The sequence below is a fragment of the Mesorhizobium sp. M0478 genome (assembly GCF_040321305.1).
Lineage (GTDB): Bacteria > Pseudomonadota > Alphaproteobacteria > Rhizobiales > Rhizobiaceae > Mesorhizobium.
Genome location: NZ_JAMYRH010000006.1, coordinates 285,466 through 339,126 on the forward strand (window position 1 = coordinate 285,466; position 53,661 = coordinate 339,126).

The 53,661-nt window shown below is 63.6% G+C and carries 57 protein-coding genes, 1 tRNA gene, 1 pseudogene and 1 riboswitch (1 of these 60 only partly in view); of the genes and pseudogenes, 25 read left to right on the forward strand and 34 right to left on the reverse strand.

Features of this window, described 5'->3' with window-relative positions; translation table 11 throughout:
• The 20 genes from NKI64_RS17260 to NKI64_RS17355 form a co-directional block, all read right to left on the reverse strand.
• Window positions 1-594, reverse strand: partial view of a biotin--[acetyl-CoA-carboxylase] ligase gene (locus NKI64_RS17260; protein WP_023698334.1) — the 5' portion only. The gene continues 228 nt to the left of window position 1, outside the view; only the first 594 of its 822 coding nucleotides appear in the window; it begins with the start codon at window positions 592-594; its stop codon lies off the left edge, out of view.
• 5 nt (window positions 595-599) lie between these two features.
• Window positions 600-2,036, reverse strand: a complete 1,437-nt coding sequence (gene nuoN, locus NKI64_RS17265) for an NADH-quinone oxidoreductase subunit NuoN (protein WP_023727691.1) — start codon at window positions 2,034-2,036, stop codon at window positions 600-602.
• 18 nt (window positions 2,037-2,054) lie between these two features.
• A complete protein-coding gene (locus NKI64_RS17270) occupies window positions 2,055-3,560 on the reverse strand; it encodes an NADH-quinone oxidoreductase subunit M (RefSeq protein ID WP_023670808.1) in 1,506 nt (501 codons plus the stop codon).
• Window positions 3,560-5,533, reverse strand: a complete 1,974-nt coding sequence (gene nuoL / locus NKI64_RS17275) for an NADH-quinone oxidoreductase subunit L (protein WP_023685204.1) — start codon at window positions 5,531-5,533, stop codon at window positions 3,560-3,562. The genes NKI64_RS17270 and nuoL overlap by 1 nt, the downstream gene beginning before the upstream one ends.
• Before the next feature lie 10 nt (window positions 5,534-5,543).
• Entirely contained in the window at window positions 5,544-5,852 is a 309-nt protein-coding gene (gene nuoK / locus NKI64_RS17280) for an NADH-quinone oxidoreductase subunit NuoK (RefSeq protein WP_023670810.1), read from the reverse strand.
• 1 nt (window position 5,853) lies between these two features.
• Window positions 5,854-6,474, reverse strand: coding sequence for an NADH-quinone oxidoreductase subunit J (locus NKI64_RS17285; protein WP_023670812.1), 621 nt, complete (start codon window positions 6,472-6,474; stop codon window positions 5,854-5,856).
• A 123-nt stretch (window positions 6,475-6,597) separates the two neighbouring features.
• Complete coding sequence (nuoI, locus tag NKI64_RS17290; protein ID WP_023685203.1) at window positions 6,598-7,089, reverse strand: NADH-quinone oxidoreductase subunit NuoI; 492 nt, start codon at window positions 7,087-7,089, stop codon at window positions 6,598-6,600.
• On the reverse strand, window positions 7,089-8,132 hold the full coding sequence (gene nuoH / locus NKI64_RS17295; protein ID WP_023735918.1) for an NADH-quinone oxidoreductase subunit NuoH: 1,044 nt from the start codon (window positions 8,130-8,132) through the stop codon (window positions 7,089-7,091). The genes nuoI and nuoH overlap by 1 nt, the downstream gene beginning before the upstream one ends.
• 2 nt (window positions 8,133-8,134) lie before the next feature.
• Window positions 8,135-10,216, reverse strand: a complete 2,082-nt coding sequence (gene nuoG / locus NKI64_RS17300; RefSeq protein WP_352668913.1) for an NADH-quinone oxidoreductase subunit NuoG — start codon at window positions 10,214-10,216, stop codon at window positions 8,135-8,137.
• Window positions 10,216-10,497, reverse strand: a complete 282-nt coding sequence (locus NKI64_RS17305) for a pentapeptide repeat-containing protein (RefSeq protein WP_023685200.1) — start codon at window positions 10,495-10,497, stop codon at window positions 10,216-10,218. Before NKI64_RS17305 ends, nuoG begins: the two co-directional genes overlap by 1 nt.
• 11 nt (window positions 10,498-10,508) lie before the next feature.
• Window positions 10,509-11,201, reverse strand: coding sequence for a helix-hairpin-helix domain-containing protein (locus NKI64_RS17310; protein ID WP_023685199.1), 693 nt, complete (start codon window positions 11,199-11,201; stop codon window positions 10,509-10,511).
• A gap of 74 nt (window positions 11,202-11,275) precedes the next feature.
• Window positions 11,276-12,580 carry an NADH-quinone oxidoreductase subunit NuoF gene (gene nuoF / locus NKI64_RS17315; protein WP_023670819.1) on the reverse strand — a complete coding sequence of 435 codons (1,305 nt, stop codon included), beginning with the start codon at window positions 12,578-12,580 and terminating at the stop codon, window positions 11,276-11,278.
• Window positions 12,581-12,583: 3 nt separating this feature from the next.
• Window positions 12,584-12,787 carry a hypothetical protein gene (locus NKI64_RS17320; protein ID WP_023670820.1) on the reverse strand — a complete coding sequence of 68 codons (204 nt, stop codon included), beginning with the start codon at window positions 12,785-12,787 and terminating at the stop codon, window positions 12,584-12,586.
• Window positions 12,787-14,118, reverse strand: coding sequence for an NADH-quinone oxidoreductase subunit E (locus NKI64_RS17325; RefSeq protein WP_352668917.1), 1,332 nt, complete (start codon window positions 14,116-14,118; stop codon window positions 12,787-12,789). Before NKI64_RS17325 ends, NKI64_RS17320 begins: the two co-directional genes overlap by 1 nt.
• Window positions 14,119-14,631 carry a DUF7674 family protein gene (locus NKI64_RS17330; RefSeq protein WP_023700376.1) on the reverse strand — a complete coding sequence of 171 codons (513 nt, stop codon included), beginning with the start codon at window positions 14,629-14,631 and terminating at the stop codon, window positions 14,119-14,121.
• Complete coding sequence (locus NKI64_RS17335) at window positions 14,631-15,821, reverse strand: NADH-quinone oxidoreductase subunit D (protein WP_023685196.1); 1,191 nt, start codon at window positions 15,819-15,821, stop codon at window positions 14,631-14,633. The genes NKI64_RS17330 and NKI64_RS17335 overlap by 1 nt, the downstream gene beginning before the upstream one ends.
• Window positions 15,822-15,887: 66 nt before the next feature.
• Window positions 15,888-16,265 (reverse strand): four helix bundle protein, encoded by a 378-nt coding sequence (locus NKI64_RS17340; RefSeq protein WP_031196361.1) that lies wholly within the window; start codon window positions 16,263-16,265, stop codon window positions 15,888-15,890.
• 33 nt (window positions 16,266-16,298) lie between these two features.
• Window positions 16,299-16,901: an NADH-quinone oxidoreductase subunit C gene (locus NKI64_RS17345; RefSeq protein ID WP_023685194.1), complete on the reverse strand. Its 603-nt coding sequence runs from the start codon at window positions 16,899-16,901 to the stop codon at window positions 16,299-16,301.
• 4 nt (window positions 16,902-16,905) lie between these two features.
• Window positions 16,906-17,487, reverse strand: a complete 582-nt coding sequence (locus NKI64_RS17350) for a NuoB/complex I 20 kDa subunit family protein (RefSeq protein WP_023670824.1) — start codon at window positions 17,485-17,487, stop codon at window positions 16,906-16,908.
• Window positions 17,478-17,843, reverse strand: a complete 366-nt coding sequence (locus tag NKI64_RS17355) for an NADH-quinone oxidoreductase subunit A (protein ID WP_023670825.1) — start codon at window positions 17,841-17,843, stop codon at window positions 17,478-17,480. The genes NKI64_RS17350 and NKI64_RS17355 overlap by 10 nt, the downstream gene beginning before the upstream one ends.
• Window positions 17,844-18,170: 327 nt before the next feature.
• Here NKI64_RS17355 and NKI64_RS17360 point away from each other — a divergent pair, with 327 nt between their 5' ends.
• From NKI64_RS17360 to NKI64_RS17400, 9 genes are all read left to right on the forward strand, one after another.
• Complete coding sequence (locus NKI64_RS17360; RefSeq protein ID WP_352629119.1) at window positions 18,171-19,394, forward strand: winged helix-turn-helix domain-containing protein; 1,224 nt, start codon at window positions 18,171-18,173, stop codon at window positions 19,392-19,394.
• 29 nt (window positions 19,395-19,423) lie between these two features.
• Window positions 19,424-20,116, forward strand: a complete 693-nt coding sequence (locus NKI64_RS17365; protein WP_023690307.1) for a DUF6348 family protein — start codon at window positions 19,424-19,426, stop codon at window positions 20,114-20,116.
• 59 nt (window positions 20,117-20,175) lie between these two features.
• A riboswitch (cobalamin riboswitch) is annotated at window positions 20,176-20,382 on the forward strand.
• Between the two features lie 38 nt (window positions 20,383-20,420).
• Window positions 20,421-20,846, forward strand: coding sequence for a DUF1636 family protein (locus tag NKI64_RS17370; RefSeq protein ID WP_023685191.1), 426 nt, complete (start codon window positions 20,421-20,423; stop codon window positions 20,844-20,846).
• A gap of 2 nt (window positions 20,847-20,848) precedes the next feature.
• Window positions 20,849-21,901 carry a cobalamin biosynthesis protein CobW gene (gene cobW, locus NKI64_RS17375; RefSeq protein ID WP_023685190.1) on the forward strand — a complete coding sequence of 351 codons (1,053 nt, stop codon included), beginning with the start codon at window positions 20,849-20,851 and terminating at the stop codon, window positions 21,899-21,901.
• Window positions 21,902-21,919: 18 nt separating this feature from the next.
• Window positions 21,920-25,591: a cobaltochelatase subunit CobN gene (gene cobN, locus NKI64_RS17380; protein WP_352668923.1), complete on the forward strand. Its 3,672-nt coding sequence runs from the start codon at window positions 21,920-21,922 to the stop codon at window positions 25,589-25,591.
• Window positions 25,588-27,066: a precorrin-3B synthase gene (gene cobG, locus NKI64_RS17385; RefSeq protein WP_352668925.1), complete on the forward strand. Its 1,479-nt coding sequence runs from the start codon at window positions 25,588-25,590 to the stop codon at window positions 27,064-27,066. The genes cobN and cobG overlap by 4 nt, the downstream gene beginning before the upstream one ends.
• A gap of 2 nt (window positions 27,067-27,068) precedes the next feature.
• Window positions 27,069-27,701 carry a precorrin-8X methylmutase gene (locus NKI64_RS17390; protein ID WP_023746866.1) on the forward strand — a complete coding sequence of 211 codons (633 nt, stop codon included), beginning with the start codon at window positions 27,069-27,071 and terminating at the stop codon, window positions 27,699-27,701.
• Window positions 27,698-28,471 (forward strand): precorrin-2 C(20)-methyltransferase, encoded by a 774-nt coding sequence (locus NKI64_RS17395; protein WP_031209222.1) that lies wholly within the window; start codon window positions 27,698-27,700, stop codon window positions 28,469-28,471. Before NKI64_RS17390 ends, NKI64_RS17395 begins: the two co-directional genes overlap by 4 nt.
• Entirely contained in the window at window positions 28,468-29,232 is a 765-nt protein-coding gene (locus tag NKI64_RS17400) for a precorrin-3B C(17)-methyltransferase (RefSeq protein WP_352668927.1), read from the forward strand. The genes NKI64_RS17395 and NKI64_RS17400 overlap by 4 nt, the downstream gene beginning before the upstream one ends.
• On the opposite strand, the gene NKI64_RS17405 is transcribed toward NKI64_RS17400, so the two are convergent.
• Window positions 29,196-29,963, reverse strand: a complete 768-nt coding sequence (locus tag NKI64_RS17405) for a cobalt-precorrin-6A reductase (RefSeq protein ID WP_352668929.1) — start codon at window positions 29,961-29,963, stop codon at window positions 29,196-29,198. The two genes, NKI64_RS17400 and NKI64_RS17405, sit on opposite strands and share 37 nt — an antisense overlap.
• A 1-nt stretch (window position 29,964) precedes the next feature.
• Here NKI64_RS17405 and cbiE point away from each other — a divergent pair, with 1 nt between their 5' ends.
• From cbiE to cobT, 7 genes are read left to right on the forward strand one after another with little or no spacing between them, the layout of a single operon-like run.
• A complete protein-coding gene (gene cbiE / locus NKI64_RS17410; protein WP_352668932.1) occupies window positions 29,965-31,200 on the forward strand; it encodes a precorrin-6y C5,15-methyltransferase (decarboxylating) subunit CbiE in 1,236 nt (411 codons plus the stop codon).
• Window positions 31,197-31,583, forward strand: coding sequence for a cobalamin biosynthesis protein (locus NKI64_RS17415; protein WP_023690940.1), 387 nt, complete (start codon window positions 31,197-31,199; stop codon window positions 31,581-31,583). Before cbiE ends, NKI64_RS17415 begins: the two co-directional genes overlap by 4 nt.
• A complete protein-coding gene (gene cobM, locus NKI64_RS17420) occupies window positions 31,580-32,344 on the forward strand; it encodes a precorrin-4 C(11)-methyltransferase (RefSeq protein WP_352668934.1) in 765 nt (254 codons plus the stop codon). Before NKI64_RS17415 ends, cobM begins: the two co-directional genes overlap by 4 nt.
• Entirely contained in the window at window positions 32,341-33,147 is an 807-nt protein-coding gene (gene cobA / locus NKI64_RS17425; RefSeq protein ID WP_352668936.1) for a uroporphyrinogen-III C-methyltransferase, read from the forward strand. Before cobM ends, cobA begins: the two co-directional genes overlap by 4 nt.
• A complete protein-coding gene (locus tag NKI64_RS17430; protein ID WP_352668938.1) occupies window positions 33,144-34,457 on the forward strand; it encodes a cobyrinic acid a,c-diamide synthase CobB in 1,314 nt (437 codons plus the stop codon). The genes cobA and NKI64_RS17430 overlap by 4 nt, the downstream gene beginning before the upstream one ends.
• Window positions 34,454-35,221: an adenosylcobinamide-GDP ribazoletransferase gene (locus tag NKI64_RS17435; protein WP_352668940.1), complete on the forward strand. Its 768-nt coding sequence runs from the start codon at window positions 34,454-34,456 to the stop codon at window positions 35,219-35,221. Before NKI64_RS17430 ends, NKI64_RS17435 begins: the two co-directional genes overlap by 4 nt.
• A gap of 24 nt (window positions 35,222-35,245) precedes the next feature.
• Window positions 35,246-36,256 carry a nicotinate-nucleotide--dimethylbenzimidazole phosphoribosyltransferase gene (gene cobT / locus NKI64_RS17440; RefSeq protein ID WP_352668942.1) on the forward strand — a complete coding sequence of 337 codons (1,011 nt, stop codon included), beginning with the start codon at window positions 35,246-35,248 and terminating at the stop codon, window positions 36,254-36,256.
• Between the two features lie 31 nt (window positions 36,257-36,287).
• On the opposite strand, the gene NKI64_RS17445 is transcribed toward cobT, so the two are convergent.
• From NKI64_RS17445 to NKI64_RS17460, 4 genes are all read right to left on the reverse strand, one after another.
• Window positions 36,288-37,325, reverse strand: a complete 1,038-nt coding sequence (locus NKI64_RS17445; protein ID WP_023668385.1) for a DUF262 domain-containing protein — start codon at window positions 37,323-37,325, stop codon at window positions 36,288-36,290.
• A complete protein-coding gene (locus NKI64_RS17450; protein ID WP_352668944.1) occupies window positions 37,325-37,918 on the reverse strand; it encodes a hypothetical protein in 594 nt (197 codons plus the stop codon). The genes NKI64_RS17445 and NKI64_RS17450 overlap by 1 nt, the downstream gene beginning before the upstream one ends.
• Before the next feature lie 161 nt (window positions 37,919-38,079).
• Window positions 38,080-38,155: transfer RNA gene (locus NKI64_RS17455), tRNA-Lys, on the reverse strand.
• Window positions 38,156-38,501: 346 nt separating this feature from the next.
• Window positions 38,502-39,410, reverse strand: coding sequence for a PhzF family phenazine biosynthesis protein (locus NKI64_RS17460; protein WP_352668946.1), 909 nt, complete (start codon window positions 39,408-39,410; stop codon window positions 38,502-38,504).
• A 113-nt stretch (window positions 39,411-39,523) separates the two neighbouring features.
• On the opposite strand from NKI64_RS17460, the gene NKI64_RS17465 reads away from it, so the two are divergent.
• The 4 genes from NKI64_RS17465 to NKI64_RS17480 all read left to right on the forward strand — a co-directional run bounded on the left by NKI64_RS17465 (window position 39,524) and on the right by NKI64_RS17480 (window position 43,105).
• On the forward strand, window positions 39,524-40,810 hold the full coding sequence (locus tag NKI64_RS17465) for an efflux RND transporter periplasmic adaptor subunit (RefSeq protein ID WP_352668949.1): 1,287 nt from the start codon (window positions 39,524-39,526) through the stop codon (window positions 40,808-40,810).
• Window positions 40,811-40,814: 4 nt separating this feature from the next.
• Window positions 40,815-41,519: an ABC transporter ATP-binding protein gene (locus tag NKI64_RS17470; protein ID WP_023685174.1), complete on the forward strand. Its 705-nt coding sequence runs from the start codon at window positions 40,815-40,817 to the stop codon at window positions 41,517-41,519.
• Window positions 41,516-42,733: an ABC transporter permease gene (locus NKI64_RS17475; RefSeq protein ID WP_023685173.1), complete on the forward strand. Its 1,218-nt coding sequence runs from the start codon at window positions 41,516-41,518 to the stop codon at window positions 42,731-42,733. Before NKI64_RS17470 ends, NKI64_RS17475 begins: the two co-directional genes overlap by 4 nt.
• Window positions 42,734-42,862: 129 nt before the next feature.
• A complete protein-coding gene (locus NKI64_RS17480) occupies window positions 42,863-43,105 on the forward strand; it encodes a hypothetical protein (RefSeq protein WP_023690325.1) in 243 nt (80 codons plus the stop codon).
• On the opposite strand, the gene NKI64_RS17485 is transcribed toward NKI64_RS17480, so the two are convergent.
• Both NKI64_RS17485 and NKI64_RS17490 read right to left on the reverse strand, forming a co-directional pair.
• Window positions 43,102-43,821: an NUDIX hydrolase gene (locus tag NKI64_RS17485; protein ID WP_352668976.1), complete on the reverse strand. Its 720-nt coding sequence runs from the start codon at window positions 43,819-43,821 to the stop codon at window positions 43,102-43,104. The genes NKI64_RS17480 and NKI64_RS17485 overlap by 4 nt on opposite strands.
• Window positions 43,822-43,826: 5 nt before the next feature.
• Window positions 43,827-44,939 (reverse strand): endonuclease/exonuclease/phosphatase family protein, encoded by a 1,113-nt coding sequence (locus tag NKI64_RS17490; protein ID WP_023817987.1) that lies wholly within the window; start codon window positions 44,937-44,939, stop codon window positions 43,827-43,829.
• A gap of 157 nt (window positions 44,940-45,096) precedes the next feature.
• Between NKI64_RS17490 and NKI64_RS17495 the strand changes: the two genes are divergently transcribed.
• Window positions 45,097-45,690 (forward strand): BA14K family protein, encoded by a 594-nt coding sequence (locus NKI64_RS17495; protein WP_023698358.1) that lies wholly within the window; start codon window positions 45,097-45,099, stop codon window positions 45,688-45,690.
• Between the two features lie 169 nt (window positions 45,691-45,859).
• Complete coding sequence (locus NKI64_RS17500) at window positions 45,860-46,144, forward strand: PilZ domain-containing protein (RefSeq protein WP_023685169.1); 285 nt, start codon at window positions 45,860-45,862, stop codon at window positions 46,142-46,144.
• 81 nt (window positions 46,145-46,225) lie between these two features.
• On the opposite strand, the gene ilvC is transcribed toward NKI64_RS17500, so the two are convergent.
• The 3 genes from ilvC to NKI64_RS17515 form a co-directional block, all read right to left on the reverse strand.
• On the reverse strand, window positions 46,226-47,245 hold the full coding sequence (ilvC, locus tag NKI64_RS17505) for a ketol-acid reductoisomerase (RefSeq protein ID WP_013531065.1): 1,020 nt from the start codon (window positions 47,243-47,245) through the stop codon (window positions 46,226-46,228).
• A 23-nt stretch (window positions 47,246-47,268) separates the two neighbouring features.
• The gene (locus NKI64_RS17510) at window positions 47,269-47,934 is read right to left on the reverse strand and encodes a TetR/AcrR family transcriptional regulator (protein ID WP_245270422.1); all 666 of its coding nucleotides are present in this window, start codon (window positions 47,932-47,934) and stop codon (window positions 47,269-47,271) included.
• 143 nt (window positions 47,935-48,077) lie between these two features.
• Window positions 48,078-48,536 carry a MarR family winged helix-turn-helix transcriptional regulator gene (locus NKI64_RS17515; protein WP_023690331.1) on the reverse strand — a complete coding sequence of 153 codons (459 nt, stop codon included), beginning with the start codon at window positions 48,534-48,536 and terminating at the stop codon, window positions 48,078-48,080.
• Between the two features lie 122 nt (window positions 48,537-48,658).
• On the opposite strand from NKI64_RS17515, the gene NKI64_RS17520 reads away from it, so the two are divergent.
• Together NKI64_RS17520 and NKI64_RS17525 are read left to right on the forward strand one after the other, a co-directional pair.
• Window positions 48,659-48,964 carry a Rieske (2Fe-2S) protein gene (locus NKI64_RS17520; protein ID WP_023690332.1) on the forward strand — a complete coding sequence of 102 codons (306 nt, stop codon included), beginning with the start codon at window positions 48,659-48,661 and terminating at the stop codon, window positions 48,962-48,964.
• Between the two features lies 1 nt (window position 48,965).
• Entirely contained in the window at window positions 48,966-49,724 is a 759-nt protein-coding gene (locus tag NKI64_RS17525) for a glutathione S-transferase family protein (RefSeq protein ID WP_352668953.1), read from the forward strand.
• Here NKI64_RS17525 and NKI64_RS17530 read toward each other — a convergent pair.
• Together NKI64_RS17530 and NKI64_RS17535 are read right to left on the reverse strand one after the other, a co-directional pair.
• Window positions 49,687-50,922: pseudogene (locus NKI64_RS17530) on the reverse strand (FAD-dependent oxidoreductase); the annotation flags it as partial. The gene NKI64_RS17525 and the pseudogene NKI64_RS17530 sit on opposite strands and share 38 nt — an antisense overlap.
• A 75-nt stretch (window positions 50,923-50,997) precedes the next feature.
• Window positions 50,998-51,405 carry a winged helix-turn-helix transcriptional regulator gene (locus NKI64_RS17535; protein ID WP_023690335.1) on the reverse strand — a complete coding sequence of 136 codons (408 nt, stop codon included), beginning with the start codon at window positions 51,403-51,405 and terminating at the stop codon, window positions 50,998-51,000.
• Between the two features lie 138 nt (window positions 51,406-51,543).
• On the opposite strand from NKI64_RS17535, the gene NKI64_RS17540 reads away from it, so the two are divergent.
• On the forward strand, window positions 51,544-52,434 hold the full coding sequence (locus NKI64_RS17540) for an SDR family oxidoreductase (RefSeq protein WP_352546092.1): 891 nt from the start codon (window positions 51,544-51,546) through the stop codon (window positions 52,432-52,434).
• A 50-nt stretch (window positions 52,435-52,484) separates the two neighbouring features.
• On the opposite strand, the gene NKI64_RS17545 is transcribed toward NKI64_RS17540, so the two are convergent.
• Both NKI64_RS17545 and NKI64_RS32140 read right to left on the reverse strand, forming a co-directional pair.
• The gene (locus NKI64_RS17545; RefSeq protein WP_352668956.1) at window positions 52,485-53,525 is read right to left on the reverse strand and encodes an SDR family oxidoreductase; all 1,041 of its coding nucleotides are present in this window, start codon (window positions 53,523-53,525) and stop codon (window positions 52,485-52,487) included.
• 35 nt (window positions 53,526-53,560) lie between these two features.
• Window positions 53,561-53,661, reverse strand: a 101-nt coding sequence (locus NKI64_RS32140) for a KUP/HAK/KT family potassium transporter (RefSeq protein WP_502898780.1), incomplete at its 5' end; no start/stop codon positions are given.

The following is a 53,661-nucleotide window of genomic DNA, read 5'->3' on the forward strand; positions in this document are numbered from 1 at the left end:
CCGGGCATTGTCGGTCCAGGCATCGGACAGCGCCAAAAACAGCGTTTCGGCGTCGCATGTCGCGCCCAGCGCCTGAAGCGATGTCGCCGGATACGGCAAATCCGGCGGATGCGCCACCACATTGACGCCGATGCCCACCGCCACCGCGAAACGGCCGCCATCGAGAATGGCCGATTCCAGCAGGATGCCGGCCAATTTGGCGCCGGAGGCAAGCACATCGTTCGGCCATTTCAGCTCGAAGCGGTTCTGCCCTTGGCTGGCGCCGTCGAGGCCGATGGCGATCCTGCCCTTCGGCACCACGGCGTCAAGCGCATCGGCCAGCGACAGGCCGGCGACGAAGCCCAGCGTCGCCGCCAGACGCAACTCACCGCCGGTGATGACCAGCAATGTCGCCGCCAGATTGCCCTCGGGCGATACCCAGGCCCTGCCGCGGCGGCCACGGCCGCTTTCCTGCTTCTTGGAAACGACCCACAATTTGCCGGGGTCGCCTGCCTTTGCATGGTCCAGCGCAAGCGTGTTGGTGGAACCTACACTGTCATGGGCCTCGAGCCGGAACCCTTCCGTTTCGGAGGTGGGAGCCAGCCGAAATGCCATTCCGGTCAGAAAAATGTCTTGGCGGCGGCTTCGGCGTAGGTCGCGATCGGACCGCCGATCAGCACATAGAACAGCACGAAAGCGCCGGAGACACCAAGCACGAGGCGCAGCTCAACCGCCATCGGCACGAAGCCGCCGGCCGGTTCGTCGAACCACATGATCTTGATGATCCGCAGATAGTAGAAAGCGCCCACCACAGAGGCCAGCACGCCGATGATCGCCAGCGCATAGAGATTGGCGTTGATGGCGGCGAGGAACACGTACCATTTCCCCCAGAAACCGGCGAGCGGCGGGATGCCGGCCAGCGAGAACATCAGGATGGTCAGGATCGTCGCCATGATCGGATTGGTCGACGACAGACCGGCGAGATCGCTGATCTGCTCGACATTGCCTTCCTTGCGCCGCATGGCGAGGATGAAGGCGAAGGTGCCGAGCGTCATGACGAGATAGATCAGCATGTAGATGGCGACGCCGCGCACGCCGGCCTGGCTGTTGGCGGCTAGGCCGACCAGCGCGTAGCCCATATGGCCGATCGAGGAGTACGCCATCAGCCGCTTGATGTTGGTTTGGCCGATCGCGGCGAAGGAGCCGAGCGCCATCGAGGCGATCGAGATGAAGACGATGATCTGCTGCCAGTCGGAAGCGATCGGCTTGAAGGCGCCCATGGTGACGCGCACGATCAGCGCCATTGCCGCCATTTTGGGGGCAGCCGCCAGGAAGGCGGTGACCGGCGTCGGCGCGCCCTCGTAGACATCGGGCGTCCACATGTGGAACGGCACCGCGGAAATCTTGAAGGCAAGGCCGGCCAAAACGAAGACCAGGCCGACGACGAGGCCGAGCTGGCGCTCACCGCTGCCAAGCGCCGAGGCGATTTCCTGGAAGCCGACATTGCCAGTGTAGCCGTAAATGAGGCTGATGCCGTAAAGCAGCATGCCCGACGACAGCGCGCCCAGCACAAAATACTTCAAACCGGCCTCGGTCGAACGCAGATTGTCGCGATTGATCGCGGCCAGCACGTAAATCGCCAGCGACTGCAGCTCGAGGCCGAGATAGACCCCGATCATGCCGTTGGCCGAGATCATCAGCATCATACCGAGCGTGCAGAGCAGGATCAGCACCGGGTATTCGAACTTGTCGAAATGCTCCTGCCTGGCGAAGCGCATCGACATCACCAGCGTCACCGCCGAACCGATCAGCGACAGCACCTTCATGAAGCGGGAGAACGGATCCTGGATGAAGGCGTTGCCGTAGGCTGCGCCCTGTCCCGTGGGAAAGATCAGCCATAGGCCTGCGATCACCAGCACGGCGACGGCAAGGACAGTCACCAGAATGGCAGTGTTGGCGCGCGAATAGGCGCCCACCATCAACAGCGCCAGCGCGCCGATGGCGAGGATCAGCTCCGGCGTCGAGAGCGAAAGGCTGGAATAAAGGTCCGGCGTCATGGTTCGCAAAACCTCTGGTCAGTTCGCCGCCGCGGTCTGCGCGGCGCCGATGGATGCGGTGACATTGGTGACGAGCGCCTTGACCGACTGGGCCGTGGCATCGAAGACGGGAGCGGGATAGACGCCGAAGAAGATGACCAGCACGACCAGCGGGTAGATGATCGCCTTCTCGCGCGTCGACAGATCGAGCAGGCCCTTCAGGCTTTCCTTGGTCAGCGCGCCGAAGATCACCCGGCGGTAGAGCCAGAGCGCGTAGGCCGCCGACAGGATGACGCCGGTGGCGGCGAAGAACGCCACCCAGGTGTTGACCCGGAACACGCCGAGCATGGTCAGGAACTCGCCGACGAAGCCTGACGTGCCGGGCAAGCCGACATTGGCCATGGTGAAGATCAGGAACACGGTTGCGTATTTCGGCATGTTGTTGACCAAGCCGCCATAGGCGTCGATCTCTCGCGTGTGCATGCGGTCGTAAATGACGCCGACGCACAGGAACAGTGCGCCCGAGACGAGGCCGTGGCTCAGCATCTGGAAGATCGCGCCCTGCACGCCTTCCTGGTTCATGGCGAAGATGCCCATGGTGACGAAGCCCATATGGGCGACGGAGGAATAGGCGATCAGCTTCTTCATGTCCTCCTGCATCAGCGCCACCAGCGAGGTGTAGATGATGGCGACGACCGACAGCGTAAACACCAGCGGCGCGAACATTTCCGACGCCAGCGGGAACATCGGCAGGGAGAAGCGCAGGAAGCCGTACCCACCCATTTTCAACAGGATGCCGGCCAGGATCACCGAGCCCGCCGTCGGCGCTTCGACGTGCGCATCGGGCAGCCAGGTGTGCACCGGCCACATCGGCATCTTCACCGCGAAGGAGGCGAAGAAGGCCAGAAATAGCCATGTCTGCATGTGGGCCGGGAAGTTGTGGGTCAGCAGCGTCGGGATGTCGGTGGTGCCCGCCTGGAAGAACATCGCCATGATGGCGAGCAGCATCAGCACCGAGCCGGCCAACGTGTAGAGGAAGAACTTGAACGAGGCATAGACGCGGCGCTTGCCGCCCCAGACGCCGATGATGATGAACATCGGGATCAGGCCGGCCTCGAAGAAGACGTAGAACAGCACGATGTCGAGCGCGCAGAACACGCCGATCATCAGCGTTTCCAAGAGCAGGAAGGCAATCATGTAGGCCTTGACGCGCTTGTCGATCGCTTCCCACGACGCCAGGATGCAGAGCGGCATCAGGAACGTCGTGAGGATGACGAACAGCATCGAAATGCCGTCGACGCCCATATGGTAGGAGATGCCGGAATCCAGCCAGGCAAACTTCTCGACGAACTGGAAGCCGGCCTGCGAATTGTCGAAGCCGGTCCAGATGAACAGCGAGATGATGAAGGTGGCCGCCGTCGTCGTGAACGCGATGGCGCGGATGTTGCGACGCGCATTCGGGCTGTCATCCCTGATGAACAGGATCAGCAGCACACCTACGAGCGGCAGGAAGGTGACCAGCGAGAGGATTGGCCAGGCGGTCATCAGAGCATCATCCAGGTGACGAGTGCGGCCACGCCGATCAGCATGGCGAATGCATAGTGATAGAGATAGCCGGTCTGCAGCTTGACGACGCGGTCGGTGACGTCGACGACGCGCGCCGAAATGCCGTCAGGACCGAGCCCGTCGATGATGGTGCCGTCGCCGGTCTTCCACAAGAACCTGCCCAGCGCCTTTGCCGGCCGCACGAACAGGACGTCGTAGAGCTCGTCAAAGTACCATTTGTTGAGCAGGAAGGCATAGAGCAGCCGATGGTTGGCGGCGACACTCCGGGGCAGTTCCGGCGAGCGGATGTAGAACTTCCAGGCGACGGCAAAGCCGATGACCATGGCGACGAACGGTGCCAGCTCGACCCACAGCGGCAATTCGTGGATATCGTGCAGGATGTGGTTGTCCGGCAGCGTGAACAGCGACGCCTTCCAAAATTCGGCATAGGCTTCGCCGATGAAGGCGCCATGGAAGATAACGCCGGCAAACAGCGCGCCCGCGGCCAGGATGAACAGCGGCACCAGCATCACCGGCGGCGATTCATGGACATGGTGCATGACGTCGTGGCTCGCCCGCGGCTCGCCGTGGAAGGTCATGAAGATCAGCCGCCAGGAGTAGAAAGAGGTGAAGCAGGCGGCGATGACCAGCAGGACAAAAGCGAGGCCGGCGACCGAATTGTGGCCGGCAAAGGCAGCCTCGATGATGGCATCCTTGGAGAAGAAGCCGGCGGTGCCGATGACGGTCACCGGAATGCCGACGCCGGTCAGCGCCAGCGTGCCGATCACCATCATCCAGTAGGTCTTCGGAATGAGCTTCCGCAGGCCACCCATCTTGCGCATGTCCTGCTCGTCGGACACGGCATGGATGACCGAGCCGGAGCCCAGGAACAGCAGCGCCTTGAAGAAGGCATGCGTGAACAGATGGAAGATCGCCGCGCCATAGGCGCCGACGCCGAGCGCGACGAACATGTAGCCGAGCTGCGAGCAGGTCGAATAGGCGATGACGCGCTTGATGTCGTTCTGAACCAGGCCGACGGTCGCCGCGAAGAAGGCGGTGAAGGCGCCGATGAAGGTCACCACGGTCAGCGCCGAATGCGACAGTTCGAACAGCGGCGACAGCCGCGCCAGCATGAACACGCCGGCCGTAACCATGGTGGCGGCATGGATCAGCGCGGAAACCGGCGTCGGGCCTTCCATGGCGTCCGGCAGCCAAGTGTGCAGCGGCACCTGCGCCGACTTGCCCATGGCGCCCATGAACAGCAGCAGGCAGACGATGGTCATGGCCGCCTGCTTGTCCAGCGCATAGCCGAGGAAGGTAAGCACGGCGGCGCCTTGTGGGGCGCCTTCAGCCGGAATGAACGTAGCGGCATTGGCGAAGATGGTGCCCAGATTGACCGAGCCGAACAAAACGAAGACGCCGAAAATGCCGAGCGCAAAGCCGAAATCGCCGACGCGGTTGACGACGAAGGCCTTGATCGCAGCGGCATTGGCCGACGGCTTCTTGTACCAGAAGCCGATCAGCAAATAGGAGGCGAGACCCACCCCTTCCCAGCCGAAGAACATCTGCACCAGATTGTCCGCCGTCACCAGCATCAGCATGGCGAAGGTGAACAGCGACAGATAGGCGAAGAAGCGCGGCCGGTTCGGATCGTGGTGCATGTAGCCGATCGAATAGATGTGGACCAGCGCCGACACCGTGTTGACCACCACCAGCATGACCACCGTCAGCGTATCGATCCTGAGCGCCCAGGACGCGTCCAAGCCGCCGGATTGGATCCAGCGCAGTACCGGCACGGTGAACACCTCGCCTTCGCCGAAGCCGACGGAGAAGAAGGCGACCCAGGACAGCACGGCCGAGATCACCAGGAAGCCCGAGGTGATATATTCCGATGCCTTGGCGCCGAGCGCATTGCCGAACAGGCCGACAATCAGGAAGCCGAGCAGCGGAAGGAAGACGATCGCTTGATACATGTTAGCCCCGTCAACCCTTCATCTGGTTCACGTCTTCGACCGCGATCGAGCCGCGGTTGCGGAAGAAGACGACGAGAATGGCAAGACCGATGGCCGCTTCGGCGGCCGCGACCGTCAGCACGAACAGGGCAAACACCTGGCCGACGAGATCGCCCAATGCCGCCGAGAAGGCGACGAAATTGATGTTGACCGCCAAAAGGATCAGCTCGATCGACATCAGGATGACGATGATGTTCCTGCGGTTCAGGAAGATGCCGAACACGCCGAGCGTGAACAGGATCGCCGATACGGTCAGGTAATGTGCGATGCCGACGACCATCTCAGAGCCCCTCGCCCGACTTGACCTTGCGGATTTCCATGCCTGTCGCCGGCGTGCGGCCGACCTGGGCTGCGATCGACTGCCGCTTGATCCCTTCCTTGTGGCGCAGCGTCAGGACGATGGCGCCGATCATGGCGACCAGCAGGATGAGGCCCGAAATCTGGAAGTAGTAGAGGTAGTCGGTATAGAGGATGTCGCCGAGTGCTGCGGTGTTTGTCCGCGCGGCAAGATCCGGGATGGGTTTGGAGACCGTCGAGGCCAGTTGCGGCGCGAAGGTGTAGCCGCCGAGCACCACGATCAGCTCGGCCGCCAGGATCAGCCCGACCAGCGCGCCGATCGGCGCATATTGCAGGGCGCCTTCCTTCATCTCGGCGAAGTCGACATCGAGCATCATGACGACGAACAGGAACAGCACCATGACCGCGCCGACATAGACGACAAGCAGGATCATCGCCAGGAACTCGGCGCCGGTCAGCATGAACAGGCCGGCGGCGTTGAAGAAGGTCAGGATCAGGAACAGCACGGAATGCACGGGGTTGCGCGACGAAATGACCATGAAGGCCGACGCCACCGCGACAAAGGCGAAGAGGTAGAAAAAGGCCGCCTCTAGTCCACTCAGCATTGGGGATCCCCCGGGTTCCTGTCCAAACAGGACATCCGTCCTGTTTGATTTCTGCGACCGCCTCCGGCCGGCAAGTTGCGTTGTCCTTAGACGAGGCCCCTCGCCCCGTCCATGCGTCAAATGTCAGCGGTAGGGCGAGTCCAGCGAGATGTTGCGCGCCAGTTCGCGCTCCCAGCGGTCGCCATTCGCCAGCAGCCTGTCCTTGTCGTAGTAAAGCTCTTCGCGCGTCTCCGTCGCGAACTCGAAATTCGGCCCCTCGACGATGGCGTCGACCGGGCAGGCTTCCTGGCAGAAGCCGCAATAGATGCACTTCACCATGTCGATGTCGTAGCGCACGGTGCGGCGCGTGCCGTCATTGCGGCGCGGGCCGGCCTCGATGGTGATCGCCTGCGCCGGACAGATCGCTTCGCACAATTTGCAGGCGATGCAGCGTTCCTCGCCATTGGGATAGCGGCGCAGCGCATGCTCGCCACGGAAGCGCGGGCTGGTCGGCCCTTTCTCGTGCGGATAGTTGATCGTTTCCTTCGGCGCGAAGAACTGGCGCATCGACAGGAAGAAGGCGCTGACGAAATCCTGCAGCAGCAGCGATTTTGCGGCCTGGCCAAAAGCGGACATCACGCAAACCCCGTGATTTTGAGGAAGGCCGCGGTGGCAACGACCATGAACAGGGAGATCGGCAGGAACACTTTCCAGCCCAGCCGCATCAGCTGGTCGTATCGGTAGCGCGGCACGAAGGCCTTCACCATGGAGAACATGAAGAACATCAGGCAGATCTTGAGCACGAACCAGATCACGCCGGGCACCCAGGTGAAGGGGGCGAAGTCGAAGGGCGGCAGCCAGCCGCCGAGGAACAGGATGGTGGCCAGCGCGCACATCATCACCACGGCGACATATTCGCCGAGGAAGAACAACAGGAACGGCGTCGAGGAGTATTCGACCATATGGCCGGCGACGAGTTCCGACTCGGCTTCCACCAGGTCGAAGGGCGGGCGGTTGGTCTCGGCCAGCGCCGAGATGAAGAAAATGACGAACATCGGGAACAGCGCCAGCCAGTGCCAGTCGAGGAAGCTGTTGGGCAGGCCAAGCTTGGTGCCCAGCCCATCCTGCTGCGACAGCACGATGTCCGACAGGTTGAGCGAGCCGACGCAGAGCAGCACGGTGACGATGACGAAGCCGATCGAGACTTCGTAGGACACCATCTGCGCCGCCGAGCGCAGCGCGCCGAGGAACGGGTATTTCGAGTTGGACGCCCAGCCGCCCATGATCACGCCGTAGACCTCGAGCGAGGAGATGGCGAAGACGTAGAGGATGCCGACATTGACGTTGGCGATCCCCCAGCCCGCATTGACGGGAATGACCGCCCAGGCCGAGATTGCCAGCACGGCCGACACCAGCGGCGCCAGCAGGAACACGCCCTTGTTGGCGCCGGACGGAATGACCGGTTCCTTGAAGACGAATTTCAGCAGATCGGCGAAAGCCTGCAGCGTGCCCCACGGGCCGACGACGTTCGGGCCGCGGCGCAATTGCACCGCCGCCCAGATCTTGCGGTCGGCGTAAAGCAGGTAGGCAACCCCGATCAGCAAAACGACGATCAGCACGACCGACTTTAAAAGGATGATCAGCGTCGGCACCACATAGAAGGAGAAGAAAGTGTCCATGTCTACTCTGCCGCCTGCCTGAAGCCGTTTTTCGCCAGCGCCGAGCATTCCGCCATGACGGCGGAGGCCCGCGCGATCGGGTTCGTCAGATAGAAATCCGTGACCGGCGAGGTGAAAGTGCCCTTGTTCAGCCGCCCGCCGAGCTTCGCCACCCTGGCGATGTCGTCGGGGTTGCCTGAGACAACATGATCGATGCGGGCGAGATGCGGGTATTCGCCATAGAGTTTGGCGCGCAACTGCTGCAGCGAATCGAACGGTAGTTTCTTGCCCAGCACATCGGACAATGCCCTCAGGATCGCCCAGTCCTCGCGCGCATCGCCCGGCGCGAAGCCGGCGCGGTTGGTCTGCTGCACGCGTCCCTCGGTGTTGACATAGGTGCCGGACTTTTCGGTGTAGGCGGCTCCCGGCAGGATGACATTGGCGCGGTGCGCACCGGCGTCGCCATGCGTTCCGACATAGACAACGAAGGCGCCGCCGGTCTTGGACATGTCGATCTCGTCGGCGCCGAGCAGGAACAGAACCTCGCTCTCCCCCAGCATGCCGGCAACGTTCTTGCCGCCCTTGCCAGGCACGAAGCCGACATCGAGACCGCCGACGCGCGCGGCCGCAGTGTGCAGCACGGCAAAGCCGTTCCAGTCGGCGCGGGCAGCGTTCACGGCCGTGGCGAGTTTCGCCGCCTGGCCGAGCACCGCCGCGCCGTCGGCACGCGATAGTGCGCCCTGGCCGACGATGATCAGCGGATGCGTCGCCTTCTTCAGCACCTGGAAGAACTTGCCGTTGCCATCGGCCAAGTCTTTCAGCGACTCCGGACCGGCGCCGAGCTGTTCATAGTCGTAACGCGTGTCGCCGACCTCGCCGATGACGCCGACCGGCAGATTGCCGATCCGCCAGCGCTTGCGGATGCGGGCATTGAGCACCGAGGCCTCGAAGCGCGGATTGCCGCCGATGATCAGCACCGCGTCGGCCTGCTCGATGCCCTCGATGGTGGGGTTGAAGATGTAGCTGGCGCGGCCGAGCGCGGGATCGAGTGCGGCGCCGTCCTGGCGGCAATCGGTGTTCTTCGAGCCCAACGCAGCCATAAGCTGCTTAAGCGCGTAGATTTCCTCGACGGCGGCAAGATCGCCCGCAATCGCGCCGATTTTCTCGGGCGCCGCATTCGACACCGCATCCCTGATCGCAACGAACGCTTCGGCCCAGCTGGCCGGCGCCAGCTTTCCGTCCTTGCGGACATAGGGGCGGTCGAGGCGCTGCGTGCGCAATCCGTCCCAGATGAAGCGGGTCTTGTCGGAAATCCACTCCTCGTTCACCGCTTCATTGACGCGCGGCAGGATGCGCATCACCTCGCGGCCACGGCTGTCGACGCGGATTGCCGAGCCGACGGCGTCCATGACGTCGATGGATTCTGTCTTGGTCAGCTCCCACGGCCGCGCCTGGAAGGCGAACGGCTTCGACGTCAGCGCGCCGACCGGGCAGAGGTCGATGACATTGCCCTGCAGCTCCGAGGTCATGGCGCTTTCGAGATAGGTGGTGATCTCGGCATCCTCGCCGCGGCCGATCAGGCCAAGCTCGGAAATGCCCGCAACTTCCGTGGTGAAGCGAACGCAGCGCGTGCAGTGGATGCAGCGGTTCATAACCGTCTTGACCAGTGGGCCGATATACTTGTCTTCGACCGCGCGCTTGTTCTCGTGATAGCGCGAGGAATCGACGCCGAAGGCCATCGCCTGGTCCTGCAGGTCGCATTCGCCGCCCTGGTCGCAGATCGGGCAATCCAGCGGATGGTTGATCAGCAGGAATTCCATCACGCCTTCGCGGGCCTTCTTGACCATCGGCGTGTTGGTGAAGATTTCAGGCGCCTCGCCATTGGGTCCCGGACGCAGGTCGCGCACATTCATGGCGCAGGAGGCCTGCGGCTTGGGCGGCCCGCCCTTCACCTCGATCAGGCACATGCGGCAATTGCCGGCAATCGACAGCTGCTCATGGAAGCAGAAGCGCGGCACTTCCGCGCCGGCGTCCTCGGCCGCCTGCAGCAGCGTGTAGTGGTCGGGTACAGTGATCTCTTTCCCGTCGACCTTGAGCTTTGCCATCAATTGCCCCCGGCGGTCTGCGCCGTCTCATATGCCTGAAACAGATCGCTCAGCCTGATGCCATTGATCATCATGCCGGCGACTTCAGCGTTTTCTATCTTCAGATTGCTCATATTCACATTGCTGAAAAACGCGTTCGAGAGGTTCGCGTCGTCCACCACGGCCGCCGACAGGTCGACGTTGTGAAACTGCGTGTTCGACAAGTTCACATCGTCAAATCTGGAGTTGCTGACGATGGCATTGCGCACATCGAGAACATCGCTCCTGTCGTGGATCTCCATGCCTGCCACCCCTACTTCTTCGCCTTGGCAGCCAGCGTCAGCGCCGCGGCCTGGCGGGTCCACTCGTCGCGGCCGATGCGGCCGGTGAGCGACAGGTAGTCCTCGACCCAGGCGATCTCTTCCGGCGTCCACGCCGCGATCTGGGCAAAGGTCCAGATGCCGAGGCCGTTCAGCACCTTTTCCAGCTTCGGCCCAACGCCGGTGATCGCCTTGAGATCCGACGGCTTGGCCGGACGCGCCATGGCCTTGGGCTGTCTGAAATCCTCCGGCATCAATCCGATCGTCGCGCCTTCGGCGACGGCATCGGTCTTCTCCGGCTCGGCATCGACGGTGCGAGCGGCAATATCGGTCACATCCTGGGCAAAACTCTGCGCCTCGGCGATCAGGGTTCTGGTCGCCGCGCGCGCCTTGGTGGCCGGCGCGGTCTCGGAGAACTCTTGGGTGCGCTGCTCGAAATCGTCGATGATCGGCTGGAAAATCCGCTGCGATGCCTCGGCAGCACCCGACAAGGCGCCGAGCCACACGCCAAATGCATGGTTGGCAAGGCCGAAGCCCAGCGCCGACATCGCGGCGGCACCAGCGACAGGATGCGCGAGAAGGTTGACGGCGCTGGCCATCTCCTTCGGCATCATCCTGGTCAAATCCTGGTTCATCTTTTCAAGCTGGTCCAAATTGGGCATCAAAGGGTTCGAATACTGCGCCATAGACATCTCCTGGTCGTTTCTTCGCTTGCCCCGCCCCGCTGTGTCAGTCCCGGGCTTGCGCCCGTATTTCAAATCTACTCAGCCGCCACCATCACCGGTTCGGCCCGGTGCGCGTTGCGCGAAAACTCGTCGATGCGCCGCTCCACCTCGCCGCGGAAATGCCGCATCAGGCCCTGGATCGGCCATGCCGCGGCATCGCCCAGCGCGCAGATCGTATGACCCTCCACCTGTTTGGTGACGTCGAGCAGCATGTCGATCTCGCGCTTCTGCGCCTCGCCGCGCACCAGCCGCTCCATCACCCGCCACATCCAGCCGGTGCCTTCGCGGCATGGCGTGCACTGGCCGCAGCTCTCATGCTTGTAGAAATAGGAAAGCCTGGCGATCGCCTTCACGATATCGGTCGATTTGTCCATGACGATGACAGCCGCCGTGCCGAGGCCGGATTTCAGGTCGCGCAAAGCATCGAAATCCATCGGCGCATCGATGATCTGCTCGGCCGGCACCAGCGGCACCGAAGCGCCGCCCGGAATGACCGCGAGGAGATTGTCCCAGCCGCCGCGAATGCCACCGCAATGCGTCTCGATCAGCTCGCGGAACGGGATCGACATCGCCTCTTCGACGGTGCACGGATTGTTGACATGGCCCGAGATGCAAAACAGCTTGGTGCCGACATTGTTGGGGCGGCCGAAGGACGAGAACCAGGCGGCGCCACGGCGCAAAATGGTCGGCGCGACCGCGATTGACTCGACATTGTTCACGGTAGTCGGACAACCGTACAAGCCGACATTGGCTGGGAATGGCGGCTTCAGCCGGGGCTGGCCCTTCTTGCCTTCGAGGCTTTCGAGAAGTGCTGTTTCCTCGCCACATATATAGGCGCCGGCGCCGTGATGCATGTAGATGTCGAAATCGTATCCGGACGTGTTGTTCTTGCCGATCAGCCTGGCCTCGTAGGCCTCGTCGATGGCGCGCTGCAGCGCCTCGCGCTCACGGATGAACTCGCCGCGCACATAGATGTAGGCGGCGACCGCGCCCATGGCGAAGCCGGCGATGAACGAGCCCTCGACCAGGGTGTGCGGATCGTTGCGCAGGATATCGCGGTCCTTGCACGTGCCGGGCTCGGACTCGTCGGCGTTGACAACGAGATAACTCGGCCTTCCATCGCTCTGCTTGGGCATGAACGACCATTTCAGCCCGGTCGGGAAGCCGGCGCCGCCACGGCCGCGCAGGCCGGACGCCTTCATCTCATTGACGATCCACTCTCGCCCCTTGGCGATGATGCCGGGCGTGTTGTCCCAGGCGCCGCGCGCCATCGCGCCGGCCAGTGACTTGTCGAAGAGCCCGTAGATGTTGTTGAAGATGCGGTCTTTGTCAGCCAGCATGACTTACCTCTTTCCCCGCAAGACGATCGAGACCCACACCAGCACGCCTATGCCGGTCGCGGCCATCGATTCCAGGGTATCCGAAAACGGCAATTCGACGAGGCGCCGAAGCCCCTCCAGAAGGATGTTGGCAGCAGCGATGCAGACAACGCCGATGACAATGCTGCGCAGCGACAGCAAAGATCCGGTGCTTTGCGCTTCAGCCATCAACGTGGCTCCTTGCCGAAGACGCGGATGTATTCGGCGACGCCGCCCTTGGCGAGCGCCTTGGCCTGCTTGCCCCAGTCGTCGCGCTCGATGCGGCCCTGGAAAGCGAGATATCCATCCACCCAGTCGCGCTCGGCCTTATTCCAGGATGCGACCTGTGTGAAGGTGAAGATGCCAAGCGAATGAAGGATGCCCTCGATCTTCGGGCCAATGCCCGAGATCAGCTTGAGATCGTCGACCGCAGCCGGCCTGTCGATTCCGGCCGGACGGTTCTTGTCCTCGAGCGACGGCTTTGCGGGTCTGGCTGTCGGCGCCTTGACGGTCGGGGCCACCGGGGCGTTGGCCGCTGGCGCCTTGAATTCCGGAGCGATGAAGGCAGCTGCCGGCGTGGAGGTGGTCTTCGGGCCATTACGCTGCTTGGCGACCTTCTCGACTTCAGGCGCCGCGGTGTTGGCGTTGGCGGCCGAATGCAGGGGCGCCGGGACGCTCGCCGCTTTTTCCGCCGCCGGTGCAACCTTGGCCCTGGAGGGCGACTTCAACGCCGAGCTGGTTTCCGGCGCATCGGTTTTCGGTTTGCCGGCGTTGGATGGCGCGACCGGGGCGGCCGCTGCAGGAGCGGCAGGAGCCGGAACAGGCGCCGCAATGATTGCGTCGGGCGCCGCGTGGGCAGCCTTGCTCGCCGCCCTGGCTTCCTTGTCGCGCGTTGCTTTGAGGATCGCCTTTTCGCTCTTCAGCGTCGTCAGGCCAGGCGCCGGCTCCGAGCCGGTTCTGCCGTTTTGCGGTCCCGTGGGAACCGAGACGCCCTTGCCCGCATCGTAAAGATCGATGATTTCGGCCAGCCGCTCGGGGGTGAGATCCTCGAACGTATCCTTGAAGACCATCACCATCGGCGCGTTGACGCAGGCGCCGAGGCATTCGACTTCCTCCCACGACAGTGTGCCCTTGTCGTTGGTGTGGAATTGGTCGTGATGGATTTTCGAGCGGCACACATCCATCAGCGCTTCCGAGCCGCGCAGCATGCAGGGCGTGGTGCCGCAGACCTGGATATGTGCGCGCGTGCCGACCGGATTGAGCTGGTACTGCGTGTAGAAGGTCGCGACTTCGAGGCCGCGAATGCGCGGCATGCCGAGCATGTCCGAAATCGTCTCGATCGCCGCCTTGGTGACCCAGCCTTCCTGCTCCTGCGCAATCATCAGCAAGGGAATGATCGCCGACTGCTCGCGGCCCTTCGGATATTTCTTGATCCATTGCTTCGCAACCGCCGCATTCGCCCGGTTGAAGGCGAAGGAGGCTGGCTGGACGCTTGCTTCTGCGAGACGGCGGACTGACATTTAGCGATCGGGCCCCTGCTCTGCTACGAGAGCTATTGCGGTTTCACATTCTTTCTGATGAGAAAACGGAATGCGTTCGGCAGATCGAGCAACACTCGCAAATCGCTCTGCGGGCAACATGTATTGCCACAGCCCCAGAACAGTTTGCCTTACTTGAGGCGAGATCCATGCCATGACCGCATCAGCGTCGATGTCATCGTCGAACAAGTGCTCGTAAAAAGCGACACCAGCCGCATTCCAAATCTGTTTGTTCGGGTGAACGGCAGCCCATTGGGCGAACCCGTGCATTCTACCCAGCTTGTCGACGTCATTGTCGCGGTGGGCAAGGCGCGTCTTGGGTAGCAGGGTAAAAAAGAAGTCATAGATCGAACAGTGCTGAGTCGAGTTGTAAGAAGCCTCTGCGAACTCGACCGGCAGCATGGCTTTTGCCAATTCGCGCCACCGCGGTAGGGCAGCGTCGGCATTCCCTCGAACACCGACCTGAGAGCGCACTGTAGGATTGGCTGCCGCCATCACCGATCAACCTCCCCGAAGACGATATCGAGGGAACCCAGGACGGCAGTGACGTCGGCCAGCATGTGGCCGCGGCAGAGGAAATCCATGGCTTGCAGATGCGCGAAGCCGGGCGCGCGCAGCTTGCAGCGATAGGGCTTGTTGGTGCCGTCGGAGACGAGATAGACACCGAACTCGCCCTTCGGCGCCTCGACGGCAGCATAGACCTCGCCGGCCGGCACGCGATAGCCCTCGGTGTAGAGCTTGAAATGATGGATCAGCGCTTCCATCGAGCGCTTCATCGCCTGGCGCTTCGGCGGCACCACCTTGCCGTCGAGGTTCGACACCGGCCCGGTGCTCTCCTTGCCGAGCAGAAGGTCGACGCACTGGCGCATGATTTTCGCCGACTGGCGCATCTCTTCCATGCGCACGAGATAACGGTCGTAGCAGTCGCCGTTCTTGCCGATCGGGATGTCGAAATCCATCTCGGAATAGCATTCATAAGGCTGCGACTTGCGCAAATCCCAGGCCGCACCCGAGCCGCGCACCATGACGCCGGAAAAGCCCCAGGCCCAGGCGTCGGCAAGCGACACGATACCGATATCGACATTGCGTTGCTTGAAGATGCGGTTGCCGGTAAGCAGCCTGTCGAGGTCGTCAAGCGACTTCAGGAACGGGTCGATCCACTTGCCGATGTCCTCGACCAGCTTCGCCGGCAGATCCTGGTGCACGCCGCCGGGACGGAAATAGGCCGCATGCATGCGCGAACCGGAAGCGCGCTCATAAAACACCATCAGCTTTTCGCGTTCGACGAAACCCCACAGCGGCGGCGTCAGCGCGCCGATATCCAGCGCCTGCGTCGTCACATTGAGGATGTGCGACATGATGCGGCTGAGCTCGGAATAGAGCACGCGGATCAACTGGCCGCGCTTCGGCACTTCGATGCCGAGCAACCGCTCGGTGGCGAGCGCGAAGGCATGCTCCTGGTTCATCGGTGCGCAATAGTCGAGCCGGTCGAGATAGGGCACTGCCTGCAGATAGGTTTTGTGCTCGATCAGCTTTTCGGTGCCGCGATGCAGCAAGCCGATATGCGGATCGACGCGGTCGACCACCTCGCCGTCAAGCTCCAGCACAAGACGCAAAACACCGTGCGCCGCAGGGTGCTGCGGTCCGAAGTTGATGTTAAAGTTGCGGACGGAGGTTTCAGCCATTCTGGCGCCTCTGGCGAAGAGTCAGTAGTGAGTAGTGAGTAGTGATCATCAATCTCAATGCCTGCTTCATTCCGCCTGCTTGGCCTGCACCGTTCGGATAAGAGATCTCATCATTTTTCCAATCTCTTCGCATCGCAGCGGCAGCTCAATCTCATTGTCTTTTCGCAGCAGGCCAACCCGACATGCCAGCAGTATGTGTGTCTCCAGTTCCTTCAACGAGCCTTGCGCCATGCGCAAAAATTGAACGAACGACCCTCTGTTCTCCCGACCGTATCCCTCCGCGACGTTCGCTGCGACCGAAACCGCCGATCGGCGCATCTGAGAGGTCATGCCGTAAATCTCATCCCTCGGAAACTCTTTGGTGAAACGGTAGCAATCCTCAGCAAGCGTCATCGCCGATTGCCACACCTTCAAGTCGCGATAAGATTCGATCCGTTGCTCCAAATCTTTTGCTACTGACTACTCACTACTTCCTACTCACTGTTTCGCCTTCTCATCGCCCGGCAGGACGTAGTCCGTCCCTTCCCATGGCGAGAGAAAATCGAAGTTCCTGAATTCCTGCTTCAATTCCACCGGCTCGTAGATCACGCGCTTGGCTTCGTCGTCGTAGCGCACCTCGACGAAACCGGTCAGCGGGAAGTCCTTGCGCAGGGGATGGCCCTCGAAACCGTAGTCCGTGAGGATGCGGCGCAGGTCCGGATGGCCGGAGAACAGCACGCCATAGAGATCGTAGGCCTCGCGCTCATACCAGTCGGCGCCGGGATAGACAGCGGTGAGCGACGGCACCAGCGTCTCTTCGTCGGCCTGCACCTTGATGCGGATGCGCAAATTCTGCTTCGGCGAAAGCAAATGATAGACGACATCGAAACGCTTGACGCGCGACGGGTAGTCGGCGCCGCAGATATCGATGATCGAAATGAACTGGCAGCCCGAATTGTCACGCAGGAAGCTTGTCACCTCGATCAGATTGTCTGTAGCAACCGAGATCGTCAGTTCGCCATAGGCAAGCACCGCATCGGTGACGCGGCCCGGCAGCTTTTCGCCGAGATAGGTCGACAGTTCGCTCAGGGATGCGGCCATGGGTCTACCGTTCGATCGTGCCGGTGCGGCGGATCTTCTTCTGCAGGAGAAGAATGCCGTAGAGCAGCGCTTCGGCGCTCGGCGGGCAGCCGGGCACATAGATGTCGACCGGCACGATGCGGTCGCAGCCGCGCACCACCGAATAGGAATAGTGATAATAGCCGCCGCCATTGGCGCAGGAGCCCATCGAGATGACGTAGCGCGGCTCCGGCATCTGGTCGTAGACCTTGCGCAAAGCGGGGGCCATCTTGTTGGTCAGCGTTCCCGCCACGATCATTATGTCCGACTGGCGCGGCGACGCGCGAGGAGCCACGCCAAACCGCTCCGAATCATAGCGCGGCATCGAGGTGTGGATCATCTCGACGGCACAGCAGGCGAGACCGAAGGTCATGAACATCAGCGAGCCGCTGCGTGCCCAGGTGATCAGCGCCTCGGTCGAGGTGACCAGAAAACCCTTGTCGGCCAGTTCATTGTTGATCTCGAGGAAGAACGGATCGTCGGAACCGACCGGACGTCCGGTATTGGGGTCGATCAGGCCTTTGGGCTTCGGCGCGACGAGCGTTCCGGAACTGTCGTTCAATCCCATTCCAGCGCTCCTTTTTTCCACTCATAGGCAAAGCCGATGGTCAGCACCGCCAAAAACACCATCATCGACCAGAAACCGAGCATGCCGATCTTCGAGAACGACACCGCCCACGGAAACAGGAAGGCCACTTCCAGATCGAAGATGATGAACAGGATCGACACCAGGTAGAAGCGGATGTCGAATTTCATCCGGGCATCGTCGAACGAGTTGAACCCGCACTCGTAGGCGGAAAGCTTCTCCGGATCGGGATTGCGATAAGCCACCAGGAACGGCGCGATGATAAGCGCCAGGCCTACAACTGCGGCCACGGCGATGAAGAGGACGATGGGCAGGTATGAACTGAGGAGTACGTTCATGCTCGGCTTTCCGTTGGCGGCCAATCCACTTTGATTACAGCAACCAACCCTAATGCGGAAGCGCGACAGTTTAACCGCTGAACCGTTTTAGGTGCCTTTGCTGCAACGCGGCGAGGGTTAGCGCACGGCTTTCAGCGAAGCAAGTCAAACCTTGTTCAAAAGACAGTGCTGGACGGCAGGCCGGGAAAAACTGGTCCGATCTCCTCCTGTTTGATTTCCTTCATCTTTCACTCCACTTTTGTCTCCTGACACATCTCCCGCCATTTGCCTGCTAGCATGACCGGAATCGCCGGCTAAAGTCGGGAAAATGGTTCGAGGCAAGACACTTTGACGAAGGACAAAATCTCACTCCCCGCGGCCAGGCGCATCGCGCTCGCCGCGCAAGGATTTCTCGATCCCCGCCCGGTCGGCACGCCCGATCGCCGCCACCTCGCCCGCGTGCTGTCGCGCACCGGCTTGCTGCAGATCGATTCCGTCAGCGCGGTGGTGCGCGCCCACTATATGCCGCTCTATTCGCGGCTTGGCCCCTACCCGCTGGCTTTGCTCGACAATGCGGCCATCACCCGCAAACGCACGGTGTTCGAATACTGGGCGCATGAGGCCTCGTTCCTGCCGGTCGAGACCTACCCGCTGATGCGCTGGCGCATGCAGCGGGCCGAGCAAGGCGACGAAATGTATCTCGGCCTCGCCAAATGGGGCCGCGAGCACGCCGCCTATATCGAAGAGATCTACCGCGCGGTCGCCGAGCGCGGCCCGATTGCCGCTTCGGCACTGGAAGGCCAGAAAGGTTCGGGCGGCTGGTGGGGCTGGAGCCACGCCAAGCACGCCTTCGAATGGCTCTTCTGGGCCGGACGCATCACCACGGCGCACCGCCGTGGCTTCGAACGCTTCTATGACCTGCCCGAGCGCGTGCTGCCGCAGGCGATCCTCGATCTGCCGGTGCCGACCGCCGAGGACGCGCACCGCGAATTGCTGCGCATTTCTGCCCGCGCCCACGGCATCGCGACGTCGGGTGACCTGCGCGATTATTTCCGCTTGTCGCCGGCCGACATGAAGGGCCGGTTGGAGGAACTGGTCGAGATGGGCGAGTTGCTGCCGGTAAACGTCGAAGGTTGGGACAAGCCGGCTTACCTCTATAGGGACGCCCGCCTGCCGCGAAAGATCGAGGCCCGCGCCTTGCTGGCCCCCTTCGATCCGGTGGTCTTCGAGCGCGCGCGCACCGAGCGTCTCTTCGATTTCCGCTACCGCATCGAGATCTACACCCCGGCCGACAAGCGGCAATATGGCTATTACGTGCTGCCTTTCTTGCTCGGCGACAAGATCGTCGCCCGCGTCGACCTCAAGGCCGACCGGCCTGCGAGTGTCTTACGCGTCCACGCCGCCTATGCCGAAGCAGGCGCACCGCCTGAGACCACCGCACAGCTTTTCGAGGAACTAAAGGAGATGCAGGGCTGGCTTGGCCTTGAGCGCATCGAAGTGACGCCGGCCGGCAATCTGGGGCCGGCATTGGCTAGCGAGAGAGATGGCCAACCCTTGCAGCGTCTGTCATAGACGCCTCAATAAGCCTCGTAGGTTGTGCAATGGCATCGGACAAAGTGCTCGACATGATCCATGGCGCCCTCATTGCGCATGGAATAGATGCAGTCCGCAGAGATAGGGACGTCATGCTCCAATCGAAGCAGCTTCGGTTTGAGGCTGAGGTGTTCGAGACGAGTTCTGACCGGCTGGTCCTGGAAATCTACATTTTTTCTCCGCTGCTTGATGTTCAGCCGGTCATTGAATCCTTTGCTGGCTTCGGCGACACGCGCGAACAGGAACTGAACCAGGCGTTTGAAAAGTTTCTCCGTGGTGTTTTCCATGTGGCCATTGAGGGACTGGCCGATCACGTCTGCGAGAACATGCAGGCCGAAATAGAGCTTTGGCAGCGAAGCAGCGCCAGTTGGAAGATCTGGCGAAAAGATGCCCGCTGGAAAATCTATAGCGGCCCGGTCATTTCCCAGGCCACAACCGAGCTATGCTCGCTGACACCAGGCTATCCAGCATTCTATGCCAAGCTGGAAAAGCTGTTCACAGCTTCGGTACCCCCCGGAAGCCATTTTGTCCGGACCTTTCTGGCAGGCTTGAAGGGCACGCTGATTAGTGCCGAAGTCCTTCTGGACAACGCGGTTTGGCATGAGGGACAGAATCTGGCTGTCGGTCATGACTGGGACTATAGCGATGGCTATCAAGCTATCCGACAGGTCATCCTGGCACTGCCGGAAGCCGGGACATGACAGCCCCTGCCGACATCGCCATGTCGTAGCCGTGCGTTGACACCGCTGCCTGCAAAAGCCTAAAATCCGCTCCAGACGGTCCCCTGCCCGCAACGGCAAGGGCCAAGAGGGAATGCGGTGCGGGACGAAAAAATCCCAAATCCGCGGCTGTCCCCGCAACTGTAAGCGAAGAGCCAAGGCCGAAAGCCACTGGGTAACACCGGGAAGGCGGCTAACCAAGGCAATGACTCGCGAGCCAGGAGACCTGCCGTCTGAGACAAAGTATCCGATCGCCTGGCGGGTTTCCGGGCAAGGAGCACGGTTTTTGGACCAGAACAGCAGTTTTTCGGCTGGCACAACGGACATTGCGTCCGGCGACAACGACGCCCTGACCGGCGTGACCGTCATCGTCTGCGCCTCCTGCCGCGATGAGACCGGTTCCGACGCCCATCCGCGCGCCGGCGAATTGCTGGCTGAGGACACAGGCCGCGCCGCTGCCGGCGATATCCGGGTCCGCACCGCCGAATGTCTCGGCAATTGCAAGCGCCGCCTCAGCGCCGCGATCCTGCGCGATGGCTGCTGGAGCTATGTCTTCGGCGATCTGACCGCAACCAGCGGCGCCGACCTCGTTACCGGCGCAAAGCTCTTCGCGACTTCGGCCGACGGCCTCATCCCGTGGCGCGGCCGGCCCGATAGCCTCAAGCGCGGCCTCGTTGCCCGCATCCCACCCCTCGACATGCTGAAGGACTGACGATGAACGCTTCAAACCCGGCCGCCAACCTCTCCCGTGTTCCCTGCACTGTCGTTACAGGCTTCCTCGGCGCCGGCAAGACGACGCTGGTCCGCCATCTCCTGGAAAATGCCGGCGGCAAGCGCATCGCCATCATCGTCAACGAGTTCGGCGACATCGGCATCGACGGGGAAATCCTGAAAGGCTGCGGCATCGACACCTGCCCCGAGGAAAACATCGTCGAACTGGCCAATGGCTGCATCTGCTGTACAGTCGCCGACGATTTCGTGCCCGCCCTCGACAAGATCCTCGCGCTGACACCGAAGGTTGACCACATCCTGATCGAGACCTCGGGCCTGGCTCTGCCCAAGCCGCTGGTCCAGGCGTTCCAGTGGCCGAGCGTGAAGAGCCGGGTAACCGTCGACGGTGTCATCGCCGTGGTAGACGGCCCGGCGCTGGCCGAAGGCCGCGTCGCCAACGACATGGACGCTTTGCAGGCACAGCGCGCTCAGGACGAGACGCTCGACCATGACGATCCTGTCGAAGAAGTGTTCGAGGACCAGATCGCCTGCGCCGATTTGATCATCCTGTCGAAGAGCGATCTGATGGACGCCCCCGGTTCGGCCCGCGCCAACGCCATCATCAATGAACATTCCGCCCGCGCGGTAAAAATCGTGCCGACTGCGCATGGCAAGGTCGACCCGTCGGTGCTGCTTGGCCTCGGTCTCACCGTCGAAGACGACATCGAGAACCGCAAGTCGCATCACGACGGCGCTTTCGATCATGAGCATGACGATTTCGACACCTTCATCGTCGACATCCCCTCGATCGCCAATCCCGACGACCTGGCCAAGCGCGTCGCCACCGCCGCCGAACAGGAAAACGTGTTGCGTGTAAAAGGCTTCGTCGATGTCGGCGGCAAGCCGATGCGGCTTTTGCTGCAGGCCGTCGGCCCGCGCGTCAATCATTACTATGACCGCGCCTGGGCGGCTGAGGACGACCGCCGCTCGCGTCTTGTCGTCATTGGCCTGAAAGGACTGAACCGCCCGGCGATCGAGCGTATACTCGCCGGCTGATCCAAACCACGAGCCGAAATGCATATACTCACCACCACATCCGCCTCGCTCGACGATCTCGCCGAGCCCGTCGATCTCGGGCAGACGCCGGCGGATATCGTGGCGCTGTCCTTCACCGACAGCGACCTCGCCGGCCTCGCGGCGGCGTGGAAGGCCGATGCCGCCCGCCTGCCGTCGATGCGGCTGGCGGCGCTGCGCGACCTGCGCCATCCCATGTCCGTGGACCTCTGGATCGACAGCGTCGCCCGCCACGCCAAGGTGATTTTGGTGCGCATCCTCGGCGGCTACGACTGGTGGCGCTATGGCTGCGACCAGCTTGCCGCGACTGCCCGTGCGAACGGCATCAAGCTGGCGCTGCTGCCGGGCGAGAGCCACGACGAGGATCTCAGGCTGATCGAAGCCTCGACGCTGCCCCGCGCGGAGCTGGACGGCCTGCTGGGCTATTTCCGCGAGGGCGGGCCGGAGAATATGGCAGCGCTGATGCAGCGGCTGGCGGGGTTGGCTGGGCAGGATGCGGCGGCGGCTGAGCCGGTCAGCGTGCCGAAAGCCGGGTTTTATGAGCCTGGCTGCGGCGTGGTCGAATTTGCCGATGTCGGCGTTCCGTCACACCCCCCTCTGTCCTGCCGGACATCTCCCCCTCAAGGGGGGAGATCAGCCGTCACCACAGCCGGCTCCTCTTCGGCCCCGTTGAACAGGAAGCTGTCTGGGTCATCTAAGATTGGCGAAACCGTTGACGACAGATCAATCTCCCCCCTTGCGGGGGAGATGTCCGGCAGGACAGAGGGGGGTGGGCGGGAACTCGGCGCAGACAACATCAACTCTCCCATCATCCCCATCCTCTTCTACCGCTCGATGCTGCTGGCCGCCGATGTCGCGCCAATCGATGCTCTCTTTGATGCACTCCGCCAGCGCGGCATGAGACCGGTCCCGATCTTCGTCTCCAGCCTCAAAGACCCGACCTCCCTGGCCTTCGTCGAAACTGCTCTGGCCGCGCTCAACCCCGCCGCCATCATCACCGCAACCGCCTTCGCATCCGGCGCCGAACCGGGCGTCGAAACCTTGTTCGACCGCGCCGGCGTGCCCGTCTTCCAGGTCATCGTCGCCACCACCCGCCGCGACGTCTGGGACAACAACCAGCGCGGCCTGGCGCCCGCCGACCTCGCCATGCATGTCGTGCTGCCCGAACTCGACGGCCGCATCCTCGCCGGCGCGATTTCCTTCAAGGGCGAGAGCGAGACCGACCCGGCGCTCGGCCACCGCGCCTTCGCCAACCGCCCGGAACCGGATCGCGTGGCGCAAGTGGCGGACAGGCTAGCGGCGTTCACACGGTTGCAGCAGACGCCCCGCGCGACGCGTAAGTTGGCGATCCTCATTCCGGACTATCCGAGCGCGCCCGGCCGCACTGGCTATGCAGTGGGCCTGGATGTGCCGTCCAGCGTGCTGGCCATGCTGCATGACCTGAAGGAGCAGGGCTATCGCGTTGACGGGATTCCAGAAACGCCGCGTGCGCTGCTGGACGCGTTGGAGCGGAGCGATGGTGGGCTGGGGCTGGATGAGTATCTGGACTTCTCAAAGGATTTGCCGGCTGAGGCACTGGCTGCAGTCGAGGCGGCATGGGGCGTCCCTTCACCCTCCCCCTTGTGGGGAGGGTCGGTTCGCGACATTCGCGAAGCGGATGGCGCGAAACGGGGTGGGGGTAGCGGTGCACCACCCCCACCCGGCCCTGCGGGCCACCCTCCCCACAAGGGGGAGGGCAAGAGCGGCTTCCCCTTCCGCGCCGCCGCCTTCGGCAACATCACTGTCGCTCTCGCCCCCGACCGTGGCCGCTCGGCCGACCGCCGCGCCGATTACCACGACCCGACGCTCCCTCCCCGCCACGACCTCATCGCCTTCGGCCTGTGGCTGCGCAAATCGCTCCGCATCCATGCTCTCATCCATGTCGGCGCTCATGGCACGCTGGAATGGCTGCCCGGCAAGACGGTAGCGCTCTCACAAAACTGCTTCCCCGAGATCGTCACCGGCTCGTTGCCCGTCATTTACCCCTTCATCGTCTCCAATCCCGGCGAAGCGGCGCAGGCGAAGCGGCGTATCGCCGCCGTCACGCTTGGCCATCTGCCGCCGCCGCTGACCGGTGCCGGCCTAGACGAAGGGCAGCACAAGCTCGAACGCCTCGTCGACGAATATGTCCAGGCCGACGGCCTCGACCGCCGCCGCCGCGATCGTCTGGCCAAGCTGATCGTCGACACGGCGCAAAAGACCGGCTTCGCCTCCGAAGCCGGCGTCGCCGGAACCGATGCGCCCGACGAGGCGCTGCGCCGCATCGACGCCTGGCTCTGCGACCTCAAGGATTTCGCCATCAAGGACGGCCTGCATATTTACGGCCGCGCGCCAGACGACGAACCCGACGCCATGCGCCGGCAAAGCGCCGAAGCCGAGAAGGCCGCGCTGCTGGCGGCGCTCGACGGCCGCCACGTCAAGGCCGGCCCGGCCGGGGCGCCTGCGCGTGGCCGCTCCGACGTGCTGCCCACCGGCCGCAATCTCTTCACCTCCGATCCGCGCACCATGCCGACGCCGACCGCCTATGATCTGGGCCGATCGGCGGCGGAAGAGGTCGTGCGCGGCTATATGCAGTCACATGGCGACTGGCCGCGTTCTCTGGTCATCGACCTCTGGGGCTCGGCCTCGCTGCGCACCGGGGGCGAGGAGATCGCGCAAGGCCTGGCGCTGATGGGCTGCCGGCCGCAATGGGACAGTGCCACCGGCCGCATCACCGGCATCGAGGTGCTGCCGCCGGCCACGCTCGGCCGTCCGCGCATCGATGTCACCTGGCGGATTTCGGGCCTGTTCCGCGACATGTTCCCGACCCAGATCGCGCTGATCGACGCCGCTGCCAACGCCGTTGCCGTGCGCGACGAGGACGATTCGGAAAACCCGCTCGCCGCCAGAACCCGTGCCGATGGCAAGATCGGCCCGCGCATCTTCGGCACCTCGCCCGGCACCTATGGCGCCGGCGTCGAGGACCTGTTGTCGAGTGGCGACTGGGCCGCGCGCGAAGAAATCGGCCGCGCCTATCTCGATGCGACATCGCATGCCTATGGCGGCGCCGAGGGCGAAGGCATTGCCTCCCCCGGCGCTTTCGAGACCCGCATCGCCGAGGCCGATCTGCTCGTCCACACCGGCGACGATCCCGGCCGCGATATTCTCGAGGGCTCCGCCGATGTCGCCTTCATCGGCGGCTTTTCGGCCGCCCTTGCGGCATTGGGCCGAAATGCCGACGTCATCGTGCTCGACACCACCGACCCGCAAAAGCCGAAGCCGCGCTCGGTCGGCGAGGCTGTGTCGCGGGTTGTGCGGGCGCGAGCCGTCAATGCGCGTTTCATCGCCGGCCAGATGCGGCACGGCCCGCGCGGCGCATCGGAATTCGCCGAGACGGTCGATCGCCTCATCGGCTTTGCCGAAACCACGCACGCCATTTCAGGCGCGCTGATCGAGGCCGTGCATGATGCCTATGTCGGTGCTCCCGATGTCCGCGCCTTCATCCTGCGCGAAAACCCGGCCGCAGCCAAAGTCATCGCCGAACGCTTCCTGTCGGCGCGCCGGCGTGGGCTGTGGCATCCCTTGCGCAACTCGATCGACGACGATCTCGCGGCGTTGATCGCCGAGGCCGAGGCGCTCGGGGTCGCGGTATGAACGCCTTCTCGCGCCGCGGCGCCTGTCCGGCTCTCTCGGCGCCGATGCAGACCGGCGATGGCCTGCTGGTGCGGCTTAATCCTGTAGCTGGAGGTCTTTCGCCCAAGCTTTTGATCCGACTCGCCGAATCCGCCCTGCGGCACGGCAACGGCATCATGGAAGTGACCGCACGAGGCAACCTGCAGATACGCGGCCTGACAGCGGAAAGTGCTGGGCTGCTGGCGGCGGAGGTGGATGCGCTGGGCATCGCCGTGCGCACCGGCGTGCCGGTCGAGACCGGGCCGCTGGCCGGCATCGATCCGCGGGAGATTGCCGATCCGCGAGCTTTGGCTGAGCGGGTCAGGGCTGCGGTCGAGGAAGCTGGGCTGACGCCAAGGCTCGGGCCGAAGGTTTCGGTGGTTGTCGATGGCGGCGGGCAGTTGACGATGGATGGGGTGACGGCCGATGTCAGGCTGAAGGCGGTGCGGGACGGCGGCAACGTTATGTGGGCTTTGTCTGTTGCCGGCGATGGCCAAAGCGCGAGGCCGCTTGCGACGGCCGATGAGGATGCAGCGCGCGATATTGCGGTTGCTGCCCTCAGGATGACCGCGGAGAAAGGCCGGGAGGCACATGCGAGGGATTTGTCGGAGAGGCAGCTAGCGTCTCTCGCAGGTTGGCATTCCTTCGCGCCCCCCTCTGTCCTGCCGGACATCTCCCCCACAAGGGGGGAGATCAGCAGCTTCGCTGTCAGCTCTTCGCCTTCGACGTTGAAAACTGGCGAAACCGGCGGCGACAGCACAATCTCCCCCCAAGTGGGGGAGATGTCCGGCAGGACAGAGGGGGGCGCCGTAGAGCGCTCTCGCTCGCCGATTGGCCTCTTCGACTTGAACACCGGCCACGCCCTCGGCATCGGCCTGCCCTTCGGCAGCATGCCAGCGCAAAACCTTATCGACCTTGCCAGCCGAGCGTCGAACCTCGGCACCGCCGAAATCCGCCTCGCCCCCGGCCGCGCCTTGCTGTTCCTCGGCCAACCGTCGTCCGCAAACCACCCCCTGCGAGCCACCGCCGCCGCCCTTGGCTTCGTTACCACCGCCGCCGACCCGCGCACCCGCATCGCCGCCTGCCCCGGCACTCCTGCCTGCGCATCCGGCCGCATCGCCACGCGCGATATTGCCGAGACAATCGCCGCCGAAAACGCTGATATCCTCGACTTCACACTGCACATTTCCGGCTGCGCCAAGGGCTGCGCTCACCCCGGCTCTGCCGCGTTAACAATCGTCGGCGGCGAAAACGGAGCCGGACTTGTCGTGAACGCGACGGCAAAGGCCCTTCCTGCCGGCTACAGGCCGGGCTATGACGCCGCGCGCGGCATCGGTCGCGTCACAGCGATGGTCCGCAGCGCTCGATATCCAGGTGAAACCGCCGCCGCCTGCCTGACAAGGCTCGGACCGGCGGCAATCGCCAAGGCTTACCGACAAACTGAACAACGGAAATGAGCATGGCCGCCTACGACTACATCCATGACGGCAACGCGATCTATGAACGTTCCTTCGCCATCATCCGCGCCGAGGCCGACCTGTCCCGGTTCTCCGAGGCGGAAGCCGACGTTGCCATCCGCATGATCCATGCCTGCGGCCAGGTCGAAGCATCAAGTCATTTTGTCTTCTCCAGCGATTTCGTCGCCGCCGCCCGCAGCGCTTTGGCGGCCGGCGCACCGATCTTCTGCGATGCCGAAATGGTCTCGCATGGCGTCACCCGCGCCAGGCTGCCGGCCGGCAATGAGGTGATCTGCACCTTGCGCGACCCGCGCACGCACGACATCGCCAAGCAGATCGGCAACACCCGCTCGGCCGCCGCGATCGACCTCTGGGGCGAACGCATGGCCGGTTCGGTCGTGGCCATCGGCAATGCGCCGACAGCGCTCTTCTATCTCCTGGAAAAGCTGCGCGATGGCGCGCCGAAACCGGCCGCCATCATCGGCATGCCGGTCGGCTTCGTCGGTGCCGCCGAATCCAAGGATGCGCTGGCCGAAAACTCCTATGGAGTGCCCTACGCCATCGTGCGCGGCCGGCTCGGCGGCAGCGCCATGACCGCCGCCGCGCTCAATTCGCTGGCGAGGCCCGGCCTGTGAACGCAACTGTCAAAGAAGATCTGGCAAAAGGCCGCCTCGTCGGCGTCGGCACCGGTCCCGGCGATCCCGAGCTCTTGACGCTGAAGGCTGCCCGCATCCTGGCCGAGGCCGATGTCGTCGCCTACTTCGCCAAGCGCGGCAACAACAGCAACGCGCGCGCCATCGTCGAGGCGCGTTTCCGGCCGGATATGCTGGAACTGCCGCTTCTCTATCCCGTCACCACCGAGATCGACAAGGATCACGACGACTACCGTTCGCAGATCACCGATTTCTACGAGCAGTCGGCCGAGAAGGTCGCCGAACACCTCGAAGCCGGCCGCATGGTCGCCGTGCTCTCCGAAGGCGACCCGCTGTTCTACGGCTCCTACATGCACCTGCATGTCCGCCTCGCCCATCGCTTCCCGACCGAAGTCATCCCCGGCGTCACCGCCATGTCGGGCTGCTGGTCGCAGACCGGCGTGCCGATCGTCCAGGGCGACGATGTCCTGACGGTTTTGCCCGGCACGATGAGCGAATTCGAACTGACACGCCGTCTCGCCGACACCGATGCCGCCGTCATCATGAAGGTCGGCCGCAACCTGCCCAAGATCAGGCGGGCGCTGGAGGCCACCGGCAAGCTCGCCCGCGCCGTCTATGTCGAGCGCGGCACCATGGCCGGCAGCATCACGATGAGGCTTGCCGACAAGCCGGACGACAAGGCGCCCTATTTCGCCATCGTGCTGGTTGCCGGCTGGTCCGGCCGGCCTGGCGTCATGGGAGCCAAGCCATGAGCGGCCGCCTCACCGTCATCGGCCTTGGGCCCGGCAATGCCGATCAAGTGACGCCGCAAGCCAGCCGCGCCGTCGCCGAGGCAAAGTTCTTCTATGGCTACAAGCCGTATCTCGACCGGCTTGATCTTCGCCCGGATCAAACCCGCGTCGCCTCGGACAATCGCGAGGAACTCGCCCGCTCCAAGGACGCGCTGGTAAAGGCGGCGGACGGCCATGACGTCGCCGTCGTCTCCGGCGGCGATCCCGGCGTGTTCGCCATGGCGGCCGCCGTCTGCGAGGCGATCGAGGCCGGTCCGGCCGAATGGAGCACCGTCGATGTCACTGTCGTGCCCGGCGTCACCGCCATGCTGGCGGTTGCCGCCCGCATCGGCGCGCCGCTCGGCCATGATTTCTGCGCCATCTCGCTGTCCGACAATCTGAAGCCGTGGGACTTGATCGAACTGCGCCTCCTGGCGGCGGCCGGCGCCGGCTTCGTCATCGCGCTCTATAACCCGATCAGCAAGGCGCGCCCTTGGCAGCTCGGCCGTGCCTTCGAATGCCTGGCCGCCATCCTGCCCGGCACCACGCCGGTCATCTTCGGCCGCGCCGCCGGCCGCCCGGACGAGCGCATCGAGGTCTTTTTGCTGGCCGATGTCGACGCGCAAAAAGCCGACATGGCGACCTGCATCATCATCGGTTCGCCGGAAACACGGATCATCAAGCGCGGCGACAAACCGGCGCTGGTCTACACGCCGCGCTCCGCGACGGGGTCGAGACCATGATCGATCATCGCGGCCAATGCTTCGACAGTTTCGGCCGACGGCACCTCCGGCAGGATGGGCCTGCGCACCATCACCACCTCGATACCGAGCGCCCGCGCCGCGGCGATCTTGCCGTAGGTCGCCTCACCGCCGCTGTTCTTGGACACGACACCATCGATGCGGTGCTCCTCGAGCAGTGCGCGTTCATCCGCCTCGCGAAACGGCCCGCGCGCCAGAAGGTAGGTCGCATCCGGCACCGCCAGTTTCGGCTCGACCGGATCGACGCTGCGAACAAGGTAATGATGCTGCGGCGCCGCCTCGAAAGCCGCGACCTCTTGCCGGCCGAGCGCCAGGAAGGCGCGGCGCGGCGTCGATCCAAGCGCGTGCACCGCATCGCCTGTCCTATCGACCTGCGTCCAGCGGTCGCCGTCGACAGGCTTCCAGCCGGGACGGCGCAGCGCCAGGATCGGCACACCGGTCAGGCGCGAGGCTTGCGCCGCATTGGCGGATATCTGCGCCGCATAGGGATGCGTCGCGTCGATCAGCAGGTCGATGCCCGCCTCCCTGAGATAGGCGGCCAGCCCGTCGGCGCCGCCAAATCCGCCGCTGCGCACCGGCACGCCTTGCGCGACCGGGCTTTCGGTACGGCCGGCCAGCGACAGAGTGACAGACAGATCGCTCCGCGCGGCCAGCTTTCCCGCCAAGTGCCGGGCTTCGCTGGTGCCGCCAAGGATCAGAATGCGGTGGGTCATCATGCCTGCTGAGAGTAAGCGCGGCGCCAAGCCGAAATGGCTGACGGTGATCGGCATCGGCGAGGACGGTTTAGCGGGTCTCGGCGACGAGGCCAAGCGGCAGATCGCTGACGCCGAGACCGTCTTCGGCGGCAAGCGGCATCTGGCGCTGGTGGCGTCGCTCATCAAGGGTGAGCAGCGCCCATGGCCGGCGCCATTCGATGCCGGCATGGCAGACGTGCTGGCGCTGGCCGGCCGGCGCGTCTGCGTGCTCGCCTCCGGTGATCCATTCTTCCACGGGGTCGGCGCCACCCTTGCCCGCAAGGTCAAGCCTGAAGAGATGCATGTCATCCCCGCGCCATCGGCGATTTCGCTGGCTGCCGCCCGGCTCGGCTGGGCGTTGCAGGACATCGAGACGATCTCGCTGCATGGAAGGCCGCTCGACCTGATCCGGCCGCTGCTGCATCCCAGGGCGCGCATCCTGGCGCTGACATCGGACGGCGACGCACCAGCGACAATAGCGCGCCTGCTCGTAGAGCTCGACTTCGGCGCTTCGCGGCTGACGGTTTTGGAAGCGCTGGGCGGACCGAACGAGAAGCTTCGCTCGGCACGTGCCGACGCTTTCGACGTCAGAGACATCAATCCGCTCAACGTGCTGGCGCTTGAGCTTGAATCGACACAAGAGGCCCGCATCCTGCCGCTGAGCGTTGGCCGCGCCGACCATCTGTTCGAGCATGACGGCCAGATCACCAAGCACGACATCCGCGCCATGACGCTTGCGGCGCTGGCGCCGAGGCGTGGCGAATTGCTGTGGGACATCGGCGCCGGTTCCGGCGCCATCGGCATCGAATGGATGCTCGCTCACCCCTCGATGCGCGCCATCGCCATCGAGGCCAACAGCGACCGCGCCGCCCGCATCGTCCGCAACGCCGCGCATTGCGGCGTGCCCGGTCTTGTCGTGGTGGAAGGGTCGGCGCCCAAGGCACTGGCCGGGCTGGACACGCCGGATGCGATCTTCATCGGCGGAGGTGGCAGCGACGCCGGCGTACTGAACGCCGCCATCAAGGCGCTGCCATCCCGTGGCCGTCTCGTTGCCAATGCGGTGACGCTGGAGATGGAGGCGCTGCTTCTCGCGGAGCACATCAAGCGCGGCGGCGACCTTACCCGCATCACCATTTCCCGCGCTTCTCCTGTCGGTTCGATGCAGGCCTGGCGCCCGGCCATGCCGGTCACCCAGTGGAGCTGGGTGAAGCCATGATGGTGGCGGGCATCGGCAGCCGGAAGGGCGTGAGCGTCGAAGACGTGCTCGCGGCGATCGAAACCGCCCTCGAAGCGCACGGGCTGGCGATAACGGCGCTGTCGGCCTTGGCGACCGCCGCGCTCAAGAAAGACGAAGAAGCGATCTCTGCCGCTGGCCGCACGCTCAACCTTCCCGTCATCATCGTTGATGACGCAGCACTTCAGGCCGTCTCGTCGGAGGCACTCAGCAAATCCGATCTCTCGCAGGATCTCGCCGGCACACCCTCCGTCTCAGAAGCCTCCGCCCTTGCCGTTGCCGGCCCCGGTGCAAAGCTGCTTGGTCCACGCACCGTGCTCGGCCCGGTCACCTGCGCCATCGCCATCAGCGGAGACGCGCCATGACCGTGCATTTCATCGGCGCCGGTCCCGGCGCCGCCGCCCGCATCACACTGCGCGGCGCCAAGCTGCTGGCAAGCTGCCCGGTCTGTCTGCATGCCGGCTCGATCGTCGCGCCGGAATTGCTGCAACACTGCGCACCGGGGACCAAACTGATCGATACGGCGCCGATGTCACTCGACGAAATCGAGGTCGAATATGTGACAGCCCACCAGGCCGGCCACGATGTCGCCCGCCTGCATTCCGGCGACCTCTCGGTGTGGAGCGCCGTGGCCGAGCAGATCCGCCGGCTGGAAAAACACGGCATTCCTTACACGCTGACGCCGGGCGTTCCCTCTTTCGCCGCCGCAGCCGCAGCCCTTCGCCGCGAACTGACCATTCCCGAGGTGGCGCAAAGCCTGGTGCTGACCCGCGTCTCCGGCCGCGCCTCGAAAATGCCGCCGGGCGAAACGCTGGCCGGCTTCGGCCGCACCGGCGCCACACTGGCCATTCATCTCGCCATCCACGCCATCGATCGCATCGTCGCCGAATTGTCGCCGCATTATGGCGGCGATTGCCCGGTGGCGATCGTCTTTCGCGCTTCATGGCCGGACGAGCGCGTGCTGACCGGCACGCTAGCGACCATCGAGGCACTGCTCGCCGCCGACCCGATGGAGCGCACGGCGATCATCTTCGTCGGCCGCTCGCTGGCAGCGGAAGGTTTTGGCGAGAGTTCATTGTACGACGCCCACTATCAGCGGCGTTTCCGGGGACGGGACGGATTGTGAGCGGTAAAAGCGAAAACACCACGCTCGAACAGGCCCTTGCCCGGCTGAACTTCAAGCCGCGCCGGCTTGAGCCGGGCCATGTCTGGCTGGCCGGCGCCGGCCCCGGCGATCCCGGCTGCCTGACGCTGGAAGTGCTGGCGGCATTGGCCGAGGCCGACGCTGTGGTCTATGACGCGCTGGTCTCCTCTGACGTTGTCGCCGTTGCGGACAATGCCCAGCTGTTCTTTGCGGGAAAGCGCGGCGGCAGGCCGTCGATGAAGCAGGACGACATCACCGCTTTGCTGGTGCGGCTGGCGCGCGATGGCCGCCGCGTCATCAGGCTGAAGGGTGGCGATCCCTATATTTTCGGCCGTGGCGGCGAAGAGGCGCTGGCGCTGGCGCGCGAAAAAATCCCGTTCCGCGTCCTGCCGGGCCTGACATCGGGGCTGAGCGCGCTGGCCGCCACCGGCATTCCCGCAACCATGCGCGGCATCAACAAGGCGATCATCCTGGCGACAGGTCATGCCGCCGGCACAGATGACGATCTCGACTGGGGCGCGATCGCCCGCACCGGCCAGCCGGTGGTCATCTATATGGGCATGGCCAATCTGCCTGTTATCGCCGCGTCGCTGCTCGAAGGCGGCCTGGCGCCGTCGACGCCGGCGGCTGTCATCGTTTCGGCGACGACACCGCAGGAGCGGACCGTCGTCGCGACACTCGCCACCATTTCCGAAGCGGCCGCCGCGGCGGAATTGGCCTCGCCGGCCCTCATTGTCGTCGGCGGCATCGTCGCCATGCGCGCAGCACTGGCGGGTAACGCATGACCCGCGCCATCATCATCGGCGCGCCGCGTTCCGGCTCCGGCAAGACCAGCGTCACCATCGGCATTTTGCGCGCGCTCGCCCGGCGCGGCATCAAGGTGCGCGGCGCCAAGTCCGGCCCCGACTATATCGATCCGGGTTTTCATACCGCCGCCACTGGCCTGTCCGGCGTCAACCTGGACAGCTGGGCGATGTCGCCTGACCTGCTCAACGCGTTGGCCGGCAATGCCACCGAGGACGCCGATTTTATCTTCCTCGAAAGCGCCATGGGCCTGTTCGACGGCATCCCGGCCGGACAAGGCCGCACCGGCTCGGCCGCCGATCTGGCGCGGCTCTACCACCTGCCGGTGCTTTTGGTGCTCGACGTCTCGGGACAGTCGACGACGGCGGCCGCCGTCGCGAAGGGTTTTGCCACCTACGACCCGGATGTGCGCATGGCCGGAATCGTGCTCAACCGTCTTGGCAGCGAGCGCCACCGCAAGCTGTGCAGCGAGGCGATCGAAACGCTCGGCCTGCCGGTCGTCGGCGCCATCCTGCGCGATCCCACGCTCAATTTGCCGGAGCGCCATCTCGGCCTCGTCCAGGCCGGCGAATATGCCGACCTGATGACGCATCTCGACCGCCTCGCCGACATGGTCGAGAAATCCCTCGACCTTGACGCCATCATGGCGCTGGCCGCGCCGTTTTCGCCGGCATCAGGCAGTTTCGAACATGCCTTGCAGCCGCCCGGCCAACGAATCGCGCTCGCCAAAGACGCCGCCTTCACCTTCCTCTATCCGCACGTCGCCGCCCACTGGCGTCAGGCCGGCGCCGAGATCGTGCCGTTCTCGCCGCTAGCCGACGAAGCACCGGTGCAGAATTGCGATGTCTGCTGGCTGCCCGGCGGCTATCCCGAGCTCCACTCCGGCAGCCTCGCGGCGGCGACCAATTTCCGAGCTGGCATGGCCAGGTTTGCCGAGACCAAGCCGATCCATAGCGAGTGCGGCGGCTTCATGGTGCTGGGCGAAGCGCTGGAGGACGCGGCCGGCGAGACGCACGCCATGCTTGGCCTGCTCGGCCATTCCACCAGCTTTGCCAAGCGCAAGATGAACCTCGGCTACCGCGAGGCACGCCTGCGCGTCGCCTGTCCGCTGGGGCCGCAAGGCGCGCTGATCCGTGGCCATGAATTCCACTATGCGCAGATGATTGCGACCGGCAATGACGAGCCGCTGGCCGACCTCGCCGACGGCCAGGGCAATCCGCTCGGCGCCTCCGGCTATCGCCGCGGCCATGTCAGCGGCACCTTCTTCCACGCCATTGCGAGGGGCGCATGACCTCCGTGCCCTCGCCCCGGCAAGCGTTCGACGACGTCGCGCTTTGCCTCGTCTTCTTCACCCGGCTGCCGCTGCCGGTCTTCGACCTTCGTGGCCGCAGCCTGGCCGATGCGATCTGGGCGGCGCCTGTCGCCGGCCTCGCCGTCGCTGTGGCTGGTGCTGTCGTCTACGCCGCGGGCGTACAGCTCGGCCTTGCCCCCGGCCCGGCAGCAGCCCTTGCGCTTGCAGCAACCCTGCTCGCCACGGGCTGCCTGCATGAGGACGGGCTTTCCGATGTCGCAGATGGCTTTGGCGGCGGCAAGACACGCGATAAAAAACTGGAGATCATGCGCGACAGCCGCATCGGCGCCTATGGCGCTTCGGCTCTTGGCCTGTCGATGCTCATCCGCTGGAGCGCGCTGTCGCAACTGGCCAATCCGACAGGCGTGCTCTTCGCGCTGATTGCCGCCCACGCCGCATCGCGCGGCCTGCTCGGCGCGTTCATGCATCTGGCGCCGGCGGCGCGCAGTGACGGCCTGTCTGCCGGCGCCGGGACCGTCTCGACCCAGACAGCTGTTCTCGGCGCCGTGCTCGGGGCCATCCCGCTTCTGACTCTGGGGCTCGGCGGCGCCTTTGCCGCACTGATCCTGCTCGCTCTCGTGTTCAGCGCCTTGCGCGCGCTCTGCCTCAACCAGATTGGCGGCCACACCGGTGACACGATCGGCGCCCTGCAGCAGTTGGGCGAGATCACGGTCCTGCTCGTCGCTTCCATTTCCCTGTCCTGATTCTTCCCCGGAGATTCCTTCCCCATGCCCTTCAAATCATTCGATGAACTGCGCGCCGCCTGTTTCGATCTGCCTGCCGGCAGCGATACCGCCGCCAATGCAGTCGCCCGCCGCCAGGACACGCTGACGAAGCCGCAAGGCAGCCTGGGCCGGCTGGAAACCCTCGCCGCCTGGCTGGCACGCTGGCAGGGCCGCGACATGCCGAAACTCGATCGCGTCAAAGTCTTCGTGTTCGCCGGCAATCACGGCGTCACCGCGCAGGGCGTGTCGGCCTTCCCGTCGGAAGTGACCGTGCAGATGGTGGCGAATTTTGCCGGCGGCGGCGCCGCCATCAACCAGCTTGCCCGCATCGCCGGCGCGGAACTCGACGTCATCCCGCTCGATCTCGATCATCCGACAGGCGACTTCACTGACGTGCCGGCAATGGACGAAAAAAACTTCCTCGCCGCCGTCTCGGCTGGCTATGACGCGGTGACGAACGACCTCGACCTCGTCTGTTTCGGCGAGATGGGCATCGGCAACACCACGCCGGCGGCCGCCATCTCGACCGCCCTGTTCGGCGGCGGGGCTGAAAAATGGACCGGGCGCGGCACCGGCGTCGACGATGCCGGGCTGAAGCGCAAGGTCACCGCCATTGAATCCGGCCTCAGGCGCCATGCCGACGCGCTGTCCGACCCGCTGAAGATCGCCGCCGCCCTTGGCGGCCGCGAACTCGCCGCCATCTTCGGCGCCACGCTCGCCGCCCGCCGCAAGAACGTCCCGGTGCTGCTCGACGGCTTCGTCTGCACGGCAGCGGCAGCGCCCCTGGCGCGACTGCACCCCTCAGGCCTCGCCCACACCATCGCCGCCCATGTCTCGGCCGAATCCGGCCACCGGCGCCTGCTCGAAGCGCTCGGCCTGCCGCCGCTGCTCGACCTCGGCATGCGGCTCGGCGAAGGCTCCGGCGCCTGCCTCGCCGTCAACATCGTCCGCTCGGCACTGGAATGCCATGCGAGGATGGCGAGTTTTGCCGAGGCTGGCGTGTCGGAGAAGTAAACGCGGTTGCCAACAGTCCGTCCGACGACTGCTAGATAATTTGCTCGACCGCCTTCACCAGCTCTGCCCTACGAACCCGCCGACGCGCCAAATCAGAGGCGGCGCGTTCGACCGCTGCGCTGTAATCCCTAATCGACTTTGGAAACTCCACTTTACCGTCGGGGTCCCTTAGATACGCGTCAACGTCGTCTGCAAATTTCGTGAGCGACTTCCCAAGCTGAATTCTGACATCACTAGCCAGAGGAAAATCACTCGCCGACTCAGATAAAAGAAGAAAAAGTGTATAGAAATCAGACTTCTTTCTCCAGCGAGTTTTACTTATATTCGGAAGAACCTTTATTATTTCGAGAAGAGTCGACAAGAATACCTTTTCCATGCGACGCCTGTCAGGGAATTCGTTCTCGTACGCCTCATACCATTTATCCAAGCTCTCTTTCTTGTTTTGTAGCCCGTGTAAAAAGCCGACTGCTAGCTCGCTGACATACTCAATATCAAGCATTCTCCGAACGTCATTGGGCGTGAACAACCCAACATCCGACCAACCCTCGTTGTCCGAAATCTTTTCCACCGACTCGATAAATTCTCCCCAATAAGTCGCATGTCTCAACTCCTGCTTGTTAAGAGCGACGACATTTCGGTTCAGTCGGCTGAAAATAGCCCTGAGTTCAACATCGGGAATGTCAGGCAGGACCCTCACGATGAAATTATAGTTATAGATTCGCTTTCTCTCTTCTTCACTCAGATCATCAAAAATCATATCCGCCCAATCCGGGCTATCTTTGCCATACATGGCAAATTCGCCACGAATGAATTCGAGGCAGGCGCGCACTCTTTGCTGTCCATCTACCACAACATACGCGTCATTGCCCTGAGCGTCGGTGTATTCCTGAATGTACAATTCAGGAATAGGATAGCCGCTCAGAATAGTGTCTATCAAATATGACTTCTGGCGCTCTGTCCAAACAGGGTTTCTCTGAAAGGGCGGCCTCAGTTGAAGCTCCTCGTTCTGATAGCGCTTGCTTAGCCAAGCAATATTGTGTGTCGTAGATGTCAGTAAGTTCTTTTCCATCAACTCGCCATCAACGTTGATAATAGATTTTCCATGCCACTCATGTGATAAGCTCTCAGAGATTCATAATCTCGGTAGAGCCGTATCTTTACGTCTCGTTCTTCGGTAGGGTTCTCGCCAGCCATCGCTGAGGTTGCTTCAGTCCATTGCCTTACGAACGGCAAATAACTTAAAACCCTATCGGTCGCTATACAGCCCCAATATATGTAGTTATTTCTGTGCTCTTTTATTGCCTCTCGATCCTTTGAAGATCTAACATCAGGAAGTTTTGTTGCCCTGAGAGATCTCCACGCCACAGAGAAATGGTGCTCAGAGACAACTGCTACATCGATGTCAGAATCAGCAGAAAATAACTTAAATTTCTTATGTGGATTAAGGCTGAAGCCAATTCCCCCGCTTCCAATGATAGTTATATTTAGAGGGTCTATGTCTATAAGCTTGCCAAGCTTTCGCTTCCACTCACGGTATAGTTCTCTATCTTTGTTAAAAACAAATGGAACTCTATCCATAAGATATGTAGTTGTGGCCGCCTCAATTCCGTGTTTCACGATCGAGGTCTTAAACTCAATTATTTTAGCATCCTTTTTGCTCAATAAAACCTCCCCTGCCATCTCCAGATTAGTACCAGAGATCGAAAGGAGCAAGCTACGGCTTGTTGCTTGGTAAGTGCAGAACTCTTGGCGGCCGCGGGGACCGAGTAGCCGTTAGGAACGGCATCCCTTCGTTCTCGGAAACCAAAATATCAGCGGAAAAATGGTGGGTGCGCACAGGATTGAACTGTGGACCCGCTGATTAAGAGTCAGCTGCTCTACCAACTGAGCTACGCACCCACTCGACCGGTAAAAACCGGCGTTGGCGGGCATATAGCCGCCGATACCGGTCCTGTCCAGCCCTGCCGGAATCATTTCCCGACAAATCGCTCCGGGCTTCGGTTTCGAGTGTTGCAGCGAAGCAAAAACCAGAGTCGGCGGCGGGACAGCGCCCCCCTCTGCCCTGCCGGGCATCTCCCCCACTTGGGGGGAGATTGGCAGCCTTGCCGTTTCGCCTGTCTTTCGGCGTTGGAGATTGGCGAAAGCCAATGCGACATCCGATCTCCCCCCTCGTGGGGGAGATGTCCGGCAGGACAGAGGGGGGCGTGAAGGATCGCCGACAGCGACGATCTCAGCCACGGGCCACTCAAACGAACAGCTTGCCTTCCGCCACTTTTACCGCATGGCCGCCGATGCGCGCCGAGGCCAGTTTTCCGCCCTCGACAGTGAGTTCGAGCCGGATACGCGATGGCCGGCCCATCTCCAGCCCCTGCTCGATCCACAGCTGCGAAATGCCGTCGGTCGGGCCATCGAACTGCATGATGGCGCCGGCAAAGGCCGCCGCCGCCGACCCGGTCGCCGGGTCCTCATAGGAGGGAGTGCCCGGCACGATCATGCGGACATGGAAGGCGCTGTCATGGTTCACCGTCTGGCGGCAATAGACGTACGGGCTGGCGAAGGCCCATTCGCTCTTGCGCGGCGCCAGTTCCGACCAGGCCTGGTTGTCGAGCTTGACCCGGGCGGCAGCCTCCAGATTGGCGACCGGGATGGTGACGTAAGGCACCCCTGCCGACCAGAACGACACCAGGTGATTCTCGAAGCCGATCTCATGCGGCGCCAGCCCGAGGGCTGCGCCGATCGCTTGCGAATCGGCGTCGAGCTTCAGCGGTTCCGGCAGCTTCGCCAGGTCGAACTCCGCAAAGGTGGCGCCATCGTGCCGGCTGACGGCGCAGCGCACCGGGCCGATATTCTCCTCCAGCACGAAAATGCCGGCGTCGCCCTCGCCCGTCAGTTCGGCCAGCGCGATCGCGGCGCCGACGGTCGGGTGGCCGGCAAACGGCATTTCATAGTCGGGCGTGAAAATGCGGATGCGGTTGCGATGTTTTGGATTGTCCGGCGGCAGCACGAAGACCGATTCGGACAGGTTGAACTCGCGCGCAATGGCCTGCATGGCGGCTGTATCCAGCCCTTGGCTGTCGAGCACGACAGCCAGCGGATTGCCGGCCAGCCGCTCCGTCGTAAACACATCGTAGAGCAAGTAATTGCGGGTCTGCATCTTGAAAAACCTTCCGCCTCAATCCGAACATGGCCGAAATTTAATTTGATATTCGAACCACCAAGCCTGATCTGTGCACAACTAGGGACATTACGCTTTCATAGGGGTCCGGCGTGGACCAGCTTGTCAATCTGCCAAAGACGGAATCGGATTCCGCCATCGAGGCGGCGCTCGGGCTTGATCAGAGCGGCGTGCGCAAGACGCGCCGCCGGGGCTGGCTTTACGCGCTGCTGGCGCTGATCGCACTTGCCGCCGGGTTGGCAGGCTACCAGTGGTTTGCCGGCTCCCCGGCCAAGATCGACTACACCACCACGCCGGCTACCATTGCCGACCTCACCGTCGCGGTTTCGGCGACCGGCACGCTGCAGCCCCTCACCCAGGTCGACATTTCAAGCGAGCTGTCCGGTATCATCCGCTCGGTCTCGGCCGAAGAGAACCAGCAGGTCAAGAAGGGCGACGTGCTGGCGACGCTCGACACGGTGAAACTCGAGGTCCAGATCGAACGCGCCGAAGCCTCGGCCAAGGCCGCTGCCGCCAATGTCGAGGACGCCACGGTAACCCTGAAGGAGAACGAAAGCGCCCTCACCCGCGCGGCCGAACTGACCAGGCGTGGCATGGCGACCGATCAGTCGCTCGAGGCGGCGACTGCCACGCGCGACCGCTCCAAGGCGGCGCTCGATAGTGCGCAGGCCAATCTCGCCATCGCCCAGGCCGATCTCAAGGCGCAGCAGACCGACCTTGCCAAGAGCACCATCTATGCGCCGATCGACGGCATCGTCTTGACGCGTTCCGTCGACCCCGGCCAGACGGTCGCCTCCTCGCTGCAGGCGCCGGTTCTGTTCATCATCGCCGCCGATTTGAGGAACATGGAATTGGTGGCGGCGGTCGACGAGGCCGATATCGGCGCGGTCAAACCAGGCCAGCATGCACGCTTCACCGTCGATGCCTTTCCGGAGCGGCCGTTCGACGCCGAGATCCGCGACATCTCCTACGCCTCGGTCACCACCGACGGCGTCGTCACCTACAATGCACGGTTGGAAGTCGACAATAACGAGCTTTTGCTGCGGCCCGGCATGACCGCCACGGTTTCGGTCGTCACCAGGCAGGCCAAGAGCGTGCTCACCGTGCCTTCAACAGCGTTTCGCTATCGGCCATCGGCACCTGCTGCCCGCACGTGGAGCCTCAGCGATCTGTTCACCGGCCGCATGGGTCGTGGCGGCAACCGCCGCCAGCCGGTGAAGGCGCCCACCGACGGCTCACGCACGCTCTATGTGCTGGAGAACGGCCGGCCGCACCCGGTCAACGTCAAGATCGGCTCCACCGACGGCGAACTGACCGAGATCACCTCCGGGCTGGATGAAGGTGCAGAGGTTATCACGACCTCGCAGCTGCGGAGCTGACGCCATGGCCGCGGGCCTCATCGGTTTCGACACGGTCTGGAAGAGCTATGGCCAGGGCGAAGCCAAGGTCCATGCGCTGGCCGGCGTCGACCTCGCCATCCAGCGTGGCGAATTCGTCGCCATCATGGGCCCGTCCGGTTCGGGCAAATCGACCGCGATGAACATCATCGGTTGCCTCGACACGCCGACGGCCGGAACCTACTCCTTCATGGGCATCGACGCCGGGCGGCTCGACCGCAACCGCCGGGCGCTTCTGCGCAATCTCTATATCGGCTTCGTCTTCCAGGGTTACAATCTGTTGCCGCGCACCACGGCGGCGGAAAATGTCGAGCTGCCGCTGATCTATCGCGGCGCGCCGGCCCGCGAGCGCCGCGATCTTGCCATGCAGGCGCTGGCGGAGGTCGGCCTGGTCGGGCGCGAACATCACACGCCGGCCGAACTCTCCGGTGGTCAGCAACAGCGCGTGGCGATCGCGCGCGCCATCGTCACCAGGCCGACGCTGCTCGTCGCCGACGAGCCGACCGGCAATCTCGACACCGCCCGCACGCATGAGATCATGGAGTTGTTGACGCGGCTGAACCGGGAGCTCGGCTTGACCATCGCCATGGTCACCCACGAGGCCGATGTCGCCGATTATGCCGAGCGCACCATCCGCTTCCTCGACGGCCACGTCGCGTCCGACACGGCCAAGTCGGAGTTGGCGTCATGATCTGGGAAACCGTCCGCCTCTCTCTGCGCTCCATCCGCCGCAATGTGCTGCGCTCGTTCCTGACGCTGCTCGGCATCGTCATCGGTGTCGCCGCCGTCATCGCCATGCTGACCATCGGCTCCGGCACCACCGCCAAGGTCAAGTCGGACATCGCCAAGCTCGGCTCGAACCTGCTCGTCGTCCGTTCCGGCCGCCCGGCAGGCACTGGCGGACCAGGCGGGCTCGACCAGGCGGTACGGCCTCTGGCCGACAAGGATGTAGCCGCCCTCGTCGCGCATCTGACCGGTGCGCGCGCCATCGCGCCGGCGTCGCAGAAACAAGTCCGCGTCATCTTCGGCACCGAGAGCCTGACCTCGGGCGTCACCGGCACCGACAGCGCCTATCTCGACGCCCGCGACTGGAAGCTGGTGTCGGGCCGCCCATTCAGCGATTCGGAGACACGCTCGGGCACCGGCGTCTGCCTGATCGGCGAGACGGTGCGCCAGCAATTCTTCGGCGCCGGCGAACCCGAGGGCGAGATCATCCGCGTCAACCGCACCTCGTGCAAGATCATCGGCCTGCTCGAACCCAAGGGCTATACCGGCTTCGGCCAGGACCAGGACAATGTCGTCTTGATGCCGCTTGCCGCCTATCAGCGCCGCATCGCCGGCAACCGCGACATCGACAACATCTACGTCGCCGCCGACGACCGCACGCCGACCACCGAATTGCAGCCGCGAGTCGAGGACATTTTGCGCGACACCCGCCGCATCACGCCGGACCGCGAAGACGATTTCTCGATCCGCGACATGACCCAGATCGCCGACGCCATGGCCAGCGCCACCACCACCATGACCGGCATGCTGGGCGCCGTCGCGGGCGTCAGCCTGCTGGTCGGCGGCATCGGGATCATGAACATCATGCTGGTCTCGGTCACTGAGCGCACCCGCGAGATCGGCATCAGGCTCGCCATCGGCGCGCATGAAAAGCACATCCTCATCCAGTTCCTGGTCGAGGCGACGGTGCTGTCGCTGCTCGGCGGCATTATCGGCATCCTGATCGGCCTGGCGCTGGCCGGCCTCGCCTCGGCAACGCTGGCCATACCGTTTGCGCCGAGCCCGGCGGTCATCCTGCTCGCCGTCGGTTTTTCGGCGCTGATCGGCATGGTGTTCGGCTTCTTCCCGGCGCTGCGCGGCGCCAGGCTCGACCCGATCGACGCGCTGCGCCACGAATAAGCGCCAGATCAGCTCCACCGCAACCAACCGCTATCCACAAGGATGGGTGCTTGTCGACATCGGCAATACTTGTTGTCGTCCGGTCTGCGATGCTAATTTTAGAGCAAAGCATCTAGTCAAGGAGTTGCAATGAGCAAGAAGGCGCGGCTAATTCTGACGATGGTGATCATCGAAGGCGCCCTTGCGGGACTTTGGTGGTATCTCGCCCGCTACGGCATGGCCAATCCCGATCGTGTCACCGCCGATTTTCAGGCAGTCGTCGGCCAGACGATGGGCATGGTCATGGGTGGATTGCTGGGCATCGGCGTTATCCTGTTCCTCGTCGCCGCCCGCAACGACCGCAAGGCGGCGCAGAACAATCCGCGCCGTTAGCCCCCGCCACCGCCAAAATGCCACTCGACCAGCGGCTTCATATGCGGTGCCAGCCCTTCCGGCAGGTCGGCGGCGTGGCGGATGATCACCGGCCCCTCGATCTCCGGCTCGGTCTCGGTCGCGACGAAGGCGCCGATGCGCCGCGCAACCTCGTCGGCCGGCGCATCGACGTGGTAGCGGCGGAAGAGGACCGTGCCGGTCGAAGTCGACAGCGCATGGTAGCGCTTGCCGCGCGCAGCGCCTGTCAGGTCAAGCCCGGTCTCCTCGCGCACTTCACGGATCATGTTGAAATCGACATCGACGCGGCCATCGCGAAAATCGATCGGCTCGAACGAGCCGGCAGCGAAGTAGACACTGCCGGCCGGGACCGTGTGCGCGCCCATGCGGATCGCCACCAGGGCGTTGTCGCCGGCGACCAGCATGGCGTGGCCATAGGCATGCTCGGCGCCCGTCCCCTGCCGGTTCTTTCGCCATAGCAGGAAGGTCGAGTACTTCACCGCGTGACAACGCCCGACGATCCGGTTGTCGCGCCAGGCGAGCGCCGAGAGCAGCACCACCGTGCCGTCGAACAACGCCGGATTGGCCGTGACCTCGCGCCGCCAGTTGTCAGTGATCGCCTGCGCGTTGTCGCGCTCGAACGGATGCGGGCCGGGGTCGAGCCGGACGTCGATTTCGTCGACGGGCAGGATGACGTTGCGCGGCAGGTCGAAGCTCACCGTGCTCAAGCCATGTCCAGGGTAATTGCGACGGGACAATGATCCGACGCCTTCGGCCGGTCCCAGCCGGCGCGCGGAAAGCGCTCCACCGCCTGTCCCGCCGGAAAGATGGTGCGCCAGGGCTGGCCGTTGCGGATGATGTCGGGAACCGCCGTCGCATTCTTCGCCGCCAGCCCTTTCGACAGCAGGATGTAGTCGAGCTGGCACAGATGCCGCTCCTTCGGCCCGCGCGTGTGGTAGAAACTCCAGCGGTCCATCTCCGGCCGGCGTTCGACGACATTTTCGCAAAAGCCGCCGGCGGTGAGCACATCGATACAGGACTGGCTCTCGTCGATCACCTGGAAGCGGTAGCCGTCGACAGCGTCGCCCTCGATCTTCACCCGCTGGCGGTAGTCGTTCATGTCGCCGCAGATCGCCCAGTTTTTGTCGGCTGCGTGCTCTTTGCCGAAGCGCTCCTCGATGATGCGGCGCACGGCTTGCGCCTCGGCGATGCGCACCGGCATCGTCGCCTCGCGTCCGTCGAGCCCGTTGCGCGGCGAGCCCATCGATTTGAAATGGACGAGATAAAGCGTCAGCGGCACGCCGCCGACCTTGATGTCGACCTCCAGGCAGTCGCGCCGGAAGATGCGTTCATTGGCCAGGTTGCCGAGCGCCTCGAGTTCAGGCGTGTGCAATCCGAACTGCTCGAAGGTGACATAGGCATGGCTCGTCATGCGCACGAACTCGATCGGCTGACCTTGCGCGGTCTCGTTGCGCATCATCAAGGCAACGTCGATGCCGCGCGAATCATTGCCGGCGGTGGTGTATTTCTGCCGGTAACCCTCGCCCACCATCTTGAAGAGATAGCCGTACTCGAAGGCCTTCAGCGCCTCGATGTTGTCGACCTCCTGCATGCAGATGATGTCCGCACGGGTGGCGGCAATGGCGAGCGCGGTCAACTGGCGCGTATCGTCGGATTGCGCGATGGCGCGCGCCTGCTCCAGCATCCGGTATTCGGCTTCGCTCTGGATGTCGAAAAGCGCCAGCGTGCGGTCTTCGTTGAGCTGGTTGCGGAAGCCCGAGAAATCGAACCTGTTCATCAGGTTTTCGACATTGAAAGTGGCGAGGCGCAGCGACATGGACTGACCTTTGCCTGCAAGCGCCCATGAAAACAAGGGCTGCTTGTCATGGCTGATGGAACCTTTCTGTTCATCCTCCGTTCAGACGCCAAGGTCCATCAATAGGCCACTTCCCTGGGGTATCCGGGCGTGGGGCCTGTATCACTTGGAGAGTGCAATGAGCTCGCTCTTTTCGTCCACAGTCAAATCCGGGCTGTTAGCGCTCGGTCTTTTCTCGGGTCTCACGGCGCCATCCGCCGCCGGCCCGATCCTGCAGCCAAACCTGGCGGTGCCGACAAGCACCGCATTGTCTGACATCACACCGGTTCGCGACAGCTGGGCGGGCGGCAATGACCGCCGCTCCTTCAACGATTGGCAGTGGCGCCGCCACGACGGCCGTCACTTTGCCCGGTCAGGCAACTGGAACAACGGCAACTGGAATGGCGGCAACTGGAACGGCGGCGACAACTGGCGCTGGCGCCATCACCGTCACCATCGCGGCCGTGATTTTGACAGCGGCGCCGCAGCAGTTCTCGGCCTCGGCCTGGGTCTCGGCCTCGGCAGCATCTACAACAACGGCTACTACAACAACGGCTATTACAATGACGGCTATTACGTGCAGCCGGCGCCCCGCCGCTATTACCGCACGCAGCGTCTGTCCAGCGCCCATGTCCAGTGGTGCTACGACCGCTATCGGTCCTACCGGGCCTGGGACAACACGTTCCAGCCCTATGGTGGCCCGCGCCAGCAATGCTGGTCGCCCTACAGCTGACCTATAAACGACAATACACGACGGCGCCGCCCCATCGCGGCGCCGTTTTCATTTGGGAAAGACGGCTGGTCTCGGTCACCGCTAACCATATGTTTATCGGCTCAGCCTATCCGTGATATCGTGCCCCATCTGACGATCGCGCCGATCCGGTCGCGAAGGACGTGCCGTCATGGCCGACAACGAATTGCGAAACAAACACCGGCAGCGCGTGCTGAAAGGCGCGACGATTCTGACCGGCCTCACCAATTCCGAGGTCAAGTGCACGGTGCGCAACATGCATGCCGGCGGCGCCGAGCTGAAAGTGTCTATAGACGCGCGCGTCCCGGACGAGTTCCTGCTCTATGTGCCGGTCGACGGCATCGGCTACAAGGCCATCGTGCGCTGGCGCCGCGACGACCGCATCGGCGTCGAGTTCACCGGCACCGAGCCGAAGCCCCATTGGCACTATGGCTGAGTATCCTGATCGATAAACCGGCATGAAAGAGCCGGCGGATCGCTCCGCCGGCTCTTTGCTCCCAATCCCGACGACTGCGGGTTAGTTCTTGGCCTTGTCGACCAGCTTGTTCTTGGAAATCCAGGGCATCATGGCGCGCAGCTTGGCGCCGACTTCCTCGATCTGGTGGCTGTCATTGTTGCGGCGGATGCCTTTGAAGCGCGACATGCCGGCGCGGTATTCCTGCATCCATTCCGAGGTGAACTTACCGGTCTGGATGTCCTTCAGCACGCGCTTCATCTCGGCCTTGGTCTCGGCGGTGATGATGCGCGGGCCAGAGACATATTCGCCCCATTCGGCCGTGTTCGAGATCGAGTAGTTCATGTTGGCGATGCCGCCTTCATAAATCAGGTCGACGATCAGCTTGACCTCGTGCAGGCACTCGAAATAGGCCATTTCGGGCGCATAGCCGGCTTCCACCAGCGTCTCAAAACCGGCGCGGATCAGTTCGACCAGGCCGCCGCAGAGCACGACCTGCTCGCCAAACAGATCGGTCTCGCATTCCTCGCGGAAATTGGTCTCGATGATGCCCGAACGGCCGCCGCCGACGCCGCAGGCGTAGGACAGAGCGAGATCGAGCGCGTTGCCGGAAGCATCCTGGTTGACGGCGACCAGGCACGGCACGCCGCCGCCCTTCTGGTATTCGCCGCGCACCGTGTGGCCGGGGCCTTTCGGCGCGATCATGACGACATCGACGGTCGACTTCGGCTCGATGAGGCCGAAATGCACGTTGAGGCCGTGCGCGAAGGCAATCGCGGCGCCGTCACGAATGTTTGGCGCGATTTCGTTTTTGTAGATGTCGGCCTGCAATTCGTCAGGCGTCGCCATCATCATCAAATCGGCCCATTTGGCAGCGTCCGCCACGCTCATCACCTTGAGCCCGTCAGCCTCGACCTTCTTGGCGGTCGCCGATCCCGCCTTGAGGCCGATGGCGATTTCCTTGGCGCCGGAATCCTTGAGGTTGAGCGCGTGCGCCCGGCCCTGGCTGCCATAGCCGATAATGGCGACCTTCTTGCCCTTGATCAGATTGAGATCGGCGTCGCGATCGTAATAGACACGCATCTTTTGCTTCCTTCCCACAGAGATTAGAGGCCTTGCGGCCCGGTTTTTGCTCCATAAAGAGCGAGAAACTGCTGCGTCGCCCGGGCGGCATCGCCGCCGATCGCCGCTTCAGTCAATTCCAGCCTGTCGCCGAGCAGCAGACGGATCTGCACGTCGCGGGCGACCAGCCCGAAAAAGGTCCGGAACGCCATTTCGGCGTCCGTAAAGTCGAGCAGCCCGGCCTGCTTGCCGGCAAGCAGCACCGGCTTCAACCGTCTGGCCAGCGCGAAACGGCCATTCTCCAGCACGATCGCGCCGAGATCGTCCTTTCCGGATCCGGCATGGCCGATCGCGACGCGGTTCAGCGCGATCGAGGTATCGCTCGAAATCACCTTCAGCCAGTCCGAGGCGAAGCCTTCCAGGCTTGCCGTCAGCGAGGCAAGATCGAGCCGCTCACCGTCGACCGGCACCACGCGCACTTTCGATGCCTGCCACTGCACGGTCGCCGTCAGCAGTCCGTCGCGGTCGCCGAACCATTTGTAGAGCGTTTCCTTCGAGCAGCTGGCGCGGCGCGCCACCGCCGTCATGGTCAGATTGTCGCCCTCCTCGACCAGCAGCCGCAAAGCCGCGTCCAGGACGGCCTTTTGCCGCTCTGTCAGCACTTCGCTGGTATCGATCTCGGCCCTTGCCTGCAACAATTTCCTGCCCATTCGATGAGGTCGCCGGGTCGCCTCAAACGGCGTACCGTACGTTACGGTTCGGCATATTGCGCAATCCTGTGCTCGACGCAAGGGGTTCGGTAGAAAAATCGTCGACGTGAGAGCCGCCGAGCAAACCACGAGATTCTGACGGATCAATCATCGGCGGGCGGATGGCGCAGCTCTCCAAGCAGGCTCGCCAGTATCTTCAGCTCCTCCGCGGAGAGTTTTGCGCCGACCAATTCCGCAATCGACCGTCCATAGACAGCCCACATCCGTCGCCGCGTCTGACGGCCCTTGGCCGAGATGCGGATGGTCTGGCCGCGGCCGTCATCGGCAACCCTGAGTTTCTCGACCAGTCCTTCGGCCTCGAGCCGCGCCAGAAGCCGCGAGATATTATACTGCGCAAACAGTGTGCGCTCGGTTAGCTGGAATGGCCGCAGCCCGCCCTCACCCGCCTCGGCGAGTTCATGCAGCACGTCATACCAGTCGAGCGGCGGCAAGCCGCTGGTCTTCAAAGCCTCTTCCGCCTTTTCGATGAGCTGGCGCGAAACCCGCATCAGGCGGGCCCAGGCCTTGACGGCTTCGGGCGAAGGCGTGGTTGTTTTGGTCATGACCCATCCTAGGCGATAGATGCAGTTGCATCAAGCTTGACGATCGATGCACTAGCATCAAGCTTGACGATCGATGCACTTGCATCTATATGCATGCAACTGCATCAATCCGGGAAAGATCCATGAAACACGAAATCTGCAAAGTCGCCGACGTCCCACAGACGGGCAGCCTGATCGCGCCATTCTTCGGCCGCGAGGTCCATATTTGGCGCAGCGGTGAGCGCATCCGCGCCGCCGCCAATGTCTGCCTGCATTTCGGCGGGCCGCTCGACTGCAAGGACGGCAAGCTGGTCTGCCAATGGCACGGCGCCGCCTTCGACATGACATCAGGCGACCGGATCGAAGGTCCGGCGCCAAAAGCGTCGCGACTGATGTTCCTGTCGACGCGCGTCGAGGACGGCGCGTTGAACTATGTCTGGGGAGAGTGACATGCTTGAGAAGAATGAAATGCCTGAGAAGAATGAAATGACTGGCAAGCTCATTCTCGTCAGCCATCATCTATGCCCCTATGTGCAGCGCGCGGCGATCTCGCTGGCCGAGAAAGGCGTGCCGTTTGAGCGTGTCACCATCGACCTCACCAACAAGCCGGACTGGTTCAAGGCGATTTCGCCGCTGGGCAAGGTGCCGCTGCTGATCGTCCAGGCAAATGGCGAGGAGACGGTGATCTTCGAATCCGCCGTCATTCTCGAATTCCTCGAGGAGACGCAAGCCAATCCTCTGCATCCGGCCGACGCCTACGCCCGCGCCAGGCATCGCGCCTGGATCGAGTTCGGCTCGGCGACATTGAACGCCATCGGCCGGTTCTACTCGGCTTCGACGGAGGCCGCCTTCCTGGCAGAGTCCACGGCACTTTCGGCCATGTTCGATCGTCTGGAGGACGAACTGGCCGACCAGGCCGGACCGTGGTTCAACGGCGAGCGCTTTTGCCTCGTCGACGCCGTCTACGGCCCGGTCTTCCGCTATCTCGACGCCTTCGACCGGATCGGCAATTTCGGCATTCTGGACGGGAAGCTGCGGGTCCAGGCCTGGCGCAAGGCGTTGAGCGAACGCGCCTCGATCAAGGGTGCCGTGGCGCCGGACTATCCGCAGCGGCTGCGTCTATTCCTGCGTGCGAGAAATTCGCTTCTCTCGACCCTGATCCCGCCGGATGATCTGGCCAGTGCACCTCCTCTAGCCCGATCCGCCTGAACGGATCGATCAGCGTGCCGGCCACCATCGAGGCAAGCACGCTTGGCACTGGCGGGATTTTGGCGATGGTTGCCACCAGCCTGTCGCGGAAGAAGGGCAGCATCGTGCCGTCCGACTGGTAGAACGGCGTCAGCGCCAGCGACAGCAGCTGGAAGATTCGGACATGCCATCGCCGCGCCCGGGCGTAGCTTTCCAGCGCTGCCTCGACGTTGCCCGTCTGTGCCAAGGCATGGCTGAGCGCTGCCGCGTCGAGCAACGCCATGTTGGCGCCTTGCCCGAGCTGCGGGCTGGTCGAATGCGCGGCATCGCCGATCACGGCCAGCCTGCGGCCGGCCGGCAGCTTCATCGTGTGGTGGCCGTAGCGCGCCAGCGACAGCTGGTCGAAGCTGTCGATCTGGCTGGTGAACGCCTCGCACTGCGGCCACAGCGAGACCAGTCTCGCCTTCCAGGCGTCGAGCCCTGCCGCGCGCACGTTTTCGGCATCCGCCGGCTTCAGGCTCCAGAAGAACGCCGCCATCTTTTCCGCGCCCGGTTCCAGTCGGCCGATCGGCAGGACGCCGATCATCACGCTGGCCTTGTCGTAGCGCTGCAGCAGCGCATTTTCGTCGAAGCCTTGGCGCCAGCCGAGCGAGGCCCAGAACGCGCCGTAAGTGAGCTGCCGCGGCTCGGCCGGATCGTTGAGGCACCGGCGCAGCTTCGAACGCGAGCCGCTGGCGTCGACGACGAGGTCGAACGGCCCTGCCCTGCGGCCCTCCACCGTTCGGCTCTTGTCGAAGATCAGGCTTGCCCGCTCACCGACGTCCAGCGCCTCGATCTCGACACCGGTTTCCATGGCGATGCCTTGGCGCTGCGCGGCGCGGAACAACATGTTGAACAGCGCCGCCCGGTGCACCGCCAGCCCGAAGCGGCCGCCAGGCTGCGCGTCGTAGCGCACGGCGAGCACGGTGCGGCCGCTCGAGGCATCGGCGCCATGCAGACGCTCGATGCGGCTCCCCAGCGCCAGAATGTCGTGGAGCAGGCCGAGATCGGCGAGCACGCTCAGCCCGGTCGGCTGCAGGATCAGTCCGGAACCGACGGGCTTGGGTTCCTCGAAACGTTCGAAGATGGTGACGTTGTGGCCCGCGCGCTTGAGATAGAGCGCGGTGGCGAGCCCCGCCGGGCCGGCGCCCGCAATCGCGATGTCGAGAGATTTTTCCATTGCCCGCCCAACTACTGGCCGGACAATCCTTCAGCGCCATTGTCAAATCAAGCCTTTGCTGCATGGACCAAAATATCAGCCACCGGCGTCGAAGGCAGCGCGCGCCTTGCGCACCGCACCATGGTTGAGTTCGGCCCACAGGATCAATTGATGCAAGGCGCCGAACATCGAACGGCCGAGATCGGTCAGGCTGTATTCGACGCTTGGCGGCTTGGTCGGGAACACTTCGCGATGGACAAAGCCGTCGCGCTGCAGATCGTGGAGCGTCTGGGTGAGCATGCGCTGCGAGATGTCGGGCACCAGGCGCCGCAACTCGCCGAAACGATAGGGCTGCTCTGCGAGCGCCGCCATCAGCAGCGAACTCCATTTGCCGTTCACGCCCTGCATCACGTCGCGAACCGGGCAATCGGCAATGTTTGCGCCATCGCTGGTGGCTTTGAATATATTGAGCTTGGTTCTCAGATTGACGACCTTGCCGTCCATGGCTGCTGGTTCCCTGGCGGTGCCTACCTCCCTAAAAACTGCCTTCTTTACGGTGGCCGGTCAATTCTTATTTTAGTGCTGGTCTCTTTTTGAGACTGTCAGAAGCACCCGCCACCCGGCGCAATTTCAGGATCCCCCATGACCGCAACCCTTCTCGTCACCGGCGCTTCCGGCCAGCTTGGCCGCGGCGTCATCAACCACCTGCTGGACACATTAAAGGTCCCCGCAAACCGCATCATCGCCACCACCCGTACACCCGCCAACCTTGCCGATCTGGCGGCGCGCGGCGTCGTCGTCAGAGCCGCTGACTTCAACGACCCGCAATCGCTTGCCGAGGCCTTCGCGGGAGCCGACCGGGCACTCGTCATCTCGACCAACGAACTTGAGGTACAGGGGAAGCGGCGCGAGCAGCAGCTTGCGGCGGTGACGGCGGCCAAACAGGCTGGCGTCGGCCACCTGCTGTACACCTCGATGCCCAACCCCGAGCCTGGTTCGCCGGTTGTTTTCGCGCCCGACCACTACGACACCGAACAGGCGATCAAGGCGAGCGGGATCCCCTACACGATATTCCGCAATGGCTGGTATAACGAGAACCTGTTCATGGCGTTGCCGCAGGTTCTGGCGTCGGGTCAGTGGTACACCTCCGCCGGCGACGGCGCCATTTCCTACGGCACGCGTGACGATTTCGCGGCGGCGATCGCAGCGGGGCTCGCCTCGGACAGCAGCGAAAGCGCGACTTACACGCTCACCGGCCCCAGTGCGTATACGGCTGCCGAAGTGGCGGCGTTGGTCACCGAGGTCACCAGCAAGCCGATCAAGGTCATCCAGCTTTCCGACGAAGCCCTGACCGAGGGAATGAAGTCGGCCGGCCTGCCTGAACCCTTCGCCAAGGTGCTGGTGTCGTTCGACGCTGCCGCACGCGCAGGTGACCTCGGCATGGTGACAGACGCGGTCGAAAAACTCTCCGGCCGAAAGTCGGTGCCGCTGAAGCAGTTTCTGGAGACGAACAAGGCTGCACTGGCCGGCTGAAAGCTGCCGTTGCGGGACGCCGAGCCCTTAAGGTTCGGCCTCCCGCACAATTACTTACGTCGCTTGACCAGTCCCAGCCGGATCAGGCTTTCGCCCGTGGCAATCAAAGCATCTTCGCGCGAGCGTGGCGCCCAGCCGAGCACGCGCACCGCCTTGGCGTTGGTGGCGTTCTTGATCTTGCCCAGTTCCGTTGCGAGTTGGGCCGCTTCCGGATTGAACAGCCCGATGATGCGCACCAGCCAATCGGGAAACTCCCGCGTCGAGACGCGCGACGCCGCCGGCCCGAGCCGCGTCTTCAGGGTCTGCGCGATCTCGCGGACCGTCATGAAATCGCCGGCGACAGCGAGGAACCGTTCGCCCTTGGCGGCGGGGTGGGTCATGGCGCGAACATGCAGATCCGCCACGTCGCGCGCGTCGACGACGCCGAAGGACAGGCGCGGCAGCCCAGGCACGGCGCCGTTCAGCATGCGCTGGACAAATTCGGTCGAGGTCGAATGGTCCGCGCCGAGCACCGGTCCAAAGATGCCAACGGGATTGACGACCGCAAGCTCCAGCGCGCCGCCCTGCTCGGCGATGAAATCCCAGGCCGCGCGCTCGGCGAGCGTCTTGGACTTCACATAGGCGCTGACCTTGCCTGCCGGATCGGTCCAGTTTTCCTCGTTGAAAGGCTGCCCATCCGCGCGCATTTTGCCATAGCCGACGGCCGCGAAGGATGAGGTGAGCACGACGCGCCTGACCCCGGTATCCCGCGCCGCCCGCAGCACGCGCAACGCGCCCTCGCGCGCCGGAAGGATCAGGTCATCCTCATGCGTGGGCACGCCGGGCGGAAAAGGTGATGCGACATGCAGCACGTAATCGCAGCCGGCCACCGCCGCCGGCCAGCCTGCGTCGGCCATCAGATCGGCATGGGCGAATGAAAGGGCGTCACCGGGCTCCGTGCCACCTGCCTTGAGCATGGCGAGCACATCGGCTTCGCGCCTGGCCGATCGCACGGAGGTGCGGACGCGGTAGCCGGCCTTCAACAGTTCGAGGATGCAGTGAGCGCCGAGGAAGCCGGACCCGCCGGTGACCAGCACCAATTCGCCGCTCATATTAGCCTCCTCGACGATTTATCCGTTCGAGACCCTCAGATCGCCACCTGCGTGCCGATCTCGACCACACGTCCGGTCGGGATCTGGAAATACTCCGTCGCATCGGCCGCCGAGCGGGCGAGCCCGATGAACAGCT

Excerpts from the sequence above, each read along its gene's own strand:
- nuoN (WP_023727691.1), bottom strand. The coding sequence starts at position 2,036 with ATGACGCCGGACCTTTATTCCAGCCTTTCGCTCTCGACGCCGGAGCTG.
- NKI64_RS17270 (WP_023670808.1), bottom strand. The coding sequence starts at position 3,560 with ATGACCGCCTGGCCAATCCTCTCGCTGGTCACCTTCCTGCCGCTCGTA.
- nuoL (WP_023685204.1), bottom strand. The coding sequence starts at position 5,533 with ATGTATCAAGCGATCGTCTTCCTTCCGCTGCTCGGCTTCCTGATTGTC.
- nuoK (WP_023670810.1), bottom strand. The coding sequence starts at position 5,852 with ATGGTCGTCGGCATCGCACATTACCTGACCGTATCGGCGATCCTGTTC.
- NKI64_RS17285 (WP_023670812.1), bottom strand. The coding sequence starts at position 6,474 with ATGCTGAGTGGACTAGAGGCGGCCTTTTTCTACCTCTTCGCCTTTGTC.
- nuoI (WP_023685203.1), bottom strand. The coding sequence starts at position 7,089 with ATGTCCGCTTTTGGCCAGGCCGCAAAATCGCTGCTGCTGCAGGATTTC.
- nuoH (WP_023735918.1), bottom strand. The coding sequence starts at position 8,132 with ATGGACACTTTCTTCTCCTTCTATGTGGTGCCGACGCTGATCATCCTT.
- nuoG (WP_352668913.1), bottom strand. The coding sequence starts at position 10,216 with ATGGCAAAGCTCAAGGTCGACGGGAAAGAGATCACTGTACCCGACCAC.
- NKI64_RS17305 (WP_023685200.1), bottom strand. The coding sequence starts at position 10,497 with ATGGAGATCCACGACAGGAGCGATGTTCTCGATGTGCGCAATGCCATC.
- NKI64_RS17310 (WP_023685199.1), bottom strand. The coding sequence starts at position 11,201 with ATGGCGCAGTATTCGAACCCTTTGATGCCCAATTTGGACCAGCTTGAA.
- nuoF (WP_023670819.1), bottom strand. The coding sequence starts at position 12,580 with ATGCTGGCTGACAAAGACCGCATCTTCAACAACATCTACGGGCTCTTC.
- NKI64_RS17320 (WP_023670820.1), bottom strand. The coding sequence starts at position 12,787 with ATGGCTGAAGCGCAAAGCACCGGATCTTTGCTGTCGCTGCGCAGCATT.
- NKI64_RS17325 (WP_352668917.1), bottom strand. The coding sequence starts at position 14,118 with ATGTCAGTCCGCCGTCTCGCAGAAGCAAGCGTCCAGCCAGCCTCCTTC.
- NKI64_RS17330 (WP_023700376.1), bottom strand. The coding sequence starts at position 14,631 with ATGGCGGCAGCCAATCCTACAGTGCGCTCTCAGGTCGGTGTTCGAGGG.
- NKI64_RS17335 (WP_023685196.1), bottom strand. The coding sequence starts at position 15,821 with ATGGCTGAAACCTCCGTCCGCAACTTTAACATCAACTTCGGACCGCAG.
- NKI64_RS17345 (WP_023685194.1), bottom strand. The coding sequence starts at position 16,901 with ATGGCCGCATCCCTGAGCGAACTGTCGACCTATCTCGGCGAAAAGCTG.
- NKI64_RS17350 (WP_023670824.1), bottom strand. The coding sequence starts at position 17,487 with ATGGGATTGAACGACAGTTCCGGAACGCTCGTCGCGCCGAAGCCCAAA.
- NKI64_RS17355 (WP_023670825.1), bottom strand. The coding sequence starts at position 17,843 with ATGAACGTACTCCTCAGTTCATACCTGCCCATCGTCCTCTTCATCGCC.
- NKI64_RS17365 (WP_023690307.1), top strand. The coding sequence starts at position 19,424 with ATGGCATCGGACAAAGTGCTCGACATGATCCATGGCGCCCTCATTGCG.
- cobW (WP_023685190.1), top strand. The coding sequence starts at position 20,849 with ATGAACGCTTCAAACCCGGCCGCCAACCTCTCCCGTGTTCCCTGCACT.
- cobN (WP_352668923.1), top strand. The coding sequence starts at position 21,920 with ATGCATATACTCACCACCACATCCGCCTCGCTCGACGATCTCGCCGAG.
- cobG (WP_352668925.1), top strand. The coding sequence starts at position 25,588 with ATGAACGCCTTCTCGCGCCGCGGCGCCTGTCCGGCTCTCTCGGCGCCG.
- NKI64_RS17390 (WP_023746866.1), top strand. The coding sequence starts at position 27,069 with ATGGCCGCCTACGACTACATCCATGACGGCAACGCGATCTATGAACGT.
- NKI64_RS17400 (WP_352668927.1), top strand. The coding sequence starts at position 28,468 with ATGAGCGGCCGCCTCACCGTCATCGGCCTTGGGCCCGGCAATGCCGAT.
- NKI64_RS17405 (WP_352668929.1), bottom strand. The coding sequence starts at position 29,963 with ATGACCCACCGCATTCTGATCCTTGGCGGCACCAGCGAAGCCCGGCAC.
- cbiE (WP_352668932.1), top strand. The coding sequence starts at position 29,965 with ATGCCTGCTGAGAGTAAGCGCGGCGCCAAGCCGAAATGGCTGACGGTG.
- NKI64_RS17415 (WP_023690940.1), top strand. The coding sequence starts at position 31,197 with ATGATGGTGGCGGGCATCGGCAGCCGGAAGGGCGTGAGCGTCGAAGAC.
- cobM (WP_352668934.1), top strand. The coding sequence starts at position 31,580 with ATGACCGTGCATTTCATCGGCGCCGGTCCCGGCGCCGCCGCCCGCATC.
- NKI64_RS17430 (WP_352668938.1), top strand. The coding sequence starts at position 33,144 with ATGACCCGCGCCATCATCATCGGCGCGCCGCGTTCCGGCTCCGGCAAG.
- NKI64_RS17435 (WP_352668940.1), top strand. The coding sequence starts at position 34,454 with ATGACCTCCGTGCCCTCGCCCCGGCAAGCGTTCGACGACGTCGCGCTT.
- cobT (WP_352668942.1), top strand. The coding sequence starts at position 35,246 with ATGCCCTTCAAATCATTCGATGAACTGCGCGCCGCCTGTTTCGATCTG.
- NKI64_RS17445 (WP_023668385.1), bottom strand. The coding sequence starts at position 37,325 with ATGGAAAAGAACTTACTGACATCTACGACACACAATATTGCTTGGCTA.
- NKI64_RS17460 (WP_352668946.1), bottom strand. The coding sequence starts at position 39,410 with ATGCAGACCCGCAATTACTTGCTCTACGATGTGTTTACGACGGAGCGG.
- NKI64_RS17470 (WP_023685174.1), top strand. The coding sequence starts at position 40,815 with ATGGCCGCGGGCCTCATCGGTTTCGACACGGTCTGGAAGAGCTATGGC.
- NKI64_RS17475 (WP_023685173.1), top strand. The coding sequence starts at position 41,516 with ATGATCTGGGAAACCGTCCGCCTCTCTCTGCGCTCCATCCGCCGCAAT.
- NKI64_RS17480 (WP_023690325.1), top strand. The coding sequence starts at position 42,863 with ATGAGCAAGAAGGCGCGGCTAATTCTGACGATGGTGATCATCGAAGGC.
- NKI64_RS17490 (WP_023817987.1), bottom strand. The coding sequence starts at position 44,939 with ATGTCGCTGCGCCTCGCCACTTTCAATGTCGAAAACCTGATGAACAGG.
- NKI64_RS17495 (WP_023698358.1), top strand. The coding sequence starts at position 45,097 with ATGAGCTCGCTCTTTTCGTCCACAGTCAAATCCGGGCTGTTAGCGCTC.
- NKI64_RS17500 (WP_023685169.1), top strand. The coding sequence starts at position 45,860 with ATGGCCGACAACGAATTGCGAAACAAACACCGGCAGCGCGTGCTGAAA.
- ilvC (WP_013531065.1), bottom strand. The coding sequence starts at position 47,245 with ATGCGTGTCTATTACGATCGCGACGCCGATCTCAATCTGATCAAGGGC.
- NKI64_RS17510 (WP_245270422.1), bottom strand. The coding sequence starts at position 47,934 with ATGGGCAGGAAATTGTTGCAGGCAAGGGCCGAGATCGATACCAGCGAA.
- NKI64_RS17515 (WP_023690331.1), bottom strand. The coding sequence starts at position 48,536 with ATGACCAAAACAACCACGCCTTCGCCCGAAGCCGTCAAGGCCTGGGCC.
- NKI64_RS17520 (WP_023690332.1), top strand. The coding sequence starts at position 48,659 with ATGAAACACGAAATCTGCAAAGTCGCCGACGTCCCACAGACGGGCAGC.
- NKI64_RS17525 (WP_352668953.1), top strand. The coding sequence starts at position 48,966 with ATGCTTGAGAAGAATGAAATGCCTGAGAAGAATGAAATGACTGGCAAG.
- NKI64_RS17535 (WP_023690335.1), bottom strand. The coding sequence starts at position 51,405 with ATGGACGGCAAGGTCGTCAATCTGAGAACCAAGCTCAATATATTCAAA.
- NKI64_RS17540 (WP_352546092.1), top strand. The coding sequence starts at position 51,544 with ATGACCGCAACCCTTCTCGTCACCGGCGCTTCCGGCCAGCTTGGCCGC.
- NKI64_RS17545 (WP_352668956.1), bottom strand. The coding sequence starts at position 53,525 with ATGAGCGGCGAATTGGTGCTGGTCACCGGCGGGTCCGGCTTCCTCGGC.